At 58.3% G+C, this 57077-nt stretch carries 53 protein-coding genes and 2 pseudogenes (1 of these 55 running past the window's edge); 28 read left to right on the top strand and 27 right to left on the bottom strand.

Annotation, left to right across the window (positions count from 1 at the left end):
* Positions 1-418 precede the first annotated feature (418 nt).
* Complete coding sequence (locus CSE6_RS20540) at positions 419-592, bottom strand: GNAT family N-acetyltransferase (RefSeq protein WP_152668609.1); 174 nt, start codon at positions 590-592, stop codon at positions 419-421.
* An 8-nt stretch (positions 593-600) separates the two neighbouring features.
* On the bottom strand, positions 601-1641 hold the full coding sequence (locus CSE6_RS20545; RefSeq protein WP_059441326.1) for an AraC family transcriptional regulator: 1041 nt from the start codon (positions 1639-1641) through the stop codon (positions 601-603).
* Between the two features lie 132 nt (positions 1642-1773).
* Between CSE6_RS20545 and CSE6_RS20550 the strand changes: the two genes are divergently transcribed.
* The 4 genes from CSE6_RS20550 (at position 1774) to CSE6_RS20565 (ending at position 7158) form a co-directional block, all read left to right on the top strand.
* Positions 1774-2733 (top strand): alpha/beta hydrolase, encoded by a 960-nt coding sequence (locus CSE6_RS20550; protein ID WP_080746862.1) that lies wholly within the window; start codon positions 1774-1776, stop codon positions 2731-2733.
* Between the two features lie 259 nt (positions 2734-2992).
* A complete protein-coding gene (locus tag CSE6_RS20555; protein WP_034398669.1) occupies positions 2993-3352 on the top strand; it encodes a DUF2946 family protein in 360 nt (119 codons plus the stop codon).
* A gap of 90 nt (positions 3353-3442) precedes the next feature.
* Positions 3443-5629: a TonB-dependent siderophore receptor gene (locus CSE6_RS20560; RefSeq protein ID WP_059441328.1), complete on the top strand. Its 2187-nt coding sequence runs from the start codon at positions 3443-3445 to the stop codon at positions 5627-5629.
* A gap of 11 nt (positions 5630-5640) precedes the next feature.
* Positions 5641-7158, top strand: a complete 1518-nt coding sequence (locus CSE6_RS20565; RefSeq protein WP_059441329.1) for a PepSY domain-containing protein — start codon at positions 5641-5643, stop codon at positions 7156-7158.
* A gap of 112 nt (positions 7159-7270) precedes the next feature.
* Here the strand turns inward: CSE6_RS20565 and CSE6_RS20570 are convergent, their stop codons facing one another.
* On the bottom strand, positions 7271-7900 hold the full coding sequence (locus CSE6_RS20570) for a TetR/AcrR family transcriptional regulator (RefSeq protein WP_193751151.1): 630 nt from the start codon (positions 7898-7900) through the stop codon (positions 7271-7273).
* Positions 7901-7986: 86 nt separating this feature from the next.
* Between CSE6_RS20570 and CSE6_RS20575 the strand changes: the two genes are divergently transcribed.
* Positions 7987-8223, top strand: coding sequence for a hypothetical protein (locus tag CSE6_RS20575; RefSeq protein WP_059441331.1), 237 nt, complete (start codon positions 7987-7989; stop codon positions 8221-8223).
* Positions 8216-8953, top strand: a complete 738-nt coding sequence (locus tag CSE6_RS20580) for a siderophore-interacting protein (RefSeq protein WP_034359119.1) — start codon at positions 8216-8218, stop codon at positions 8951-8953. The genes CSE6_RS20575 and CSE6_RS20580 overlap by 8 nt, the downstream gene beginning before the upstream one ends.
* A gap of 247 nt (positions 8954-9200) precedes the next feature.
* Here CSE6_RS20580 and CSE6_RS20585 read toward each other — a convergent pair whose 3' ends face one another.
* On the bottom strand, positions 9201-9452 hold the full coding sequence (locus CSE6_RS20585; protein ID WP_034359117.1) for a hypothetical protein: 252 nt from the start codon (positions 9450-9452) through the stop codon (positions 9201-9203).
* A 396-nt stretch (positions 9453-9848) separates the two neighbouring features.
* Between CSE6_RS20585 and CSE6_RS20590 the strand changes: the two genes are divergently transcribed.
* From CSE6_RS20590 to CSE6_RS26190, 3 genes are all read left to right on the top strand, one after another.
* A complete protein-coding gene (locus CSE6_RS20590; protein WP_059441332.1) occupies positions 9849-10712 on the top strand; it encodes a DMT family transporter in 864 nt (287 codons plus the stop codon).
* 211 nt (positions 10713-10923) lie between these two features.
* Positions 10924-11232 (top strand): hypothetical protein, encoded by a 309-nt coding sequence (locus tag CSE6_RS26185; RefSeq protein WP_156160288.1) that lies wholly within the window; start codon positions 10924-10926, stop codon positions 11230-11232.
* Between the two features lie 471 nt (positions 11233-11703).
* Complete coding sequence (locus CSE6_RS26190) at positions 11704-11871, top strand: hypothetical protein (protein ID WP_165570883.1); 168 nt, start codon at positions 11704-11706, stop codon at positions 11869-11871.
* A 115-nt stretch (positions 11872-11986) separates the two neighbouring features.
* Here CSE6_RS26190 and CSE6_RS20600 read toward each other — a convergent pair whose 3' ends face one another.
* On the bottom strand, positions 11987-12739 hold the full coding sequence (locus CSE6_RS20600) for an SDR family oxidoreductase (protein ID WP_012838488.1): 753 nt from the start codon (positions 12737-12739) through the stop codon (positions 11987-11989).
* Positions 12740-12941: 202 nt separating this feature from the next.
* Positions 12942-13124, bottom strand: coding sequence for a hypothetical protein (locus tag CSE6_RS20605; RefSeq protein ID WP_012838487.1), 183 nt, complete (start codon positions 13122-13124; stop codon positions 12942-12944).
* Positions 13125-13409: 285 nt separating this feature from the next.
* Here CSE6_RS20605 and CSE6_RS20610 point away from each other — a divergent pair, with 285 nt between their 5' ends.
* A complete protein-coding gene (locus CSE6_RS20610) occupies positions 13410-13628 on the top strand; it encodes a hypothetical protein (RefSeq protein ID WP_003064031.1) in 219 nt (72 codons plus the stop codon).
* Between the two features lie 713 nt (positions 13629-14341).
* Here the strand turns inward: CSE6_RS20610 and CSE6_RS20615 are convergent.
* On the bottom strand, positions 14342-14878 hold the full coding sequence (locus tag CSE6_RS20615; RefSeq protein ID WP_083994773.1) for an isoprenylcysteine carboxylmethyltransferase family protein: 537 nt from the start codon (positions 14876-14878) through the stop codon (positions 14342-14344).
* 797 nt (positions 14879-15675) lie between these two features.
* On the opposite strand from CSE6_RS20615, the gene CSE6_RS20620 reads away from it, so the two are divergent.
* The 6 genes from CSE6_RS20620 (at position 15676) to CSE6_RS20645 (ending at position 30496) form a co-directional block, all read left to right on the top strand.
* The gene (locus CSE6_RS20620; protein ID WP_370545720.1) at positions 15676-17319 is read left to right on the top strand and encodes a ShlB/FhaC/HecB family hemolysin secretion/activation protein; all 1644 of its coding nucleotides are present in this window, start codon (positions 15676-15678) and stop codon (positions 17317-17319) included.
* A gap of 9 nt (positions 17320-17328) precedes the next feature.
* Positions 17329-28935 carry a hemagglutinin repeat-containing protein gene (locus CSE6_RS20625; protein ID WP_059441335.1) on the top strand — a complete coding sequence of 3869 codons (11607 nt, stop codon included), beginning with the start codon at positions 17329-17331 and terminating at the stop codon, positions 28933-28935.
* A gap of 5 nt (positions 28936-28940) precedes the next feature.
* Positions 28941-29231, top strand: a complete 291-nt coding sequence (locus tag CSE6_RS20630; RefSeq protein ID WP_152668610.1) for a hypothetical protein — start codon at positions 28941-28943, stop codon at positions 29229-29231.
* A 140-nt stretch (positions 29232-29371) separates the two neighbouring features.
* Entirely contained in the window at positions 29372-29851 is a 480-nt protein-coding gene (locus CSE6_RS26530; RefSeq protein ID WP_059441336.1) for a hemagglutinin repeat-containing protein, read from the top strand.
* Entirely contained in the window at positions 29841-30128 is a 288-nt protein-coding gene (locus tag CSE6_RS20640) for a barstar family protein (RefSeq protein ID WP_059441337.1), read from the top strand. Before CSE6_RS26530 ends, CSE6_RS20640 begins: the two co-directional genes overlap by 11 nt.
* A gap of 11 nt (positions 30129-30139) precedes the next feature.
* Positions 30140-30496, top strand: a complete 357-nt coding sequence (locus CSE6_RS20645; RefSeq protein WP_059441338.1) for an immunity 8 family protein — start codon at positions 30140-30142, stop codon at positions 30494-30496.
* A 62-nt stretch (positions 30497-30558) separates the two neighbouring features.
* Here CSE6_RS20645 and CSE6_RS26195 read toward each other — a convergent pair whose 3' ends face one another.
* Positions 30559-30885, bottom strand: coding sequence for a hypothetical protein (locus CSE6_RS26195; protein WP_193751152.1), 327 nt, complete (start codon positions 30883-30885; stop codon positions 30559-30561).
* Positions 30886-31028: 143 nt separating this feature from the next.
* On the opposite strand from CSE6_RS26195, the gene CSE6_RS20655 reads away from it, so the two are divergent.
* A complete protein-coding gene (locus CSE6_RS20655) occupies positions 31029-31592 on the top strand; it encodes a hypothetical protein (RefSeq protein WP_152668611.1) in 564 nt (187 codons plus the stop codon).
* A 58-nt stretch (positions 31593-31650) separates the two neighbouring features.
* Here the strand turns inward: CSE6_RS20655 and CSE6_RS20660 are convergent.
* Positions 31651-31902, bottom strand: a pseudogene (locus CSE6_RS20660) (hypothetical protein); the annotation flags it as partial.
* Positions 31903-32096: 194 nt separating this feature from the next.
* Here CSE6_RS20660 and CSE6_RS20665 point away from each other — a divergent pair.
* The 5 genes from CSE6_RS20665 to CSE6_RS26535 all read left to right on the top strand — a co-directional run bounded on the left by CSE6_RS20665 (position 32097) and on the right by CSE6_RS26535 (position 35019).
* Positions 32097-32567, top strand: a complete 471-nt coding sequence (locus CSE6_RS20665) for a DUF6650 family protein (protein WP_152668612.1) — start codon at positions 32097-32099, stop codon at positions 32565-32567.
* Positions 32568-32634: 67 nt separating this feature from the next.
* Positions 32635-33360 (top strand): hypothetical protein, encoded by a 726-nt coding sequence (locus tag CSE6_RS20670; RefSeq protein ID WP_059441340.1) that lies wholly within the window; start codon positions 32635-32637, stop codon positions 33358-33360.
* Between the two features lie 191 nt (positions 33361-33551).
* Positions 33552-33998 (top strand): hypothetical protein, encoded by a 447-nt coding sequence (locus CSE6_RS20675; protein ID WP_059441341.1) that lies wholly within the window; start codon positions 33552-33554, stop codon positions 33996-33998.
* Between the two features lie 54 nt (positions 33999-34052).
* The gene (locus CSE6_RS20680; protein WP_059441342.1) at positions 34053-34571 is read left to right on the top strand and encodes a hypothetical protein; all 519 of its coding nucleotides are present in this window, start codon (positions 34053-34055) and stop codon (positions 34569-34571) included.
* Between the two features lie 145 nt (positions 34572-34716).
* Complete coding sequence (locus CSE6_RS26535; protein WP_059441343.1) at positions 34717-35019, top strand: hypothetical protein; 303 nt, start codon at positions 34717-34719, stop codon at positions 35017-35019.
* On the opposite strand, the gene CSE6_RS20690 is transcribed toward CSE6_RS26535, so the two are convergent.
* Positions 35013-35267, bottom strand: coding sequence for a hypothetical protein (locus tag CSE6_RS20690; RefSeq protein WP_059441344.1), 255 nt, complete (start codon positions 35265-35267; stop codon positions 35013-35015). The two genes, CSE6_RS26535 and CSE6_RS20690, sit on opposite strands and share 7 nt — an antisense overlap.
* Positions 35268-36005: 738 nt before the next feature.
* Here CSE6_RS20690 and CSE6_RS20695 point away from each other — a divergent pair.
* From CSE6_RS20695 to CSE6_RS20715, 5 genes are all read left to right on the top strand, one after another.
* Entirely contained in the window at positions 36006-37280 is a 1275-nt protein-coding gene (locus CSE6_RS20695; RefSeq protein WP_054075758.1) for an aromatic ring-hydroxylating dioxygenase subunit alpha, read from the top strand.
* Between the two features lie 41 nt (positions 37281-37321).
* Positions 37322-38308, top strand: a complete 987-nt coding sequence (locus tag CSE6_RS20700; RefSeq protein ID WP_059441345.1) for a tripartite tricarboxylate transporter substrate binding protein — start codon at positions 37322-37324, stop codon at positions 38306-38308.
* Positions 38309-38311: 3 nt separating this feature from the next.
* Positions 38312-39091 (top strand): SDR family NAD(P)-dependent oxidoreductase, encoded by a 780-nt coding sequence (locus tag CSE6_RS20705; protein ID WP_054075756.1) that lies wholly within the window; start codon positions 38312-38314, stop codon positions 39089-39091.
* A 4-nt stretch (positions 39092-39095) separates the two neighbouring features.
* Complete coding sequence (locus CSE6_RS20710) at positions 39096-40073, top strand: PDR/VanB family oxidoreductase (RefSeq protein WP_059441346.1); 978 nt, start codon at positions 39096-39098, stop codon at positions 40071-40073.
* A 121-nt stretch (positions 40074-40194) separates the two neighbouring features.
* On the top strand, positions 40195-40983 hold the full coding sequence (locus tag CSE6_RS20715; RefSeq protein WP_081007823.1) for an IclR family transcriptional regulator: 789 nt from the start codon (positions 40195-40197) through the stop codon (positions 40981-40983).
* A 212-nt stretch (positions 40984-41195) separates the two neighbouring features.
* Here the strand turns inward: CSE6_RS20715 and CSE6_RS26200 are convergent, their stop codons facing one another.
* Entirely contained in the window at positions 41196-41348 is a 153-nt protein-coding gene (locus tag CSE6_RS26200) for a hypothetical protein (RefSeq protein WP_193751156.1), read from the bottom strand.
* Positions 41349-41811: 463 nt separating this feature from the next.
* On the opposite strand from CSE6_RS26200, the gene CSE6_RS26540 reads away from it, so the two are divergent.
* Positions 41812-42345: a hemagglutinin repeat-containing protein gene (locus CSE6_RS26540; protein WP_238585752.1), complete on the top strand. Its 534-nt coding sequence runs from the start codon at positions 41812-41814 to the stop codon at positions 42343-42345.
* Here the strand turns inward: CSE6_RS26540 and CSE6_RS26545 are convergent.
* The 16 genes and pseudogenes from CSE6_RS26545 to CSE6_RS20805 all read right to left on the bottom strand — a co-directional run.
* Positions 42227-42481, bottom strand: a complete 255-nt coding sequence (locus CSE6_RS26545) for a hypothetical protein (RefSeq protein WP_059441348.1) — start codon at positions 42479-42481, stop codon at positions 42227-42229. The two genes, CSE6_RS26540 and CSE6_RS26545, sit on opposite strands and share 119 nt — an antisense overlap.
* A gap of 201 nt (positions 42482-42682) precedes the next feature.
* Positions 42683-43399 carry an arsenical resistance protein ArsH gene (arsH, locus tag CSE6_RS20735; protein WP_059441349.1) on the bottom strand — a complete coding sequence of 239 codons (717 nt, stop codon included), beginning with the start codon at positions 43397-43399 and terminating at the stop codon, positions 42683-42685.
* A complete protein-coding gene (gene arsC / locus CSE6_RS20740; protein WP_034360082.1) occupies positions 43386-43817 on the bottom strand; it encodes an arsenate reductase (glutaredoxin) in 432 nt (143 codons plus the stop codon). Before arsC ends, arsH begins: the two co-directional genes overlap by 14 nt.
* Before the next feature lie 25 nt (positions 43818-43842).
* Positions 43843-44355 (bottom strand): annotated as a pseudogene (locus CSE6_RS20745) (ArsB/NhaD family transporter); the annotation flags it as partial.
* Positions 44356-44436: 81 nt separating this feature from the next.
* A complete protein-coding gene (locus tag CSE6_RS20750) occupies positions 44437-45168 on the bottom strand; it encodes a hypothetical protein (protein WP_152668614.1) in 732 nt (243 codons plus the stop codon).
* 8 nt (positions 45169-45176) lie between these two features.
* Positions 45177-45968 carry a DNA adenine methylase gene (locus CSE6_RS20755; RefSeq protein ID WP_059441351.1) on the bottom strand — a complete coding sequence of 264 codons (792 nt, stop codon included), beginning with the start codon at positions 45966-45968 and terminating at the stop codon, positions 45177-45179.
* Positions 45889-46122: a Com family DNA-binding transcriptional regulator gene (locus CSE6_RS20760; protein ID WP_083994775.1), complete on the bottom strand. Its 234-nt coding sequence runs from the start codon at positions 46120-46122 to the stop codon at positions 45889-45891. The genes CSE6_RS20755 and CSE6_RS20760 overlap by 80 nt, the downstream gene beginning before the upstream one ends.
* Before the next feature lie 147 nt (positions 46123-46269).
* Positions 46270-46797 carry a hypothetical protein gene (locus CSE6_RS20765; protein ID WP_059441352.1) on the bottom strand — a complete coding sequence of 176 codons (528 nt, stop codon included), beginning with the start codon at positions 46795-46797 and terminating at the stop codon, positions 46270-46272.
* The gene (locus CSE6_RS20770) at positions 46797-47327 is read right to left on the bottom strand and encodes a hypothetical protein (protein ID WP_059441353.1); all 531 of its coding nucleotides are present in this window, start codon (positions 47325-47327) and stop codon (positions 46797-46799) included. The genes CSE6_RS20765 and CSE6_RS20770 overlap by 1 nt, the downstream gene beginning before the upstream one ends.
* Positions 47324-48565, bottom strand: a complete 1242-nt coding sequence (locus CSE6_RS20775; protein WP_152668615.1) for a hypothetical protein — start codon at positions 48563-48565, stop codon at positions 47324-47326. The genes CSE6_RS20770 and CSE6_RS20775 overlap by 4 nt, the downstream gene beginning before the upstream one ends.
* Entirely contained in the window at positions 48562-49161 is a 600-nt protein-coding gene (locus CSE6_RS20780) for a hypothetical protein (RefSeq protein WP_059441355.1), read from the bottom strand. The genes CSE6_RS20775 and CSE6_RS20780 overlap by 4 nt, the downstream gene beginning before the upstream one ends.
* Entirely contained in the window at positions 49158-50042 is an 885-nt protein-coding gene (locus CSE6_RS20785) for a hypothetical protein (protein WP_059441356.1), read from the bottom strand. Before CSE6_RS20785 ends, CSE6_RS20780 begins: the two co-directional genes overlap by 4 nt.
* Entirely contained in the window at positions 50043-55811 is a 5769-nt protein-coding gene (locus CSE6_RS20790; protein ID WP_059441357.1) for a phage tail length tape measure family protein, read from the bottom strand.
* Between the two features lie 4 nt (positions 55812-55815).
* Positions 55816-56106 (bottom strand): DUF1799 domain-containing protein, encoded by a 291-nt coding sequence (locus tag CSE6_RS20795; RefSeq protein WP_238585753.1) that lies wholly within the window; start codon positions 56104-56106, stop codon positions 55816-55818.
* Between the two features lie 62 nt (positions 56107-56168).
* Positions 56169-56654: a phage tail assembly chaperone gene (locus tag CSE6_RS20800; protein WP_059441359.1), complete on the bottom strand. Its 486-nt coding sequence runs from the start codon at positions 56652-56654 to the stop codon at positions 56169-56171.
* 54 nt (positions 56655-56708) lie between these two features.
* Positions 56709-57077 carry the 3' end of a hypothetical protein gene (locus CSE6_RS20805; protein ID WP_059441360.1) on the bottom strand. 570 nt of this gene lie beyond the right edge of the window, so only the last 369 of its 939 coding nucleotides appear in the window; its start codon lies beyond the right edge, outside the window — the gene reads right to left on this strand; the stop codon is at positions 56709-56711.

Raw genomic sequence — 57077 nt, forward strand, 5'->3', positions numbered from 1 at the left:
CAGCCACAGCCTGGAGATTGGCGGATGGGTGGCTCTGTGGCGTCCTATGGAGATGTTTCTATACGATTGGTGGCCCATTCTTGGCGACAAGATCTTTTATCGACGCCTCGCCAGAATGCCTGTCCAAATTAAATACTCTGCATAAATCGGACCTCGGGCAGGCATTTTCAGAATGGGCTGCTAAAGATGCACATCGCTGAGAGTGCGTCGCAAGCATCGCGATTTGAAGCAGCTAATCACTGCATTGCTCTTGTACGCACGCACCCGCGTTGTCGCGGAAATAGGAAGTGGCTGGCCTTTCTACAGGCTCTTATCGGCTTGATGATGGCGACATTCGTCCTATCAGGGCGGCAACTGATTGCTCCACGAGGCCTAAAGGAGCGGGAGACGCTTGGCTTCCGTACCCCCGCTGAGATGTTCAGCGCATCAAGCCGGTGAGTCCAATGAATGTTGCGGTAGCTTTTTCTTCCACTGCCCAAACTCCCCAACCTTGCTGCTTGATGAGTTCGCGACAGTATTGCGCCATGGCATTGCTCTGCTCCACCGAAAGTGTGGCGGGAAAAAAGCGCATGGTCTCTGCGTCGGCATTCATGCGCGCTATCAATGCTTGCTACTTGAGATTTCTTGGCCGCGCATTTGCTCGGTTGCATTCGTGGGGGAAAAACCCGTCCATCGTTTATATGCTTGCGAGAACGCGGATACATCACTGTAGCCAAGCCTCGCGGCAATTTCTGCAACGGATAGCTCGGAGCCAATCAGCAGCTTGTCGGCTCGTGCTCTGCGAACCTCTTCGTGTAGTTTCCGAAACGAGAGTCCTTCGTCATGAAGCCTGCGTTTGAGCGATCTCTCGCTTACGTGAAGCCAGCCGGCAACTTGCTGCAGGTTTGCCGACGATCCATCAGGTTGTGCCGCCAGCATTTCTCGAAGTAGCGTTCCAGTCGAAAGCGATGTGCGACGTTTGGTCATGAGGTCTTCGCACATGCGGACACACATGGCATACGTTGCCGCACTGGCTTGAGGCAGGGCTTGAGCCATAGTTGCCTGTGTTACGCGTAGTTCGTTGCTTTGCGATCCCCACTCGATCCGTACGCCGCCGATTGCGTACGGCATATGCGGCGACCGTTTCATGCTGAGACTGAGAGCTTCCAGTTGCGTGTCTGCCCCCAGGACATCCAGCATTAGACGGCAGGTCGCGCCTACGGCGCGTTGCACTGCAAACTCGCGCAATGCTGGCTCAAGCGCAGGCGATGCAACGAATTTCAGCCGATGCATCCCGTCTGAGCGCTCATGCTCCAGCATAGCGAGTGCAAAGGTCAGGGAGAGGAAACGGTGCGCAAGCAGGAGGGCGTCCAGACCGCTTGCAGCACTAAGCATTCCAAGGCCAAGAATTCCATAGGCCGTAGCGTGGTAGCGCATGCCGACAAGCAGTCCCAGGCCTGGCTCGTCCGGGATGAGAGTGAGCAGGTTTCGAATGACGGCTACTTCTTGTGCTGGATCGATGCTGATCTCTGCGTCAGCCAGCCGTTCCTGGGTCAAACCGGAGCCCTGGAGCAGATCCCGCGCTCTCAGACCGCGCTTTGCTCCTGCTTCGAGCAGCAACTGAACACTTGCCGGACTGCGCGTGAAATCCCAGAACTGCATGAATCTTCCCCAGACTATTGGCCTGAAGGATAAAGCAGTTGGCCCGATTCAACCTTCTGCCAAGTGATCGCAACTCCTAAAGTGAAAACAACGCGACGCAATCCGCAGCGCGTATCGATCACGGAGACTTCCATGAGCATGTACGCTGACCAACCCATCTGGCGAGAAATCCAGTCTTTCCTTCCTGAGCGCTATCGGATCCCCTTGAGCGAGGAGCCCTCCGAGTCTTTCTGGGACTGGCACAGTGATCGAATTCACATCGATGCGTACCGCAATCCGAACGCCTCGGTAAGGGTTATTCTGATGCACGGAGTCGGGACAAATGGTCGTCAGATGATGACGATTCTTGGTCGCCCGCTGGCTCAACGCGGTTACGAAACCATCGCTGCGGATATGCCTGGCTACGGTTTGACCGAAGTAGGGGAGGGTCACGTCGTCACTTACGACGATTGGGTCCAATGCGGTAGCGACCTGATTGACAGAGAACTGGCGCGTGACAGTCGCCCCATCGTTTTGTATGGCCTCTCTGCCGGCGGCATGCTCACCTATAACGTCGCGTCCCGAAACCGCAAGGTCAAGGGTATCGCAGGAATGACGTTTCTTGATAACCGGGACCGGCGGGTGCGGGACGAGACAGCGAAAAATCTGATTGTCAGTCGCGTAGGAGCTCCGCTCATGAGCAAGTTGGCCAATACGCCATTGGCAAAGATGAGGATGCCGATGAGCCAGGCAGGAAAAATGAGCGCGCTGTGCAACAGCGATGCGGCCATGAAAGTTTTCATGCGCGATAAAACCTCCGCTGCAAATGCCGTGTCCATCGCATTCCTTGATTCCTACATGTCGCATGTGCCCGAAGTCGAACCAGCTGACTTCAATGTCTGCCCTGTCTTGCTGACGCAGCCAGCCGATGATCGCTGGACTCCTCTGGAGCTAAGCGAGCCTGTAATCGGCCGAATCGGCAAGGTACCGGTTCGGACCATCATGCTGGAGAACGCGGGGCACTATCCGATCGAGGAGCCGGGTCTGTCGCAAATGGTCGACGCAATCGATGATTTCTTCCGTGAAGTCACCGGCACCGAGAAGGTGCGCTGAGTTCGGCATCCTTTCAGGCAGTGCGGCTCGCCCTGTAAATAAAGCTCAGCCCATGAATGTCTGCCTCCGGGATCCGGGCACGGTCGGCTGCTTGGCGGAGCAGAAGCTTTGCAACGGTCACCATCGCTCAAAACTGCGATTTTTCCGTTGCAAGCCCTCTCGGGGACGCGACCGCACACGGCTGCATCTCCTCGATAGCGCGAAGTAGCGAGAAATCGACAAGTCTCGGCCTTCGTCGTAGGCCTCATAATGCGCAACCATGCAAGCGCTGCGTAACTCCCTGTCACTGACCCGCCTGGTTCTGGCGTGGTTCATGCTGACGTTGAGTATTGCAATGGCTTCGCCCATAGTGCATCCAAAAGCCATCGAGGTGGTCTGTACCTCAAGTGGCAGCATGCAGGTGATCATGCTTGATGAGGACGGCCAGGCCGCGCCAGGGCTTCATCATTCGTTGGACTGTCCCTTGTGTCTGACCATCACGACACCGCCGAGCTATTCATCACCGCATCTTGAGCAGCCACAGCCGCTCGGCTTGGCGCTACAGCCTGTAGTTTCAGCGCGCATTGCCGCGCTGGTGGGGGCACCTCTGCCCCCGCGAGGGCCGCCAACGCTCGTGTAAGTCCACTGTGCCGCCAATCGATGGCGGATACAGCCTATCGCCGTCGGGCCCAGTCCTGCACGGCCGATCTCACTTGCACGCAGATAGTTCATGACCCATCCCTCTTATGGCGCGATGCCCAATGGCAACGCGAGTTCTCTTTCGCTCGCCTTCTTTCAACGCAACAGCGTGGCCCTGGCTGTGGCCCATCTGTCATTGGCCGTTCCTCTTGCAGTAGCGAGCTCTGCCAGTTGGGCGCAAGCGGACGTCACCCTGGACACGGTTACCGTACGTTCATCCGGGGACACTCCTTTGGAGCGTCCAGTGGGCACCGGCAGCCGACTCGACCTCAATGCACGCGACACTCCGGCCAGTGTCGAGGTGACCACGCGCGAGCAACTGGAAGCTCGCGGCGACACTTCTCTGGTTGACGCAATCACGCGATCTACCGGCATCACCAGTCTGGGACATCCGGGCAACAGTGGCAGCGCGCTCTCGGTACGAGGTTTCACGGACTCCACCTCGGTCATGCGTCTATACGACGGTACGCGCCAATACGGGGGAGTCGGCGTGAGTTTTCCCTTCGACACCTGGTCTATCGACCGCATAGAAGTGCTGCGCGGACCCGCATCCGTAATCTACGGTGACGGCGCTATTGGCGGCGTGGTCAACGTGATCCCCAAAAAGCCCACGCGCGGACCTGTTCAAAATGAAGTCCAGGCCACGCTGGGGACCAGAGGCAAACGTGCATTGGCCTTCGGCAGCGCAGGCGCGATCAATGAGCAATGGTCCTATCGACTGGATGTCAGTGGCGACCAATCGGATGGCTGGGTGGATCGTGGCGATTCCAGCAATCGGACGATCTCCGGCGCTCTGCGCTGGGATGTGACACCTGACTTCAACGTGCAACTCTCGCACGCACAGGGCCGGCAAAAGCCGATGCGTTACTTCGGTACACCGCTGGTCAACGGAGTACAAGACCCGGCGCTCCGAGAGCGCAACTACAACGTTGCCGACAGCCGCATCCAGTTCAAGGATCGCTGGACCGAACTGGCTGCTCAGTGGGCCCCCGGCAGCAATGTCGTCGTACGAAGCAAGCTCTATCACATTGGCAGCGACCGCTATTGGCGCAATGCCGAAGCGTACCGGTACAACGCCACTACGGGATTGATTGACCGCTCGGACAACACCGAGATCGGTCACGACCAGACGCAGACAGGCAACACCACGGATGTGAGCTTCCATGGCAGCTTGCTCGGACGTCCAAACCAGCTCTCCGTGGGCTTCGACGTGAACCGCGCATCGTTTCAGCACACCAATAACACTTACACCGGCAGCTCCGGTTCGGTCGACCCCTACAACCCCGTCCCGGGCTACTACAGCAGCTCCGTACCCTTCATTCCCCGCTATCAAAACAAGGCCGAGCAATATGCGCTGTTTGCGGAAGATCGGCTTGAACTGACGGATCGCTGGTCTGTCGTGGCGGGCACGCGCTTCGACCATGCGGACCTATCGCGCCAGGATCTGGTGGCGGGCAATCAGGCTTTCAAACGCAGCTACTCCAACACTGGTTGGCGACTTGGCTCGGTCTACAAGCTAAGTCCTCAACTGTCCCTGTATGCGCAGGCATCCAAGGCCGCAGATCCGGTGAGCGGCCTGCTGATGCTGTCGGCGGCTAATTCCGCCTTCGACGTATCGAGCGGCAAACAGTTTGAGGTCGGTATCAAGCAATCCTTCTGGGACGGCAAGGGGGACTGGACGCTTGCGGCGTATTCCATCACCAAAAACAACTTATTGACGCGAGACCCAGCAAACCCCGCTTTGCGCATACAGGTTGGCGAACGCTCCTCCAAGGGCATCGAGGGCACCCTGTCGATGCAAGTCAGCAAGGCAGTGCAGATTGATGCCAACTTTGCGCTGCTCAAGGCTCGCTATGAGGATTTCAGCGAGTCCGTGGGCGGCATCGTTGTTTCACGAAATGGCAATATTCCCACCGACGTGCCGGAGCGTGTCGCCAATGTTTGGGTGAGCTGGAAAGTCGTGCCTGACTGGACGCTGTCCGGCGGCCTTCGCCATGTGGGCAAGCGCTATGCAGACAATGCGAACACCTTGAAACTGCCTGCCTACACCACGGCAGACCTGGCGCTGCAATGGAAGGCAACCAAGGCCACCACGTTCACGCTGCGCGGCTTCAACATCTTCGACAAGCACTACTTCACGACCTCCTACTACACCAACACGCAGTGGCTCGTCGGGGAAGGGCGACGTGTTGAGCTGACACTGAACCATCGCTTCTGAGCGCGCCGCCGATGTGGACTTCCGCCCAAGCCAAGCGGCTTGTGTTTCTGGTGCATCGATGGACCGGGGTGGGTGCATGCGTGCTGATGGCGCTCTGGCTCTTCAGCGGAGTGGTGATGCTCTTTGTCGGCTACCCCAAACTGTTGCCGACGGAGCGCCTGCAGGCATTGCCTTCCCTGAGCACTGGCCAGAGCTACCTGCCTGTTGAGGCAGCTCTGAAGCAAAGCCAGTCTGCCGACAAGGTGCAGCAGATTCTGCTCACCACTATTGCGGGCCGCCCCAGCTACCGGCTCAAGGAGGCGGACGGCACGCTGCGGGTGGTTGATGCGGACACGGGCGTTGTTGCGCAGTTGCCCGACGACGCAGCGGCCTTGCGCAGTGCCAAGGCCTTCCTGTCCGGAGCCAATGGAGTGCTGCAAGGTCGCACGCAAGACGACCGCTGGACACACTCCGCCTCGCTCGATCCCCATCGGCCTCTCATCAAGGTCCTGATGGACGATTCCGCATCAAGCCTGTTGTACATATCGTCGACCACTGCCGAGGTGGTCATGGATGTACCGCGCCATCAACGCTACTGGAACTACGTGGGTGCCTGGCTTCACTGGGTGTATATGGTGCGTGAAGGCTCCAAAGACCCTGTGTGGAGCTGGCTGGTTATCGGGCTCTCGGCATTGGGAACCGTCTCCGCCATTGCCGGTGCCTTGGTGGGCATCTGGCGATGGCGCTTCCACGGTCGCTACAAATCCGGAGCCAGGACGCCGTACCGGGAGGTCCAGATGCGCTGGCATCACATCACCGGCCTCGTATTTGGGGTGATGATGATCTGCTGGATCTTCAGCGGCCTGATGTCCATGAATCCGCTGGGGATCTTCAGCCCGCAAGGACCTCGTCCCGATCTGCGTGCCTACCAGCACGCAGGTCCAGGAAGCAATCCCTTCAGGTTCACCACGCACGAAGCGCTGACACTGCTCGGTGCCGAGGGGTTTGACACGCGCGAGGTCGAATGGAAAGTACTGGATGGGCAGCCCTATCTGCTGGCCTTCAATGGACTAGGGGAGACCCGCATCATGTCCGCAAGCCTTGCTGCGCCCCAGGTAGAGCGGGAACTTGACCGTTCAAAACTAGAACAGGCCGCGAAGAAGCTGTTCCCTTTTGCCATTCGCTCGACCACGTTGCTGAACGAGTACGACGCCTACTATTACCGTCGGGGTGAGGCTTCGATGTATTCAGCAGCGGCGCGCGATCTGCCCGTGCTCCGGATGCAATTTGAAGATCCGGGAAACACCATCGTATACATCAGCCCTTACTCAGGTGATGTTGTGCTGAGCCTGGACCAAAGGCAGCGTACAGGACGGTGGCTGTTCAATTTCCTGCACAGTTGGGACCTGCCGTGGATGCTGCGCCACGCCTGGCCGCGTGATGCCATCCTCGTTTTGCTGAGCATTGGTACGTTGGCTCTGGCACTGACCGGCATCGTGCTGGGATACAGGCGACTGAAATTGCTCATCGGGCATAAACGCCGATTTTGATCTTGGGGATGGTGCAATCGAAGAGCGTCGCCTTCATGCCAGGGCGTTAGCTGCTCCCGCGAGTACCAGGCACTGAAGCCAGCCGAGGCCGGTTGTCCCTAAAGCCCAACCTTCATGTGGTGCGCCGCGAGCCGCCACAGAGATAGCCAATCAGCATCTCCACGATGGCCTGCTCGGTCTTCTGGATCGGGTGGGGCGTTCCGGGAGGAATGACAGCGGCATGAATCAATGACTCCATGGTCCGCAACACAATCCAGGTGGCGAGATTCAGGTCTTCCTGAATGACTTCATCCCGATGCTCCTCCAGCAGCTGACGAATGCGGCAATGAATGCTTTGATCGGCCGCGCTCTGATCCGATGGAGCATCAAAGAACGGAAACTCTTTCTCCAGCACCTGGTGCAGCTCGGGAGCAACCTGATGCGCCGCCAGCCATGCATGCACGATGGCTGCCAGCCGCTCCAGCAATCCTGGCGACGTGGTGCCGGCCAGGACGGTTTCCATGGCTGCGTGCATTTCTACCGCGTGCCGTTCATGCAGGGCCGTGATCAGGGAATCCTTGTTGGGAAAGTACTGGTAGACGGAGCCGACGCTGACCCCGGCGCGTTCGGCAACCAGATTGGTATTGGTTCTTGCATAGCCGCGCTCGCTCAAAACGCGAGCCGTGGCTTCAAGAATTGCATCGACCAAGGCCCGTGAGCGGTTCTGGCGAGGGATTCGTCGTGGTTGTGGCAGGGTCGGCATAGGTCTGTCCGAACGCGAGTTTTCAATGCGAGCAATGGCTCATATTCTTTCACATATCGAGCAAATGCTCATATTTGGAGTGATCGATGTTCATTCGTTCTCATGAAGCGTTGGCAGCAGCGGCCTGTCAGCCGCCCGCCGCCAATGCATTAATCAAGCTGCTGCCAGTCACACAGGCAGTGTTCACCGGATTTCCGATCATCGGGGCGAAGTCTGTGGCGGCCCTGCTGTCTCGGGCATGGTTCGGCATCTTTGTCGCCCCATCCCTGCTGGTTGCAGTGCGGCTGCTGACCTTCTTGCCCCAGGGAGTGCGCCATGCATGAAATCGACCACAAGCCGCGCACAGCAAGAGCCGTGGGAGTCGTGCAGGCAGTTCATTCCATTACTCCACATATGCGGCGAATCACGGTGGGCGGTGACGAGATTGCAGCATTTCTTCAAGTGCAGGGAGTCGATGAACCAGCCGCCTGGGTCAAAGTCTTTCTTCCCACCGGGGAAGGGCGTGCGTACACGATACGAAGTATCGACTTCAAGGCCGGAACGCTGGATCTGGACTTTGTTCTGCATGGAACAGGATCCGGCTCCGGTCCGGCCTCTGAGTGGGCATCTCGGGCTTTGATTGGCGAACACATCGGAATCGCAGGGCCTCGCAGCGGCGGTTTCCTGCTCCCCGGCAATACACAATGGGTCATGCTGGCAGGCGATGCAACCGCTTTGCCCGGCATCCAGAGCATTGCCAGCCGTTTGCCCGCCGACATCAATGCCAAGGTCTATGCGGAAGTGCTGTCGCCAAGTGAGCATCAGCCTATCGACAGCCTGGCCAAGCTGCGCGTCCAATGGATCAATGCCCAGCCGGAACCCGGCCTGAGCCTGTGTCAGGCACTGCTGCACCGCCCCTTGCCGACAGGGCCTGGCTACATCTGGATTGCGGGAGAGTCTGCGGCCATCCGTAGCCTGAAGCATCATTACTTTCAAGAGCGAGAGCTGCCCAGGCACGGCTTGAGCGCGAAGGGATACTGGAAGTCCGGGGCGGCCGACCACCGGGAAGCGTGATGTGTTTCTCGAGTACCTGCTGTCGGCGGGGCTGATGACGGGTAGCTGCGCTCACCCGGATTCGAAGGTGAGCAAGCCGGCAAGTCCACTCAGGCGATGCCGGCGTTTGAACTCATGTCCTTGGAATCGTCGGCTGCCATCGGGCCTGGGAAGATGGTTTGGCGCCGTGATCCACCCAGCCGGCATCATGCAAGCCGCCAAAGAAAAAGCCCGCGTCATGGCGGGCAGGTCTTTGTTGCGCAACAAGTCAAGGGCGCAAGTTGACGGTCTTCGAATATCTGTCGAGGTGCTCCAGCAGGCGCTCGTAGAGCTCATCTGTCGCCATCGAGTTCAAGACCTCCGCCTTGATCTCTTCGGCGCGCTGGCTGAAGTTGTGTTGCAGATTGCTTTTTTTGTTGTCATCCAGCGTTTCGATCAGGGCAATGAGAAGTGCTTCTTGCGCCATGATCTGGCCTTTCATCATCCTCAGCTGGGCGCTTTGATTGCCTAGGAACTCCATCCAACCCTTTCTCTTTCATGATGTGTGTCAAGTTTGAGGAATTATGGTGACTGTAGCTGTCGCGGAAATTTCACCTCCCTCGTTCTCCGAGCCACAGAAAGTGCCTGGAAGTGTGCAATTGATGCACAGAGGCCGTGGTGTGGCTTGAATCCTGAATCCGGACCGCAGGCCTGCTGTTTTGGCGACCGGGGCTTTGCTCTTCTCGACATCTCGTGAAGCTGATGGCGCTTGCTGCGCCAGCCGCGTTCTTCCAGCCTGCCGGGCTGAATCTCCGATCCTCCGGTACAGGGCTGGCGCTGGCAGCAAGGCGGGGCTATCTCCATCAAGACAGCAGTTGCTTTGTTACGGACGGATGACATGGAAAAATACCGGGGTTGGTCTATCTACGAGGTTGTGATGCCCTTGTTTCACACCACTGTGTTGACTGGTCTGGCGATGCTGGCCTTTGCCGGCAACTCGCTGCTGTGCCGCCTTGCGCTCCAATCCCACTCCATTGATGCCGCGAGCTTTACGGCAGTGCGCCTAGCTTCGGGCGCGGCCATGCTGGCGCTGGTCGTGAGCCTGAAACGCGCTCCCTCTACTGGTGTTGGCAACTGGACGTCGGCGGGCTTGTTGTTCGCTTATGCGGCGTTGTTTTCCTTCGCCTACGGGAGTCTGTCGGCCGGTGTCGGTGCCTTGCTGCTTTTCGGCGCGGTGCAGGCGACGATGGTGGGCGTGGGCCTTTGTCGCGGCGAGGCACTTTCACCCCGGCAATGGGGCGGATTGGTGCTGGCTTTCGGCGGCCTGGTGGTGTTGCTGCGACCCGGACTCTCGGCTCCGCCCCTGGGAGCGGCTTTGCTCATGCTCCTGGCAGGGGTTGCCTGGGGGCTGTATTCCTTGCTCGGCAAGGGTGCAACTGATCCGATCGGCGTGACGGCAGGAAATTTCTTGCGGACGGTGCCGCTTTCGCTGCTGATGCTCGTGTTGGTGCAGGGGCAGACCTCATGGAGCACGGCAGGATTGATGTATGCGCTGTGCTCCGGAATGCTGACTTCCGGATTGGGCTACGTCGCATGGTATGCGGCGCTACCTCAGCTGAAGGCAGGGGCTGCTGCATCCATACAGCTGAGCGTTCCCTTGCTGGCCGCCATCGGTGCTGTCTCCCTGTTGGGAGAGCCCTGGACCATGCGGCTGACTCTGGCTGGTGCCGCCATACTGGGCGGTATCTCGTTGGTTGTGGTGACCCGGTCTGGCGGCAGGCCTGCCGTGGCAAAAGAGTAGTTGTGCAATCCTTTCCCTAGCGCTCTTCAGGAGCCAGGAGAGCAGTGCTTGCAGCATCTTTGTGCTGCTCGAATGTCACAGCTTGAATGCACGGGCTGGTCGATGCACAAGCTCCCATGCGCATCCCTGCCGTCGTGCCGACGAACATCGCTTTACACGGGTATCCACCGGCAGGAATAGGCTGTCAGTGCCACTTGTAGAAAGGGCTGCCATGAAAGAGCTAGTTGCACTGACTGCGTTCGCCTTGATATTGACCGGATGCGTGATGCAGAGGCCGGTCAATGGGCAAGGAATGGATCCAGGCTCCCATCAGGTTGAGAAGAATGCGGATCGGGATCTTAGAAACAACGATATTCAACAGCGAGATCGCCCGATCGACTTTGAAAACGACTGGGACCGGGATCACTTTCGTGACCGCGGAAACGAGGGCCATGAAAATCAAGGCAGCCTGTGGCCGTGGCCGGGCTCCGGATTGAGTGGCGGGCGCACCTATCCGGGAGGCCAAAGCTGGGGCTATTAGCGCAGCGTCACTCGTCAACCATCACGAAGTGCTGCAGTGCCGCAATTCGGCAGCCGGGCATGCATGCCTGGTCGGGCGAACCCATTGCGCGGCGCCTTTGCCGGGATCAGGGGAGGGCGCAGCTGCCATCCCACATAGCTGCGGCGCCCAGGCAGAAGATGAAAAAGCAGGCCGGCTTGCCGTCAAGCGGCCAGTTGGCCATTTGCATGCGTTCCCCGGATGCAGCCGGCGCGCCTACGCCAGCTGGCAGACATTGCGGGGTATGTCAGAAGAAAATTCCTCAAGATGCCGGCAGTTGTTTGCACAAAGCCGGGCTTACACATTGAAAACCCGCGCGAATTCGGTCCGTCTAAACTTCGCACATGAAAAAACTGTTTGGAGTCTCTGCCCTCGTCTTGCTGTTGTCGGGATGCTACGCGGTGGGCCCTGGATACAGCTACGGGTATAGCGATACCTACATCTATCAGCCTTATGGCGGCTCGTACTACTACGGGCGGCCTGCATATAGGCCTGGGTACTACCACCATCATCACGCGCACCGCCCACCGCACCCAGGCCACGGAGGGCATGGAAATCACCGTCCACCGCATGGAGGTCATCGCCCGGGTGGCGGCCATGGTCACGGCCATCGCTGAATGACAGGCCTCGACTGGCGCGGTCGAGCGAAGGCTGAGAAACAGATAACGCCGTGTCACCTGGTGTGACTACCGGAGGGCTCGCCGAGAGGGCTTGCCGTGGTCGGGCGGCTGCCCGGTTAGAGGTTTCCGCCCGAAATCTCGATCAGGCTACCTGTGGTGTATGGTGACTCGTCCGAGATGAGCCATACGATTGCATTGGCAACCTCCAGAGCCGTTCCTCCGCGCTTCATGGGAACGCCGGCGGCCAGGCGCCGAACCCGGTCCGGCTGTCCCCCGCTGGCATGAATATCCGTTTCAATGAGACCGGGACGGACAGCGTTGACACGGATGCCTTCCGCCGCCACTTCCTTGGCCAGCCCCAGAGTCATCACATCCACAGCACCCTTGGATGCCGCGTAGTCCACATACTGGCGTGGCGCGCCAAGTCTTGCCGCAATGCTGGACACATTCACGATGGCTCCACCATGGCCGCCATTGGCAGTGCTCATGCGATGCACCGCTTCGCGAGCGCAAAGAAAAGCGCCAATGGTGTTGATGCGAAACATTCGCTCAAGGCGCTGCAAACTGAACTCGGCCAGCGTCTGTGCCGTGTCCACAATACCTGCGTTGTTGACCAGGGCGTCCAGGCGCCCGAACTGTACATCTGCCACGGCAAAAAGACGGCGAATCTGCTCTTCGCAGCCCATATCCGCCTGAATGGCCATGGCGTGCCTGCCCATTTCCGTGATTTGCGAGACAACCGCATCGGCTGCCGTCTGGTCTGTATTGAAGCTGAGCAGTACATCCCAGCCTGCTGCTGCTGCTTGCAGCGCGGTGGCTGCGCCAATGCCTCGGCTGCCTCCGGTGATGAGCACAACTTTGTTTTTCATGGGGCTCCTTGGTGATCCATTTGATACTGCTGCGAGTCTCGTCTCCAGCTTCACGGTTCTCGATTCATCTTATCGCTGCATTTCCTCTGCGGCCTAGGCTTGATCCGGTCCAAGTGCTCATGCTTTTGTATCTCAAGGCAACAAAAAACCACCTGTGGAGGTGGTTGAAAACCAATCGCAAGGCTGGATTCAAGAGACAGGGCTACCAGTGTCGGTAGTTGTGGCGCATGCGCAGCAGTCTCTCTTCCTCCTGCTTTTTTTCCATGTCTGTGGGCTCTTGCGGGTCTAGCTGGGGCGGCGCAGGGAAATCCTTGTCCATGGAGAACAGCTCCTTGGTGGTTTCCCAGAACTTCTGGATTGGCGGGGGAATACGGCTATCTGGCATATAGACCTCCAGTCCTGGATGACGAATCAAGATTGATCGCCGAGCTCCACAGTACTCTTTTTAATAACCTTGAAGCCCTATGCAATAAGTAAAACGTCAGCTTTGGTGCATAAACAGGATGGGGGCGAACGCTAGGAAAAGCCGCGATGCCCCGTTTCCATCGGCTCTGACAAGGCTTCGGGCTGATGGCTCTTGATGCGCAGGTTCGGCAATTCAGGTGCCACAGGCTGTCCAAGACTGGCGAGCAGATGCGGCTAGCATGCAAGGCTCAACAGTGGAGCAGAAATGGAAAAGTACCGATTCAATGTGTTTGGCGACATCCTGGCCATAGAGCGCAGCAACTCGGGATGGCGCTGCTTTGCGGTGGGACTCGATGGAAAGCTTGGCCCGGTGGATCTGGTCGTTCCTCCCGAGATCACTCATGAGGAGCTGCCTCAGTACCTCTATGACATCTACCATGAGAGCGCGGCATTGTCGGATGGCGACATCTTCGAGATATCCTGAGCCTCATCCGGATGCTGCCCGCAGCTCGTCAGAGATCTATGGGGCTGCTGCCCATTGTGTCTGTGACCCATTCGCCAATCTGTTCGGCACCGGCTTCATCATTGTAAGGAGATGGCCGCCATGACTCTTCAGAAGAACCCGCTCAAAGAACCGGAGCCCAAGCCGGATCCGATTGATCCGCCCAATGATCAGCCGCCTGCAGAGCTGCCGGGCGATCCGATAGAGCAGCCCAATGTGTAGCTGCTAAAGCCCGCGAAGTGCAAGCTGTCTTCATTTGCTGGCGAGCATCCGAAGTGGGACCATGACTGCATCGATGCACTCAAGGAGAGCGGCGATGTCTACTCTCATGATTCAACTGATTGGTCTGCAACTGGTCGTCTTGCTGGTGGCCTGGGTCATTTACGAGGTCAGAGACGATTGGACGTAAAAACCGCTGCAGCAAGCCTCTGCCGCTCGATCAAGTCACTTGCTGGTGATCGAGGGCAAAGAGTCCGATGGGCAAGTGGCCTATGTGCTCCGCTGATCTGTCCGTGGCAAGCATTGGCCCCCTGCAATCTCTGGATGACCTGCCTGAATGGAGTTTTGGGCCGCGCCAACATCGATACAGCCGGGGAGCTTGCCTGAGCTTGTCTATCTGCTTGCAAGGCAGCGGTGCATGGCGCCGGATGCGCAGTCAATACCTGCCGGCGTGGCCCAGGCCGGCTCAAACCCTTCTATAGCCAGCGTCGTACCTGCCGACAATAGGCCACGAACAAGGCTCCAAATTTCGCCTGCAGCGCTCTTTCCTCTGGTCGTATCTGGAAGTGCTGAAGGTAGGCTATAAACAGCGGCACAAGCAGCAATCCTGATAGCTTGCCCAAATACATGGCGAGTGCCAGCAATAAAAGCGCAAAGCCCAGATACATCGGATTGCGTGTCACCCGATAGATCCCGTTGACCACCAGCGCTGTCGATGCTGCCGGGTTGATGGGGTTCACCGTGGTCCGGGCACGCTGAAATGCCCGAACACCGGCGAGGCAGAACGCTCCGCCCAGTGCGGCGAGCATGAGGGCCGCCATCCATGAAGCAGTGAATCTGACCGGCAGGATATCGGGCAGAAGCCACATTGCCACGGCAAACACAGCGAACAGCGCCATCGGCGGCACCCGCAGCATGAGTAAAGAGGATTTGTTCTGCGGTGGGGGTTGAGAAGTCATGCATTCAAGCCTAAAGCTTAAAGTGACTTCATGGTCAATCATGTGCTGCTGCATGACCTGGCTGCATGCCACGCCATTGAATGCAAGCGGGGCTATGACTTCTGATGCTCAAAAAAGCCCGCAATATTGCGGGCTTGCATTACCCAGATGTCGGCAGATCAGGACGTAAGCGCGGATGCATCAAACCTGGCATTCAGTTTTCGTGGCGTATGAACGCTATTGCTGAGTTTTCAGTTTCTAAAAATAAGAATTTTCTTATCTAAACCATCGACTGCTTTGATTAGCATGTTCTCTGTCGTCTGATGCTTGCTTGGGTCCATCTCCATATTTCGTCGGTGATCGCTGAGAGCGCCTTCATATTTTTGCTTGTCTCGATCAATGGGGGCGATTGATACCCCGTTTTTCAAATTTACTCAAGAGTGCATTGGCTTGCATGACATCGTGAGCGCAGGCGGGCATTGAGGCCGCTGAGTGCTTTAGTCCGGAACCCTGGCTTCAAGGGGGTTGGCAGCCGGTGGAGAAATAAAAAATTCGCCGTTAGCGAAGCTACTTCTCAATCAACTAAAAAAGTCACGAGTGAAAATTGAATTTCACACATGGACTGGCCTTGGAAAACAGTGAAATCTCTTTCTACTGCCTTGGAGGTAATTCACTGCAGAAAACTTGTTATTCATTAAATATGCTGCTGTTGTAACTTTGTATGCTGGCCATCAGCCATAAACATGGCTGTTTTCATGCGAGAAATAATGACACAAGAAATAAATAGGTCTTTTGTGAGGGAGACAACGCCTGGCAAGCGTTTTCAATTGACGTCACTATTTGTTGCCGTACTGAGCTTTGCAGCTCCTGCTATGGCGCAGCTGTCCGGTTCAGCCATTGAACAGCAGCAGTTGCAACGACAGCAAGAGCGTGAACGGGAACTGCGTGAGCGCATGGCACCCAATGCCGATACCTTGCAGCCGCGGACCAAGGCAATTGAGCTGGAGATGCCGACGAGCGAGATTCCCTGCTTTGCGCTGCACGCCCTTGAATTGACTGGAGAAAAACTTGATCAAGTGCCGTGGCTCAAGGCGGCAGCGGGTATTGATCTGAGTGCCAGGCCTTGCGTTGGGGCGAAGGGTGTCGAAGTCATCCTGGCTCGGCTGCAGCAGGCAGTGCTTGAGCATGGCTACGTGACTTCCCGGGTCATGGTGGCTCCGCAAAACCTCCAAAGCGGGGTGCTGACCGTTGTATTTATTCCCGGCGTTCTCAGGTCCATCCGGTTTACCCCGGACAGCACAGGAGACACTTCACTTATTGCAGCGCTGCCGTCCAAACCAGGAGAGCTGCTGCAACTGCGTGATATTGAGCAAGGTTTGGAAAACCTCAAGCGTGTTCCAACGGCAGATGCCGATATTCAAATCACTCCCGCCGAAGGCCCGGATGTCGAGCCCGGCCAAAGTGATTTGATGATTACTTATAAGAAAATAAACCCGCTGCGCTTTAACGTCGCTTTGGATAATGGCGGCACCAAATCCACAGGAAAAATCCAGGGCACGGGCACCGTGTCCTGGGACAACCCGCTGGGCCTGAATGATCTGATGTATTTCAGCTTCGGCGGTGGTATCGGCAATGGTGGCAACCGTGGCACTGAGACCCGTGCAGCGCAGTATTCCGTGCCTTTGGGGTACTGGCTGGCAGCCCTGTCCGGCTCCTATAACAAGTACCACCAAGGCGTGGCCGGTGCCTATCAAAACTACACCTACAGCGGCGAATCCAGCAACCTGGATTTCAAGCTAAGCCGCGTAGTGTTTCGCAATGCCTCCTCGAAGACAACGGTTGGCATCAAGGCGTTCCAGCGGACCTCCAACAACTTCATCGACGATGTGGAAATCGATGTCCAGCGCAGGCGCACCTCGGGTTTTGAGCTGAGCCTGAACCAGCGCAGCTATCTGGGCAATGCCATCCTGGATGCCAATCTGGCCTACAAGCGAGGCACAGGTGCTTTTGCGGCCTTGCACGCGCCAGAGGAGCCCTTTGGTGAAGGCACTTCGCGCATGAAGCTCTTCATTGCCGATCTGGCATTGTCCAAGCCCTTCGAGCTGGACGGCACCAAACTCAGATTCAGCAGCAACTGGCATGGCCAGTGGAACAAGACGCCGCTGACGCCGCAAGACCGCCTCGGTATCGGCGGCCGTTACACCGTGCGGGGCTTTGACGGCGAAAGCACCTTGCTGGCAGAGCGTGGCTGGTACTGGCGCAACGAACTCAGCACCCCCTTGAGCCTGGGCGCTGGGGGCAATGCCGAAGCCTTTTTGGGCCTGGATACCGGCCATGTCAGCGGGCCCTCTGCGAAGTACCTGCTGGGCCATTCATTGACCGGCGCGGCCATAGGCCTGCGCGGGGCCTGGCGCAAGCTCTCCTATGAAGTCTTTGTGGCAACGCCTGTCAAAAAGCCGGAGCACTTCCGAACCTCCCACACCAACCTGGCTCTGAGCCTGGCCTACAGCTTCTGAGGCGTCGTCATGAACAAGAATCTTCATCGCGTTATCTTCAACCAAGCGCGTGGCATCCGGATGGTGGTGCAGGAAACAGCTTCCAGCGAAGGCAAGGCCAGCAATGGCAGCACACAGACAGGGGTTGCCGGCTCAGGTGCCTCGTCGGCGGGCAGCTTGCGCACTGCCAGATCCTTCCTCAGCGATTTCCCGTTCTCTGCTGCAGCCAGAACAGCAGGCATGCTGGCCCTGGCTCTGGGGGCTCCTGCCGGTTTTGCGCAAATCATTGCCGATCCCTCGGCCCCCAACCGTCAGCGCCCCACGGTTCTGGAATCAGCCAACGGCACGCCCACGGTCAACATCCAGACCCCTTCCGCGGCTGGCGTGAGCCGCAACACCTATCAGCAGTTCGACATCGGGCAAAAAGGCGCCATCCTCAACAACAGCCGCAGCAATGTGCAAACCCAGATTGGTGGCTGGGTGCAAGGCAATCCATGGCTTGCCAATGGCGGCGCCAGAGTCATCGTCAACGAAGTCAATTCAGCGGCCCAATCCCGCCTGATGGGACCGCTGGAAGTGGCAGGCCGGCGGGCCGACGTCATCATCGCCAACCCTTCGGGTCTGGTGGTCGATGGCCTGTCCTTCATCAATGCTGCAGGCGTGACCCTGACGACGGGCAGACTGCTCTACGGAGCCAATGGAGCGGTTGACGGCTTGAATGTGCAAGGCGGTCTCATCAGCATCCAGGGCAATGGGCTTGATGCCACCAAGGCAGATTACGCCAACATCCTTGCAAGAGCCATCTCGCTGAACGCCGGGCTGTGGGCTCAAGACCTCAAGGTCGTCACAGGCGTCAACCAGATTGCCGCCGATGGCAATGTCCAGCAAAGCAAGCCCAGTGCGACAGGTGCAGAGCCTACGAAACCCCAGTTCGCCCTGGACGTCGCTCAATTGGGCGGCATGTATGCGGGCAAGATCTTTATCGTAGGCACCGAGTCTGGCTTGGGTGTTCGAAACTCCGGCCTGCTCCAAGCTGGTAGTGGCAGTCTCACCTTGAACAGTGAAGGCTGGCTCAACAACAGCGGCTCTATTCAATCCACCAGCTCCGATGTTGTCGTGAACACGCGTGGCGCGATAGAGCAAAGCGGTGCCATCTATGGGGGCGGCAATGTCCAATTGAGTTCGCAGGCGAGCCAGGCACACAGCGGCACAGTGGCTGCATTAGGTGATGTCTCCATTCAGGCTGCAGGGACTGGAGCGCAGATTCAGGCCCGAGATGCAACAGTCTGGGCGGCTGGCTTGCAAACGGATGGCCGGTTGCTCGGGGATAGAAATCTGAGCGTGCATGCAGATGCACAGCTGCAGACCTCAGGCCAGGCGCTGGCCACCCGCAATGTGCAGATGCGAGCTGCAAGCCTTGACCTGTCTTCGTCTCGCCAGCAGGCCAAAACCTTGCAACTGCATGCCACAACAGGTGACTTGCAAGCCCAAGGCAGTCAGTTGCTGGCAACCGAGACAATGACTCTGCAAACGGGCCGGACACTCACGACAGATGGCGCGCGAGTGCAGGCATCCAGTCTCGGCATCCATGCCAACGCTCTGAACAATGTCGGTGGACAGATCATCCAAAGCGGCAGCAGTGACCAGACAATCGCTTTGCAAGAGGATCTGGACAACAGAGCTGGCCTGATTCAAACAGCAGCCGGTAACCTGAACATTGCGGGCCGGAACATCGATAACACGGCAGGCCAGCTGCTGCATGCCGGTGGCGGAAGCTTCAACCTGAGCAGCCAAGGCCAGCTCCTCAATGACTCCCGAAGCGGCAATCAAACGGCTGTCACCGATGGCGCGCGCATTGTGAGCAATGGCTCCCTGTTTGTGCAAGCCCAGGCCTTGAGCAACAGCGGCAGCGTCCATGCGGCGCAGGCACTTGAGACACATGCCTCGACCCTGAACAACAGCGGAGTCATGTATTCGGCAGGCAGCCAGGCACTGACAGTTGATGGCGGCATGAGCAGCAGCGCAACGATTGCTGCAGCCCGGAACCTGACTGTGAAAGCAGGCAGCTTCAATGGCGCAGCCACCCATGTACTGGCTGCGGGCATGGCCGCTGATGGCAAGCTTGCCGGAGCTGGTGTCCTGACCGCAACTGCATCCGCACATTTGCAGAGCGCCGGGCAAATTCTGGCAGCAGGCAACGTCAGTCTTGATGCCGCAAGCCTGGACCTCAGGCAGAGCAGCGCGGCAAGCACAGCAGGCAATATGAGCCTGACGGCTCAAAGCGGCGACATCCAGACGGGCGGCGCCCGCATCAGCAGCGCAGGTCTTTTGGCCATCCGAGCCGACGGATCGAGCAGCCAGCGCCTGGACAACACCCTCGGACAGATCAGCGCAACGCAGCTCAGCATCAAGGCGGGCAAGCTCGACAACACAGATGGATTGATCTCTGCGGTCGACCAACTCGACATTACCAGTGCTCGATTGATCAATGGCGCCACCCCTGCGGCAAGCACAGCCAAAGGCATTCAAAGCCAGACGGGCGATGTTCATCTGAACGTTCAGCAACTCGATAACAGCGGGAGCATCCAGGCCGCCAAGAACCTGATTGCGGCAACTTCAAGTCTGAGCAATAGCGGCACCCTCTACGCAGGACGCGCGCAGACGCTGAATGCGAGCGGTGCAATCACGAGCAGCGGGACGATTGCCGCTGCCCAGGACCTGAACGTGACAGCTGCCTCGTTTGCAGGCGCCGGCAGCAATGTGCTGGCTGCAGGCATGGCTGCGGACGGAAAACTCGTCAATCCAGGGACTTTGAATGTCACCACTTCGGCTGGATTGCAGACAGCCGGCCAGGCATTGGCTGCAAACAATGTCAACCTCGGCGGCGCCAGCCTGGATCTGGGAAGTGCAACGGCAGGCAGTGCCAATGCAGATGTGAATCTGAGTGCCGCCCAGGGCAGCATTGTCACGGCGGGCTCACAAATCAGCACGCCAGGCAAGCTGTCCATTACCGCCAACACGGTTGCAGGCCAAACGCTGGACAACACCGCAGGCCGCCTGGCTGGCCAGCAATTGCAAATTCAGGTTGGGCAGTTAAACAACCATCAAGGAAGCATTGAGCAGTCCGGGGGCGCTGATCTGGACATCAATCTGAGGGGCGGCGCACTGAACAACAACGCCGGGCGCATCGTTGTCAATGCGGCAAATCTCAAGCTTCAATCCGGTGCGCTGGACAATACAGATGGACTGATCAGCCATGCCGGCTCAGGGCACGGAGCACTGCAGGCATCCAGCCTTGACAACACCCGTGGGCAGATCCTTGGCAACGGAACCTTGTCTTTGGCCAGCAGCGGCAATGTCAGCAACAGCGATGGACTGATCTCCTCCAATGGCGACCTGCAACTGACAAGCGCAGACCTGGGCAACACCCGTACAGGCACTTCAGGAAGCGCCACAGGCATTCAGAGCCAAGGCGGCAGCCTCACGGTCAATGCCCAAGCCATCACCAACAGCAGCAACCTCTATGCTGCCAAGGATCTCAGAACCACGGCCACCAGCTTGGACAACAGCGCAACGCTGTACGCAGCTGGTGAGCAGACCTTGGATGTGGCCGGCGCGGTTGGCAATCAAGGCACCATTGCCGCGTCCAAGAATCTGTCGCTCACTGCAGACAGCTTTGCCGGCGGTGCTGGCAATGTTCTGGCGGCCGGCATGGCTGCCAATGGACAACTGAGTGGCAGCGGCGCCTTGACGGCAGTGACATCCGGCAGCCTGCAAACCAATGGGCAGGCACTGGCGACAGGCTCATTGAGCCTGAAAGCCGCCAGCCTCGATCTTCAAGGCAGTACCACTGGAAGCACCGGTGCAGACGTGACCCTGAGCGCGACGACGGGAGATATTCAAGCTGCTCAGGCCAGGATCAGCACACCCGGATTGCTGAGTATCTCCACCACCGCCGGGCAAAAACTCGACAGCTCCAAGGCGCAGCTCAGTGGTGGGCAGCTCAGCATCGATGTCGGCGAGATCAACAATACCGAAGGCGTCATCCAGCAGACGGATACGGCTTCCGCAGCCGCCAACCCCGTTGCAGGCATTCGCAGTGCTGGCGCTATCAACAATAGTGCGGGGCGCATCGTTGCCAATGCGCAGGACTTCGCTGTGATCTCCGGTGGGGTGCTTGACAACACGGATGGGATGATCGGTCATGCTGGCTCCGGCCAGCTTCGCGTGGATACCGCTGGACTCCACAACACACGCGGAAAAATCATCGGCAACGGGGCAACCACGCTCACCAGCTCTGCGGATGTCGACAACACCAGCGGCATGGTCGCAGGGCAGCAGAGCGTGACGGCAACAGCCACGGCTTGGGACAACAGCCAGGGCACATTGGTTGCAGTTCAGGGCGACCTCAATCTTCACACCACAACGAATGCCGTCAAGAACGCTGCAGGCCTGATCCAGGCAGACAACGAAATTCGGCTCACACTGGACGGCGCGGGCAATCAACTGCACAACGGCCAAGGCAAGATCGTGTCGGGACGAGACGCCATCCTGTCAACCGGCCAGATGGACAACGATGCAGGCCTGGTGGCCGCAGGTCGCAATCTCGGCATTGACACCCACCAGCAATCTCTGAGCAACCAGGCAAGCCGCAGCAGCGCAGGTTCTCTGGGCCTGGTCGCCGGCGCACAACTGGACATTAATAGTGGCACATTGAACAACCAAGGGGGGCTGATCAGTGCCCAGACCGACCTGAACATCACGAGCAGCGGCGCGATCAACAGCACCGGGAAGAATGCTCAGGCTGCACAGATATACAGCGGTGCACAGCTCAACCTGCAATCAACAGGTATCGACAACTCGGGCAGCCAGATTCTTGCGGTGCAAGGAGCAGGTATCAACGTCGGTAGCGGCACTCTGACCAATCAGGCAGGGCTGGTCCGGGTAGGGCAGGCATTGACGATTCAGGCCGCAAATATCGATAACAGGAACACCCTGGCTTTGAACGGCGATGGGAGCGCACAAGCGCTGGGCCTGGAAGCCAGCACGATTTCCGTGACTGCTGCCAAGCTGGACAACGGCCAAGGGGCTGTGCGTGCAGGCCAGGACTTGACGATTCTGAGCGATGGCCAACTGATCAATGATCGGGGCGAGCTCAGCGCCGGCAAGCAACTGAAGATTGCCGCCGACCAGGCCGCCACTCCCACACTGAACATCAGCAACAACGCGGGTCAAATCGTTGCCGATCACAAGGTGGACCTTCGCACAGGCAGCCTGAACGGCGCAGGAGAGATTGCCTCGCGCGGTGACGTAAGCCTGAATTTGCAAGGCGACCATACCCTGGCGGGCACCTTGCAGGCTGGTGGCAACTTGCAGCTGCAAACCACGGGCACATTGACAAACCCGGTCACTGTCCAAGCCGGAAAGAACCTGACTGTCAACGCCAGCAACCTGGACAACCAGGCCATGGGCGAGCTGCTGAGTGGGCAAACAACCCAGCTCACGATCTCCGACACCTTGACCAATCGCGGGCTGATCGACGGTGCCGACACCCGCATTCAGGCTGGCAATGTCAACAACGTTGGCACCGGGCGCATTTATGGTGACCGGGTAGCGATTGCAGCCAGCGCGCTGACCAACCAGGAAGAAACCGTTGCAGGCATCACCCAGGCTGCAACGATTGCCGCGCGAGAGCGGATCGACCTGGGCGTTCAAAACATCACCAACCGGGAAAATGCACTGATTTATAGCGCAGGAGATATCTTCACTGGTGGGGCGCTCGATTCAAATTGGCATGCCACAGGCGCAGGGCAGACGCTCAACAACAACAGCGCCACGCTAGAGGCTGCCGCCAGCATGGTGCTGGGGCATGACCAGGTTCGCAATACCAATGAGCATCTGCAGTGGACATTAGTCGACGGCCAGCCTCAAAAGATTGTTGAATTTCAAGCACCCAATGGTCAGCGCTACAAGGGCAGCGACGTTTTGCTGATCTCCAACGGCAATGTTCGAGGCGCCGGGTTGAAGGACATTAGTTTCGTGGTCAGCGGCAATGACTGGCGTTGCAGCATGGGCGGAGAAACCTGCTCATTCACTACCGGTGAAACCACAGCCTTCGATCAGTATTACAAAGGCCTGCTCCTGCCTTCTGAGCGATATCCGTTCGAGAAATATGCGCCTTACTACAACCCCAGCTATGTCGATGACAACGGCCAGCGGGTCCAGGGCTATATGCAATACAGCGGCGACCGAATCATTGGATTCATGAACGTCGCGCCTCAGATCATCAACGGCGCACACTACGCGGCCGATCACCGAATCTGGAGCGACTTTGGCGTGCAGCCCTATACCGGGCCTGCGCCTGTTTTAAGCAGCACCAATCCCTGCGCCACTCTGGCACGCTGCACAGTGGGCTATCACACCATCGACAGCTCGGATAGCGGGAGCCGGTATGTCCAGGTCACCCAGGCTCACGTAGATGAATACAAGGCCTACAAACCGCTGCTGGACGCGCGCAATGCAGCGGATGCAGCCTTGGACGCGCAGCTGGATGCCTTCTACCAGGATATTCGCAATCGCTGGATTGGGGATTTTGTCTTCTACGACTACAGCAGCACCGAGCAAAGTGCGCAAGTGACGCAATCTGCCCCCGGAAAAATCCTGGCAGGCGGCAATCTGCAATGGAATGGATCGAATCCATCCAGCAAGCTCCTGAATCAGGACAGCACCATTCTGGCGGGTGGATCGATCAACGCGACGGGCGGCTCACTCGACAACCGAGCTACGACCGTGGATGTCAAATCCGTTGACCAAGGCTATGTCTACAGCACATGGAAGGGCCGCTCCAGCACTCCAAACCGCAAGTACAGCGGCTCGGTCTATGCACCTGCAGGCGCAATCAAGACACAGACACTGGCCTCCTACACATATACGGAGCACGCTGCGAACCCCTCGACCGGCGCAGCGCCTGGAGCCAGCGCCATTTCTGCGGTGCAGGCACAGGCATCTGCTGCGGTCGCCGTGGATGCCATCCATCATTCCGTGGCTCCTGGAGCCGTTCAGGGAACGCAGGCCGCCGGTGCAGCCACTGCAACGCAGACCCAGGGGCAGATCACAAGCAATGCCGTAGCGGGTGTGGCGGCGCAAGAAAGCAGCGCTCAAGCGCAGGCCTCTGCCAAGGTTGGTGCAGCCGCGACCCCCGAGAGTGCGGCGACGGATGCATCCAATGCCAAATCAGCGTCCTCTCAATTCAATATTCGCACCACCCCGCCCAACACCCGGATACCTGGGACCTCCCTGTATCGCCAGCGCCCTGAAGCAGGCGCGCTATACCTGGTCGAGACAGACCCCAGGTTCACGCAATATAAAAACTGGCTGTCTTCGGACTACATGCTCCAGGCTCTGCAAATGGACCCCGGCACCGTACAAAAGCGACTGGGCGACGGGTTCTATGAGCAGCAACTGGTGCAGCAGCAAATCGGGCAGCTCACGGGCCGCCGATTCCTGGGCAACTACACCAGCAATGACGAGCAATACAAGGACTTGCTGCAAAACGGCGCAACCTTCGCCCAGGCGCAAGGCTTGCGCCCAGGTATCGAGCTCAGTGCGGCACAGGTGGCGCAACTGACCAGCGACATCGTCTGGCTGGTCACCAAGGAAGTGACGCTACCCGATGGCTCCAGGCAAAGCGTTCTGGTTCCGCAAGTGTATGTAAGGGTCAAGCCCGGCGACCTGGACGGCACAGGCACCTTGCTGGCAGGCTCGGATGTGAACCTGAACCTTTCTGGAAATGTCGTCAACAGCGGCAGCATTGCGGGCCGCAACACCTTGAGCATCACGGCCGAGAACATCCAGAATCTGGGCGGCCAGATGTCTGGCAACGACGTCAAGCTTGCAGCTCGGCAGGATTTTGACAACCTCGCAGGCATGATCAAGGGCGTGGACTCGGCCGCAGTGTCCGCAGGGCGTGACCTGAACCTCACAACCACCACGCAAAGCAGCGAAAACCAGGCAGGCGGCAATCGCTTTACCCAGACAGGGATCGATCGCGTCGCGGGCATCTATGTATCCGGGCCGGCCGGCGTGCTGGTCGCCAGTGCGGGCAACAACCTCAATCTCACGGCGGCGCAGATACAGAATGCGGGCACCGGCGCCACCGTGCTCACCGCTGGCAACAAGCTGAACCTCAACACGGTTGCGGTCGGCAGCAGCCAGGATATCAACTGGGACAGCAAGAACTACTTGCGCCAGTCGAGCACGCTGGATGTGGGCACCCAGATCACCGGCGCTGGCCGCGTGAACCTCAGCGCAGGTCAGGATATCAATGCCAGGGCAGCCACCATCGATGCAGGCAAGGCATTGAGCCTGTCTGCCGGCAACGACATCCAGATCAGTGCAGGCCAGGCAAGCCAGAGTCTGGACGAGGCGCATCAGCACACCTCCAGAGGCTTCCTCTCAAGCAAGACCGTCACCACGCGGGAGCAACTGCACAGCACCACGGCAGTTGGAAGCAATCTGGGGGGCGATACGGTCTCTATCAACGCCGGCCGCGATATCGCGGTTGCCGGCAGCAATGTTGTCTCAGACGCCGGAACCAGCTTGCTGGCGGGCCGAGACGTCACCATCGCCGCAGCCCAGGAAACCTCCAGCGAACAGCACTACCGCAAGGAAACCAAGAGCGGCATCTTTGGCGGCGGCGGAGGCATCGGCTTCACCATCGGCAGCCGTATGCAAAGTGCCGATCAGACGGGCACCCGCACCACGGCCGCTGCATCTACGATTGGCAGCGTGGGCGGCGATGTCAACATCGTTGCGGGCAATGCTTACAAGCAAGTCGGCAGCGATGTCATGGCCCCGGGCGGTGATGTCAACGTCGTGGCCAAAGAGGTTCAGATCGTCGAGGCCCGCGAAACCGGCAACTCCGCCACCGAGCAACGCTTCAAGCAAAGCGGCTTGAGCGTCAGCATCGGCAGCCCCGTCATCAGCGCCATACAGACAGCCGACAACATGGCGGATGCCGCCCGCAACACCAGCAGCGGCCGCATGCAGGCCCTGGCTGCAGCGGCGACGGCGTTGAACGTCAAGAACTCTGCGGGCGAGCTTCAGGGCGCTGCCCAGGCGCTGGCTGGCGGCGACCCCACCAAGGCAGCCTCCATCTCCATCAGCCTGGGCTCCAGCAAAAGCCAGAGCAACACGGCACAGACCAGCGACAGAGCACGTGGCAGCACCGTCAAAGCCGGTGGCAATGTCAACATCCTTGCCCAGGGGGCGGGGGCGGACAGCTCCATCCTGGTTCGCGGCTCGGATATCACTGCCGGCCAGGACGCCACCTTGGCCGCAGAAGGCGATATCCGTCTGCAGGCGGCTCAGAGTACGGCCAGCCTCAGTGGCCGCAGCAGCTCAAGCTCCGGCAGCATCGGCGTGAGCGTGGGAGCGCAAACCGGCATTACCGTCAGTGCCAGCAAAGGCCGTGGCAATCAGGCCGGCGACGACCTCACCCACACCAACACCCACATAGCGGCAGGCAACAGCGTCACTCTCCAGTCCGGCGGCGACACCCACCTCAAGGGGGCCGTGGTCAGCGGCAAGCAGGTGGTGGCCGAAGTGGGGGGCGATCTCAATATCGAAAGCCTGCAGGACAGCAGCAACTACGCCAGCCGCAACCAGTCGGCCGGTGGCAGCCTCACCATCAGCCCCGCAGGCGTGCCCATCGGCGGTGGATTGAATGCCGGTCGGAGCAAGGTCAACAGCAACTACCAAAGCGTCACCGAGCAAAGCGGCATCCAGGCAGGGGACGGCGGCTTCCAGGTCAGCGTCAAGGGCGACACCGACCTCAAGGGCGCCGTCATCGCCAGCAACCAGACGGCGATAGATCAGGACAAGAACCGTTTCAGCACCGGCGGGGCACTCACAACCAGCGACCTGCACAACAGCGCCCACTATGACGGTCAGGCCGTGGGGGTCAATGCCAGCGTGGGCAACGATGCGGGCAAGTTCGGCGTCAAGGGCGTGGGAGCCGGCGTAGGCCAGGACAGCGGCAGTGCCCAAGGCACCACCACGGCAGGTATCTCGGGCATCGCCGGCGACCAGAGCGTGCGCACGGGCGACGCCACGGGCATCGAGCGGATATTTGATCAGAACAAGGTGCAGCGCGAGATCGATGCACAGGTGGCGATCACGGCGGAGTTTGGCAAGCAGGCCAGCAAGGCCGTGGGAGACTATGCCCAAGCGCAGACAGAAGAGGCTCGCCGACTGAGAGAACAGGCCAGAGCGGAAAGCGACCCACAGCGTCGTTCAGAACTGGAGACCCAGGCCAAGAAGTTGGAAGATGCCTGGGGAGACAATGGCAGCCTGCGCCTGGCTGCACACACGATGATCGGAGGGCTGACGGGCGGAGTCGGCGGAGCTGCGGGGGCTGCGGTTGGTACTCTCACGGCACCCGCAGTGGCGCAAGCACTCAATGAAGCGGGCATCACAGGGCCGCTGGCCGATGTGCTGACGGCAGCGGCCAGCACTGCGGCGGGAGCGGCGGCAGGCGGTGTCAGTGGTGCGGCGGCTGCGGGTAATGAGGTGGCTAATAACTATCTCAAGCATGCTGATGTACTGGCATTAGAGAAAAAGATCAAGGCATGCCACGATCAGACCTGCAAAGACGACGCCATTAAAGAGGCCTATCTCACCAGCGCGAAAAACGATCTTGAACTGCTCAACTGCAAAGCCACAAACAACTGCAATTCGCTCGAAGCCGAATACCGCAAGGGCTATACAGAAATTGCCAACTTACTCGATAGAGGCGTTAGCGCTAACGACGTAGAGAACATTCTGAAGTTAGAGAGCAATGCACAAGCTGCCATTCGCAATCAACTGCCTGAGCGTCAATGCAGCACGGCCGCATGTCAGGCCAATGCCCAATACCTTGTGGGCTTGGCAACAGGGCTGAGCAACATCACCCCTGCAGGAGCGGTAGTGGGACTTGGGCACGCAGCTTACCAACTGGTAGCATCCCTCGCTAACCGTGGTTTGGAAGATACCGCGTTGGTGATTGTCAAGGGCATAGCGGGTCTGCCTGAAAACATTGTCAGCGGTCTCTACAGCGAAGATCCGAAGGTACGAGGAGAGACGCTGGTCAATGCCTTGCTGATTGGGGGTGTCGCTACGACTCTAAGCGCGAAGCTTGGAATCAAGGTGCTCGACAATGCGGGGACAGGGCCTTTGCCTGGGTCTAGGACGGGACAGCGTGGAGGGGTGAATGTCTCAAGTGAGGTTCCTAGCCCTAAAATGGCTCGCGAAGAATTAATTTCGCGTCTACCTGTAGGAACCAAGATCACACCAGAACGAGTAGTCGATATACGCCAAGTTCCTGATGGGCGTGTTGTTTGGCTTGAAACGGGTAGTGATGCTGCGGGGTTACAGCATATCTACAAACGTCATGAGAGGGATTTCATCGGCAAGGGAATTCCACGAGAGGAAATTTCTACTGTTGTCATGAATGCTCTTGAACAGGGGAATATTGTCGGTAAAAATGGATCGGCTAGTGTCTATCGCATCATCTTCAATGGTGTTGAACAAAATATCGCAATTGGGGTTGGCTCGAATGGTTTTGTGATTCGAGCCAATCCTGTGAGTTCTTGGAAATAATAGCCATGATAAATTTAAGATTGGTTAATGAATACTTATCCCCTCCATTATTTTGTCCTGACTTGGAAAAAATGGGTCATATTGATATTGATGATTTGCCTATTTCTCGTGGTCTAAAAGATGAGTTATTTTTGTGGGATAAAGAATATCAAGCAACATTCAATGATGATTACCCTCCAGACTCTGGATTCTCTTCAATAGAGGATGAAGTTCGACATAAAAATGTGGGCGTGATGCTTGCAAAAAAAATGCAAAAGGAGCTTGAGGGTAGATATCTGATTGAATATCTCCCGTAGCAGACTCTCACGGCGCTGCTCACGGTAAGGTAGCCGGACGCGATGTCAACATCGTCACTGTTGAAGAAACATCCTGCGAACAGCACATCCGCAAGAGCGCCGAGAGTGGCTTTCTCAGCGGCAAGCAGGTCATCACCGATGTGGGTGGCAATCTCGGTATCGAAAGCCTGCAGGACAGCAGCAGCTACGCCAGCCGCAACCAGTCGGTCGGCGGCAGCCTCACCATCAGCCCCGCAGGCGTGCCCATTGGCGGCGGATTGAATGCCGGCCAGAGCAAGGTCAACAGCAATTACCAAAGCGTTACCGAGCAAAGCGGCATACAGGCGGGGGACGGCGGCTTCCAGGTCAGCGTCAAGGGCGACACCGACCTCAAGGGGGCCGTGGTCAGCGGCAAGCAGGTGGTGGCCGAAGTGGGTGGCAATCTCAATATCGAAAGCCTGCAGGACAGCAGCAACTACGCCAGCCGCAACCAGTCGGCCGGTGGCAGCCTCACCATCAGCCCCGTGGGCGTGCCCATCGGCGGCGGATTGAATGCCGGCCGGAGCAAGGTCAGTAACTACAGATCATTACAAAACAGAAAAATCAATTGGCGCATGGAAATAATAAACTATGATTATTAAAATTTTTGGAAAGAAAATTAATGACGAGCAAGATTTTCATGATCAGCTCGCCAAAGCATTAAAGGTTGAAGAGTTTTATGGTCGTAATCTTGATGCCCTTTGGGATTTGCTGAGTTCTAGTATCGATCGACCACTTCATCTGGTCTGGTTTGATTATCTTGAATCAAAATGCAAACTAGGGAAGAAGTTTGACGAAATAATATCGATACTAGATCGAGTAAAATCACAGGATGAAAAATTTTTATGGGATGAAAAATTCACATACAGCTTGAAATGAAATACCTGTAAATGAATAAATTAGATATTAAGGGAATAGATTTTGGATCAGAAAACCTTGAAATCTATACACCGGAGGTATCTGGAAATTTCTGTGTTTGGCTAAATCTGACAATTGGATTGGAAAACATTGATGGTGGCCATCTTTTTCAAGTTGGCATATGTACGACTTCGTGGCTTGAGCACCAGACCCTAGCTAAGGATTTTTATATCCCCAGGCACATGATAATTGTTAATGGTTTTGATTATAAACTGATAAAATCTACAATCGATGAAATAATTAGTAGCGCTGAGCGGCCAACCTGGGAGCAATCATTGCAAGTCCTCTGTAGATTTTTCTCATGGGAGTACGAAGATTACCAGTCTTAAATCGATTGGCACTGTCGCATAAAAAAGTTTCGTGCCAGGCCACTTTGACCACCAGAGGTGGGTCAGTTTTGAGTGGAAATCAACACACCTGAGTTAAGCCGCGCCGTGAAGCAGCGTCGGCTCGAACGAATTTTTAGACGGACATAGGCGTGAGAATGGGGCAGCAGACCGGCATTACTGTCAGTTCCAGCAAATGCCGTGGCAATCAAGCCGGTGACGATCTCATCCATACCAACACCCATATAGCCGCCCGCAACGCCCAGCTTGCACGGTGACGCCGTGCTTGCCGAGATCTCGCATATCAGCACCAGCGACTCGCAGCCTTTGCTGCAGACGGCGCGGGCGTGGTTAGAGACCTTGGTAGCCTGGTCCCCAAAAAAGCGAGACACCCCTCGTAGCCTGCTGCGCGGCCAGATTGCGGCGGATCGCAATCGGCTGAACAGCTGAGGCGCGATTGATCAGATAAGCTTCGTAGAAGTGACTGCTGACATGGGTTTTTGATATATTTCCTCTAGTCTTATAAAGGAGGGATATGAAAATTATCAAAATATCAGCGTATCTGTTCGCTGCACTGTCAATTTCTACATCAGCAGCAGGTGTATATGCACAGGATATGGCAGCGCCACCAGTTAAGGCACAAACAAAAGCTATATTGGCTGTAGTCAAGCATTACAGCGCAGCAATTGCCTGTTCAGATGTAGCGCCGGATGCTAATAGCATTGCAGCTATGATCCCCTACAAGTCATTCGACAATAGAGAGGATGCAAAATTTGCCGTTATTTGGCATGGAGATATCGGTTGTCTTGGAGGCTCTGGCACTAGTTCAGCAAGAATTGCTGTTGTAAAGGTGGGTGCAGGAGATAGTTTTTATGTCAGTCCTTCGGAATCTTCGCCGCAAGTTGACGAGGGACTCCCTCGCTATGTGGAGAAAGTCGTGGGGGCTACTGCAGATTCAATTACTGTAGATGTGCGCGATTACGGAGACAAGGATGCAAACTGCTGCCCAAGCCTTCGAAAGCGGTTAACTCTTAGGCAGTCTGCAAAGGGTAACTGGGCTGTGGTAAGCACAAAGCCGCTGCCGCCAGCCCAATATTGAATTGACGTCCCGACAGATTTATGGGTGTCGGGACGCTTTTTTGTTTGGCGCTCAAGCAGTAGCCTTCAACCAAAGGCATTTCAGTCCCATCGACCGCAACCATCACGCCCGTGGTGTTGGGGTCGATTTCAATTGGGACGCCCCAGAGTTCATCAGGCTTACCGAAGGAGTTGACGATGTTGAACTGCCGCAGCTCTTCGGGCGTCATCTTGATCAGCTTGGGGTAGGCGTTGTTGTGGGCCTTCCAGTGCCTCAGGAACGTGTGGCAAACGCGCTTATGGACTGTGTGGATCGGTGATTCATCGGTCATCGCGCGATTGTCTCAGAGGAGGGGGCTGCTCCGGTGCGTATGACTGGGAACGGCCAGGAGCGGACCTACACAAATGACGGCTCTGAGACAGTCAAGCCTCGGCTCTTGGGCGACTATGTCTGGAGCATGTTCAAATGCAAGGTAGAGAGACTTAATAATCGGACAACAACAAGTTGAACAACAAGGAGGCAACGTTGAACTTCAAAGAAATTCTCGCGCGAGTTACTGGCGTTAGTGTCCCGATCTTTGGTATTCAGTGGCAGCCAGTGACAGCTGAGGTTACGGTTGCTCGCGATGTATTGCGCACATTGGAGGACAAGCGTGTTCTCTATAACCCCTACGAGATGGAGGGCGCCCATCACTGCATCCGCTCGGTTGACGATATGCGAAACACACTTACTGGCGCTCTCCAGAAAGTCAACCCTCAGACTCATGTTGGAAAGCAATTCGCCAGGATCCGAAAAGCATGCCGTGAATTCTGCAACATAGTCGGTTCACCAGAATTTGACCGGGCAGCAATTCCAATCCAAAAGTCTCTCCTTTCACGTGAGCTCACCAAGCTCAGAAAGACCGCTGGCAGCGCAGTTGCAGCGATCGTCATCGCATATGGATTAGACGTAGAGGACGATCTAGCATCTATCATCCCCTTTAACAATGCCCCTTAACTTTTCTTTGCACAGGACTCGCATAGGTCGCCAATGAAATAAATCTTAAGCTAACACAGGAGACGAAGTGCGTATCATCGGCAATCAAGAGCTCGATATGGACGAGCCACTATGGCGGTATTTCAGAACAGAGAGATTCTTGGAGCTTCTGCAGTCCAGCCAACTTTATTTCGCGTCTGCACGACAGTTCGACGATCCGTTCGAAGGGGCTGTGGCTGTGCTTCCACCCGGATTCCCTGTTGATCCTCGTTATGCTGAAGTCGAGGATACTGAATGGGCTTTCGAAGAACTGCGCCGCCTTACGAAAGTTAGTTGCTGGCACCGTGCTAGCTACGAAAGCGATGCGATGTGGCAGCTGTATGCGGGTTCCCGCAAGGGAGTTGCCGTGCGCACGAGCACGGGCAGAATTTGTGCCGCTGCCCTGCCATTTCGTCTGAAGCCCGAATTTGGGCATGAAGATCTTTGGGCAGGAAACGTTAAATACGTCAACCTCCTAAAGGAACGTCTTCGTGTCAGCATGATGGATCGTTTTTGGTATAAACATATGGCGTTCGCATGGGAGCAAGAATTTCGTTTGGCTATTTCTGTGCGGATGGCAGAAGAGTTTGGAGTTAGCGTTCCTGAATATGGCGTCAAGGTGGAGTTCGATGTTCCACTGCTAATTGAACGTATTTACCTTGGTCCATCGCTTCCCGAGAATGACGCTGCGGCTATTCGGATCGCCGCGAAAGCACATGGCCTTGAAGACCGTATCAGAGTCTCAAGTATGCTGGGCACCCCGAAGTACACATAGTGCAAACCGATTTTGCTACCCAGCGGACAGCACAAAACAACCAATTTAGAAAGCGACTGGCGTCCGCTTCGTCGTTCTGCTCCACATAAGGGATGACCGTTTCGGGTCGACTTTGGCTAGCACACGCAGCTACAGTAAACCGGGAGATTTCAGTGAAAGCACCTTCGCTCGGCTACCAAGAAGACACTTCGATGTCCAAGTTCGAAATTGCTCGACTTCAAATCGAAGAGGCCATTACCTTGTTCATTAACAAGAAGTTTCTCTGCGCACTGACTCTAGCTGGAGCAGGAGAGGAAATTTCTTCACGCTTGATGAATTCACGTGGGCAGCGCTCTTCTATGGAGCAGTCTGCCAATACAGTCATCGCACTCAAAAAGTCCACAGGCCTCGCTGCATTAGAGGAAGTAACTGAAAGCTCGATGTTCAAGGGGTGGAATTCGGCTCGCAACGCTGCTAAGCACCACAACGACGGCGAGGATGAGACGGTGGTTCTTAACCTCTTCGATGAAGCCTACTGGATGATTCGACGAGCGTTGGCGAATACCAAGTCCTTAAGTCTCCAGATCAGCAATGAGGTTGATTTCGAAAACTGGGTCATCGTCAACATCAACATGGATGCGGACGAAGATGAAATCTAACCTTGCTTTCCAGAAGACACCCGGCGGCGCCGCTGACTGCGAACGCTAGGTTTCATGCAAGAAGTAATCACACGCCCAGAGCCGAACTACGAAGATCCAAAAGAGGTGTACGCTTTTTTTGGCCTTGCCTTCTACAAAGCAAACGTTCTTGAACATGGTGTCCTTAATCTCGCAGTGGCTCTTCTAGCGCAAGGAAACCTTGGCGTAGCCGTCGTCGACATCAATCAGCTATATGAGTCATTCGATACGAAGACTTTCGGCCACATACTGCGTGTCGCGAAAGAGCGATACAGCTTCAGTCTAGAGTTCTCGCGGGAGCTTGACCAAGCACTGGTACACCGCAATCACCTCGCCCATGGCTTCTTCAAGAAGCACGACATCAACCACATGAGTAAGTCCGGTCGGAAGGCAATGATTGATGAGTTGATCGATATTTGGATGCACTTATCCAAGGTAGACAGGATCGTGGATAAGTACTGGATGTCTGCTTGGGAAGAGCAAGGAATCACTAAAGAATGGATAGAGAAGCAGATGCAAGAATGCGTGAAGGCGGTTCGACCCAATGGTGGCTAACCCGTCCATCGAGAGGACGTTGAATGGTCGCTTTCCTGTAACGAGTTCAGCAATCTGGTTGTCTGCTACGGGTCGTTAGCGGACCTGTGCTCGGAAGTCAAAAGGGTGCAGGGTATCGCACAACGCTTGTCGGGCACGGCCCGAAGTGCACAAGCCCGACCTCAAGGGCGCCGTTATCGCCAGTAACCAGACGGCGCTGGAGCAGGACAAGAACCGTTTCAGCACCGGCGGGGCGCTCACCACCAGCGACCTGCACAACAGCGCCCACTATGACGGCCAGGCCGTGGGGGTCAATGCCAGCGTGGGCAACGATGCGGGCAAGTTCGGCGTCAAGGGCAGGGGCGGACAGCTCCATCCTGGTTCGCGGCTCGGATATCACTGCCGACCAGGCAGCCACCTTGGCTGCAGAAGGCGATATCCGTCTTTGCGTCTGGTGCTTGATCAGTAGCCTTCGACCAAAGACATTTCCGTCCCATCGATTGCAATCATCACGCCCGTGGTGTTGGGGTCGATTTCAATTGGGACTCCCCACAGCTCATCAGGCTTGCCGAAGGAGTTGACGATGTTGAACTGCCGCAGCTCTTCCGGCGGCATCTTGATTAGTTTGGGATAGGCATTGTTGTGGGCCTTCCAGTGCCGGAGGAACGTGTGGCAGACGCGCTTGTGGACTGTGTGGATCGGCGATTCATCGGTCATCGCGCGATTGACTCAGAGGAGGGTGCTGCTCCGGTGCGTATGACTGGGAACGGCCAGAAGCTGTCGTCCGATAAGTAGCCGTGAATGGCAGGTCTAGGCTGTCTGCAGTCGCCCAATTCAAAGATGCCGATGACTGCTAGTGTCCACAGCAGTCATTGGACTATCGCCAGTTTCGAGTGACCGCTCTGACCTGGGTCGAATTGGTGCCATTGACCCTAAGCAGAGTTTCGGATGCACGTTAACAACGACTGAAATGCAGCGATTGCAGCTGTCCGTAGCCGCTCGCGACCTGTCGGACACCGCTCCATAACGGCCATCCGAGCATTGACGCCGGCAACTGCTCTGCCGTCCGGCTGTTACTCACCCCAGCTCAAACTTCACGATGTCGTTGCGCTGCCCTGCACTTCATTGCTCAAGCTGACCAGGGTTTTGAGGAACTCTTCGACCAATCTGCACCGCTGTGTTGGCTGTTCGTCGCATGTGATCGACATAGGGCGGCCGTAGTTCCTTTAGCTCCTTACGCGCGACCATTTGACGCTAGGCAGGTTGGTGTACGTCACGTCTCACAATATTTCTCCCCACTCGTGAAGTCTCGTCGGTAGAGCTTCATTGTTTTCTTGGGTGTCCATAGGGCGGACAAGATCGATAAATTTGACACAGATCAGATAGTCCATAAAATGGACATCAGTCTCATCAGACGAACATGATTGAAATCAAACCACCTCACGGAGACAAGGCATGAACAAGGAAATGTCCGAGACGCTCACCCGCGTCGGCCCCAATACACGGATGGGAAATCTGCTGCGCCGCTACTGGGTGCCAGCATTGATGTCCAGCGAGATCGCCGAAGCGGACGGTCCGCAGGTGCGAGTCCAATTACTGGGCGAAAAGCTGCTGGCCTTTCGCAACACGGATGGCAAAGCTTGCTTGATCAGCGAGTTCTGCTCTCATCGCGGCGTCTCGCTGTACTTTGGTCGTAACGAGGAGAACGGCATTCGCTGCGCCTACCATGGCGTCAAGTTCGATGGCGATGGCCAGTGCGTGGACGTTCCTTCGTCGCCGCAATCCTGTGCCCGCATGCATATCAAGGGCTATCCATGCGTGGAGCGTGGCGGCATCGTTTGGACCTACATGGGGCCTGAGGAGCACAAGCCATCACCTCCGGAGCTGGAATGGTGCACCCTGCCGCCGGAGCATGTATTTGTATCCAAGCGTCTGCAATACAGCAACTGGCTGCAGGCCATGGAAGGCGGTATCGACACTGCCCATGTGTCGTATGTGCACCGCTTCGAGGTGGATACGGATCCCATGCACCAAGGTGTCAAGGCGCTGGATTACATCAAGGCCGACGGCAATGTGAAGTTTGAGATCGAGCAGACGCCATTCGGGCTGAGTCTGTTCGGCCGCCGCAATGGCGAGCCTGACTCCTATTACTGGCGCATCACGCAGTGGCTGTTTCCCTGGTTCACATTGATCGCTCCTTTTGGCCAGCATGCACTGGGTGGTCATGTGTGGGTGCCTATCGACGACCACAACTGCTGGGCCTGGAGCATCAACTGGCAGCCGGATCAGCCGCTTACCGAGGAAGAACGCACATCCATGGAGGAGGGCAAAGGCATACACGTGGAGTACGAAGCGCCCGGCAGTTTCATTCCCAAGGCGAATCGCAACAACGACTACGGCATGGATCGGGTGGCGCAGCGCGAAGAGCGCTCCTATAGCGGCATCTTTGGCTTCTCCGCGCAGGACTATTCGCTGCAGGAAAGCATGGGCCCCATCCAGGACCATGCCGCAGAGAGGCTGCTGCCTACGGACAAGGCAATTGTCATGGCTCGCCGCATGCTCAATGAAGCGGCCTTGGGCCTCGAGCAGGGCGAGACACCTCCCGCCCTTGACGCAAGCGAGCAGCACGTGCGCCCTGCAGGCGTGCTGCTGCCCCGCGACCAGGACCCTGTGGCCTGGGCCCGCGAGGAATTGGCGGATGCGACGAAGAAGCCAGTCTTTAGCCTCTGAACGAGAAACACCAAGACAAGAAATGACGGAGACAAAAAAACATGAAATTCCCTATGACACTCAAGGCCGCCCTGGTCGCAGGAGCCTGCGCGGCAACTGCGGCCTGGGGTCAGGCTGCCGCTGCGCCCGAATGGCGCCCCACTAAGCCAGTGCGCATCGTGGTGCCCATTACAGGCAGCACGAATGATGTGTTGGCGCGCCTGATTGCGCCCAAGCTGCAGGAGGCGCTGGGCCAGCCCTTCGTGGTTGAGAACAAGCCTGGTGCAGGCGGGAACATAGGCGCCTACGAAGTCAGCCGCTCCGTGCCGGATGGCCATACCTTGCTGATTGGCTACAACGGGCCTCTGGCCATCAATGTCACCCTGTTCGACAAGATGCCCTATGACCCACTCAAGGACCTGGCTCCCATCACGCTGGCGGTGAAGTCGCCCCAATACCTGGTGGTCAACCCCAAGGCCGAATTCAAGGACGTAAAGGACTTCATCGCCAAGGCCAAGGCGAACCCCAGCAAGTACTCCTATGGCTCGGTGGCCATGGGCAGCGCTTCGCACCTCACCATGGAGATGATGAAATCGGCGGCTGGTTTCCAGATGACCCATGTTCCTTACAAAGGGGCAGGGCCTGCGGTGACAGATCTGATCGCTGGCAATGTTCAAAGCGGTTTCTTTGTTCCGGGCAATGTGCAGGGCTTCGTCAAGGAAGGTCGGTTGAAGCTGTTGGCCTCCACGGGGGCTAAGCGTTTCCCCAGTACACCCACGATTCCCACACTGGCGGAATCTGGTCTCAAGGACTTTGAGGCCACGTCCTGGATCGGTCTATTGGCGCCTGCCGGAACACCGCCTGCCGTCATTAACACCTACCACCAAGCCATGGTGCGCATTCTCAACTCACCGGACGTACGCAAGCATCTGGATGAGATGGAGTTTGAGACCATTGCTAGCACTCCCAAGCAATTCAGTGACTGGATAGCAACCGAAATCGGGCGCTGGGGCAAGGTCATCAAGGCAACGAATGCAAAGGCGGATTGAACAATGAGCGAATCCAGAATGGCGGGACGCACCGCCTTGATTACCGGCGCCGGTGCGGGCATAGGCGCCGCGGCCTCCCATCTCTTCTGCCAGGAAGGGGCTGCAGTGCTGATGGTGGACGCGAACGCCGAGGCTCTGGAGCGTACGCGTGAAGCCATTTTGCAGGCCGTGCCTGGAGCCCGGCTGGCATGCGCCACTGCCGATGTGTCCGACGAAGCTGCGGCAGCGGCAGCCGTAGGGCAGTGCGTGCAGCAGTGGGGCGGTCTCGATACCCTGGTGAACAACGCCGCCATGCGTAATTACAGTGCCGCAGCCGATGCCACTGCAGCCGAATGGCAGGCCATGGTCGGCGTCAATCTGGTGGGCATGTCCAACTACTGCAGGGCTGCGCTTCCTGCGCTGAGGCAGTCGGGAACAGGCAGCATCGTCAACGTGTCCTCCTGCTATGCGGTCACGGGTCGCAAGGGCATGGCCCTGTATGACGCGACCAAGGCGGCGCAACTGGCCTATACCCGTAGCCTGGCATTCGAGGAGGCCGCTCACGGCGTGCGTGCCAATGCGGTATGCCCGGGCTCCACGTTGACCGACTTCCACGTCGGCAGGGCACGCAACGCGGGCAAGAGCGTGGAGCAGCTCAGGACGGAGCGCAAGGACACATCGCTCATAGGGCGCTGGGCGTCGCCGGAGGAAATCGCCTGGCCCATCCTCTGGCTGGCTTCCAGCGAGGCGTCCTTCATCACCGGGACCACTCTGATGGTCGATGGTGGCCTGCACATCATGTAACGCCATGGCCTCTACATATCTTCAGGCGCGCGTCCACCAGATGCGCTACGAAGCGGCCGGCACCCTCAGCGTGGAGCTGCGACCGCTTGTTGTGGCAGAGGAGTTTGCCCAGCCCGTGCAGGCTGGTGCCCATATCGACCTGCACCTGGCCGATGGGTTGATCCGAAGCTATTCGCTGATCAATCCGGGGGAACGCCATCGCTATGTGGTGGCGGTGTCCCTGGACCCGGCCAGCCGTGGCGGTTCACGCTTTGTGCATGAAAAGTTGCGGGTTGGGCAAGCGATTCAGATTGGCGGGCCGCGCAATCATTTCCCCCTGGACGAGACTGCCTCGCATAGTGTGCTGGTGGCTGGAGGGATCGGTATCACGCCTGTTCTTTCCATGCTAAGGAAGCTGCACGCTCTGGGCAGGACCGCGCACCTCATCTATTGCGCATCCAGCCGCGAGAACGCCGCCTTTGTGCCGGAGATCGAAGCCATCGCTGCCCAAGCCGGCGGTAGGGTGACGGTCGACTGGCACTTCAAGGATGAAAAGGGTGTGCGTGCCGATCTGTACAGCCTTCTCCAAGGACACGCCGAAGGCGCACACTTCTATGCTTGCGGGCCTCTGGTTTTTCTGGCGTCGTATGAAGACAGTTGCCAGAAGCTGGGGCTGGCGCATGTGCACTTGGAGCGTTTTGCTGCCGCACCGCTGGCAGCGCCCCAGACACCGGAAGTCGGCTATGCCGTCGAGTTGCGCAGGACCGGCAAGACCGTGCAGGTGGCTGCGGGGACGTCCTTGTTGGATACCTTGATCAACGCGGGCATGAACCCCGAGTACAGCTGCCGTGAAGGTGTATGCGGGGCCTGCGAGGTCCGGGTCATTTCCGGCGATGTGGACCATCGGGATCAGATTCTGAGCGAGCAGGAGCGGGCGGCGAACAAGAGCATGATGATCTGCGTCTCCGGATGCCGTTCAGGCAACCTGGTCCTGGATTGCTGAGCGGCATCGGAACAATGTTCGCAAGGCAGGAAGAGGCGGCAGCATCCAGGGAATGACGCCAGCCTTTTTCTCTTCCATGTTTCCTGTCCATCAGGTGGACAATTGCAGGTAGAGTATCGGCATGAATCAGAAAACCGTTGACATGGCCGAATCCGATAAATCCGAAAGCGGGGTGCGCGCAGTCCAGCGGGCTCTTGACGTACTTCTCGCTTTCAGGCCTGGAGACGATGGATTGCTGGTGGCCGAACTGCTAAAGCGGGTCGACCTGAGCCGGCCGACCCTCTATCGCTTGCTCGATACGCTCAACACCAAGGGGTTTCTCGTTTCCGAGGGCGAACCCCAGCGTTTCTGGCTCGGCCCGGCAGTCGCCCAGATGGCTCATGCCTGGTCCGCAGGCATGAGCTACGAAACCGTTGCCCAACCCATGATGCGCCGCCTGTGGGAGAAAACCCGCGAGACCATTTCCCTGCACGTACATGAGGGTGCCTTCAGAATATGTGTTGCCGAACTTCCCAGCACACAGCCCCTGAGCTTCAAGCGGGGCGTGGGTTATCGCGAGAAGCTCGTGCGGGGCGCCAGCGGTCGCTCGATCCTGGCATGGCTGAACGTGAACAAGCAAGACCTTAGCGCTTATGGCGCGGAAAACGCCGCCGAAGCTAAGCGGTGCACCGAACAGCTCAAGCAGATTCGCCTCGAAGGCTACGCCACCAGCCGCGATGAGCTGATCCAGGGCGCTGTCGCTATTGCTGCACCGTTCTTCGACAGCAGCGGCCGCGTGGTGGGATCGCTGGGGCTATTCGGTCCCAGCGCAAGACTCGACGAAGAGGTTGTGCAGGGCTATGCCGCACTGTTAAGGGAAGAGGCTGCACAGCTTTCAGCGGCATTGGGATTCAAGAATCCGACACCATGACCTTCTGCAGCAGTACTTAGGATTGATCGGAAAGCGTCTGTTCATGGTGTTGATTTCCACGCAAACCTGCCCGCAGGGATGCGGATGAAATCTTGGACTACTGAGAGGTAAGGTAGTTCATGTATTCATACGAAGCTCGAATCCGAGCGGTGACGCTGTACATCAAGCTTGGCAAACGAGTCGCAGCAGCCATGCAGCAGGTGGGGTGTGGTTCAGTCGGCGGTGGTCCACCCGCCATCGATCAGCAGTGCGGAGCCGGTCACCATCGCGGCGGCATCGCTGGCCAGGTAGATGAGCCCGCCCAGCACGTCGTCCAACTGGGCATCGGTTGCACTGACGAGCTGTCTGTCGGTAATGTGTTGCAACAGGCTGCTAAAAAAACCTCCATTTGGTTGGATGAAATCGACTGGGCATAGGGCGGCCTTGATTGTCGTATTTCAGGTTCAGCAGATGGCGGTTGTGCTGCTACCTAAATACTCCTCAAAACAAAAAAGAAGCGATGTGCGTCCTTTTGGACTGCATCGCTTCTTTGAGATCGGCCCGCCTCAGATGGGGCCTGCATCCACGCACTTAGGGCGTTGAATGGGCTGCTGCCTGCACTTGATGGTCGTTGTCCGCTGCACACCTGAAACCCGTCATTGGGCTGCCCTCCGCGTCGATGCTCGGATGGCCGGTATGGGACGGTGACCGTTAGAAAGCGTTGCGACTACGAGCAGTGGCAATCGCTGCACAACAGACACCTGTTGACGAAGCACGAACGACAGCAACGGGTCTTTAGCGGACCTGTGCTCGGTAGTCAAAAGGGTGCTGGGGAGCGCACAAAGCCCCGTGGGCGTGCCCATTGGCGGCGGATTGCATGCCGGCCAGAGCAAGGTCAACAGCAACTACCAAAGCGTCACCGAGCAAAGCGGCATACAGGCAGGGGACGGCGGTTTCCAGGTCAGCGTCAAGGGCGACACCGACCTCAAGGGCGCCGTCATCGCCAGCAACCAGACGGCGATAGATCAGGACAAGAACCGTTTCAGCACCGGCGGGGCACTCACCACCAGCGACCTGCACAACAGCGCCCACTATGACGGCCAGGCCGTGGGGGTCAATGCCAGCGTGGGCAACGATGCAGGCAAGTTCGGCGTCAAGGGCGGGGCGGACGGCTCCATCCTGGTTCGCGGCTCGGATATCACTGCCGGCCAGGACGCCACCTTGGCCGCAGAAGGCGATATCCGTCTTTGCGTCTGGTGCTTGATCAGTAGCCTTCGACCAAAGGCATTTCCGTCCCATCGACCGCAATCATCACGCCCGTGGTGCTGGGGTCGATTTCAATTGGGACTCCCCACAGTTCATTGGGCTTACCGAAGGAGTTGACGATGTTGAACTGCCGCAGCTCTTCGGGCGTCATCTTGATCAGCTTGGGGTAGGCGTTGTTGTGGGCCTTCCAGTGCCGGAGGAACGTGTGGCAAACGCGCTTGTGGACTGTGTGGATCGGTGATTCATCGGTCATCACGCGATTGTCACAGAGGAGGCTGCTGCTCCGGTGCGTTTGACTGGGAACGGCAGACTTGATGGGGCAGCGCCACAAACCTGAGGTATCCGTTAGCGGTCTTTCGCGTCGGCCAGCAATCGACCCGTTGCAGCCGCTCAAGTAGCGAAGAAGCGGCCACTGAACTTGTTTTGGAATGCAGAGCCCACCTGCAAGCGTCACTTAGATACTTCGCTGATTGACCCGTTTGGACAGTTCCTCTGCGTTTTCACGGCGCTCGCTGTAGCGATCCACCAGGTAGTCCGAACAGTCTCGCGTCAGCAGAGTGAACTTGACCAACTCTTCCATCACGTCCACGACCCGTTCGTAATACGAAGAGGGCTTCATCCTGCCAGCCTCGTCGAACTCGGCAAATGCCTTGGCAACAGACGACTGATTCGGGATGGTGATCATGCGCATCCAGCGACCCAGCACCCGCATCTGGTTGACCGCATTGAAGGACTGCGAGCCACCCGAGACTTGCATTACTGCCAATGTCTTGCCTTGCGTCGGTCGCACGGCACCAGCGGACAAAGGAATCCAGTCTATCTGCGCTTTGAGGATGCTGCTCATGGCACCATGACGCTCCGGAGACGTCCAGACCATGCCCTCGGCCCATACAGCCAGCTCACGCAGTTCCTTGACCCTCGGGTGATCGTTGGGGGCACCATCGGGCTGTGGCAGGCCACGCGGATCGAAGATCCTGGTCTCGGCACCCATATTGCGCAGTAGTCGCGCCGCCTCTTCGGTCAGCAGTCGGCTATAGGAGCGGTCACGAACCGAGCCATACAGCAGCAGTATGCGCGGCGCGTGCGTTGCACGCTGTGCGGGCAGCAGGCCTTCCAGGCTGGGCTTTTCAAAGACTTGTTCGTCGAGGTTCGGTAGATCAGTGCTTGCCAATTCGATTTCCTTTCGAGTCAATGACGGCTTCTCCATCCTCTTTGGAGAAGGCGGCCTGCTGAGGCTGCGGCAGGATGTCCAGCACGGCCTCCGAGGGACGGCACAAGCGGGCTCCCAGAGGGGTGATCACTATCGGGCGATTGATCAGAATGGGGTGCTGGAGCATGAAATCAATCAATTGCTCGTCCGTCCATTTGGGCTCGCCCAAGCCAAGCTCGTCATATGGCGTACCTTTTTGGCGCAACACATCGCGCACTGGTAGGCCCATGGCTTGAATCAGGCCCACCAGCGTGGCGCGATCAGGCGGCGTCTTGAGATATTCGATGACCGTGGGCTCCACTCCGCTGTTGCGGATCAGGGCCAGGACATTGCGGGAGGTGCCGCAAGCAGGGTTGTGGTAGATCGTGATGTCGCTCATAGCGCTAGATTCCCGTTGCAAAGATTCATGACGCCACGCTGAGCCGCAAGGCCAGGGCGGCAAGGGTGATGAGCAGCACGGGCAGGGTCAGTACCGCGCCGACTTTGAGGTAGTAGCCCCAGTCAATCGTTGTGCCTTTCTTGCCGAGCACATGCAGCCACAGCAAGGTGGCCAAGCTGCCAATCGGCGTGATCTTGGGACCCAGATCGCAGCCGATCACATTGGCGTACACCATGGCCTCCTTGACAGTACCGCCGGCTGTGGACGCATCGATGGACAAGGCCCCGACCAAGACCGTGGGCATGTTGTTCATGATTGAGGACAGCACCGCGGACAGCACGCCCGTGCCCAGCGATGCGGTCCACACGCCGCCGGCTGCAAACTGATTCAGCAACACGGCGATGTAATCCGTGAGGCCCGCGTTGCGCAACCCGTAGACCACCAGATACATACCCAGCGAGAACACCACAATCTGCCAAGGCGCGCCATGGAGCACTTTCCTGGTGCTGATGACATGACCACGAGCGGCCACATGAAGCGCGGCGCGATAAACCTCCACTCACGGGTGAGATAAGTAGCGAGAGTGACTATTGCAACAGCTGAAAAGAAATTTCAAAAATCAGGTGTTGTTGCTAACCTGACCCTGCTCTGACTTCAGTGCTCTTTGTTCACGCTCTTTCACAAGAGCCGCTTCCAAGCCCGGTGCTTTGACTTGAAGGCTCTCTTTGTAGATGTATTCGCAGTCGTCCCAAAATTCGACAATAGCCTGTACATAGCGATGCAACTGCACAAGCGAGACCACTGGCAGTTCTTGAGCCTGCCAGGAAAAACTTCCCTGGAAGGTTAGGTGAAGCCACTCGTCCGGGTTGGCGGACCAAAGATCGGGGCTGCTTTCCTGAAGCTTCTTCAGCGAACCACCTGGGCCATGGCGAAAGACATTGCCCAACTGGTGCAACTCTTTAAGCACAGGATAGGAGGAGAACTCATCGAGGCTAACTCCTCTACAGTCGAGGAATGCCTTCTCCACAGATTCCCATTGAGGGCGGGTGGCAAGAGGATTTTGCACTTTGAGTTCTGCTTCACAGCTCGAGAGATACCGTCGAAGCTGCCGCTCCCAAATGGACTGCACTGATAGACATAGTGCTCTGCCGCTCTCAAACTCCAGATTGTCTAGATCAGCCAGATGGAATAACGAGACAGGACAATCGCTTGCCTCGTGAACTGATCGCTGCTCGCGCCATCCAGCGAAAACAGGAACGATAGTTTTCTCATAGAAATCTGAGATAAGTGTCTGATTGAACGCAGTGTCAACATCCGCTTGAAGATTCTTCCAGCGCTGATTCAATATCACGGCATCTCCTAGAAAAGCCCGGCAGGCTCGCTTTGTCGATCCCAACTATAGATGACCAGCTCCCCACGCTCGACGCGGTTTGAACCGCCGCCCACGGTGTAGTCCAGCTTGAGCGCCTCCATCTCAAAGTCCTTGAAGCACTCTCTGATCGCTGGGTGGTCGTTGATGCTGATGACGGCCTTGCCCTTGAGGGTTTTGAGCTTCTGCGCCATCAGCTCGTACTGCTCCCAGGGGAACGGCACGCCATATCCCTCGGTCTCCCAGTACGGTGGGTCCATATAGAAGAGCGTGTGGGCGCGGTCGTAGCGGTCCATACAGGAGGCCCAGTCGAGCTGCTCTATATATGTACCGGCTGCCATTCTCAGGTGTGCGGCCGAGAGGTTTTCCTCAATGCGCAGCAGGTTGATGGCCGGGGCCGTGGTGGCGGTGCCGAAGGTCTGGCCAGAGACCTTTCCGCCAAAGGACTGCTGCTGCAGGTAGAAGAACCGGGCCGCCCGCTGAATGTCGGTCAGAGTCTCGGGCCGGGTCTCCTGGAGCCACCTGAACACCTGGCGGCTGGTCAGTGCCCATTTGAACTGGCGCACGAACTCTTCCAGGTGATGGGTGACCACTCTATATAGATTGACCAGGTCTCCATTGACGTCGTTGAGCACCTCTACGTCAGCAGGATGGCGAGCGAAATAGACGGCCGCGCCGCCTGCGAAGACCTCTACATAGCAGTCATGCGCTGGAAAGCGCTTGAGCAGCATGTCGACCAGGCGGCGCTTGCCTCCGATCCATGGAACGATGGGGTTTGTCATATATCTCAGCTTCTGGCCCTCGCTGGGGCTCTTTTGGGGCGCTCTGGGCGCTCAGCTGATTGAATGCTCCGCAACGGGGGCACTTGATGGCCAGGCGGATGTATTCGCCCTCGGCCAGTTTGCGGCGGCAGCTGCCGCACCTAATTTCATTCATTGCAAGCCAGTTTCAACTGTTGAAAGACGATAGACTTGCCGGGCTCTCGAGAGCGGCGGGTCTTCGCCTGACTTGCAGGTCTAGTCTGCGGGTCGGGGGCTTGGCCAGGTGTTAGCGCACTTGGCCAGGTCGCCCGTCTTTTTTTTGCTACCTGGTTGCCCAGGCGGTAGTCGTGGCCAGGATGTCGCATGGGTCTAAACGCCATGCTTCTGTCTCTGGGATGCCCAAAGCCGCTGCGCAGGCCTCGCTGCAGGTCCAGCGTTGGTCCTTCTGGGGTATCAGCCAGCTCATGAAGCCCAGGATTAGCTGCCAGTCATACATTTCTCCCTCATGTGCCCTGAACCATTGGGCCGTGGCCATGGGGTCCAGGTTGACCTTGACCACATCCCAGCGGTTGGGGTCGAGCACCACGCGCTTGAAGCGCACGCCGCCTGTTTTGCCTGCTCTGCGTTGAGAAAACTCGGGCAAAGCCTCGGCCGCCACGCTGGATGCGCACCATAGAGAGCCGTCCTGGCCAGGCAGCGCAGAGCCGTCCGGCATCAGGTGGCCAACGCCGTCGCCTGACTCAAACACCACCTCCGAATGGCTGTATTGGCCGCGCAGGCGCAGCCGGATGATGCGATTGAACAGGCCCTGCAGGCCTGGGCGTGTGGATTTATAGCTGGCCAAGAGCATCACAGGCCTCCTGCTCGAATGAACAAAGCGTCAATGCCCGCGTCATCCAGGCCGATGGCGTGGCCCAGCTCGATGAGCAGTGGCCGTTCTCGCTCAAAGTCCTGGCTGTCGTCCCATTCAATCTGCGCGAGCTGCCGCTGCTGCGGATCTGGGATGGCATCAATCGCCGGCTGGACCGCCGCGAACAGCCCGGCCAGAGCGAGCGCCTGGCGGGCTTGGCGCCGGGTCACTCTGGCGGGAACGCGTGGGGGCGCCACGTCATCACTGCCGGCGAATACGCGGTCAGGTGTAGCTGGGGCCTCCACCTCGTAGGGTTCCAGCTCAGGGACACGCTCGGACAGGTTGATGTGCCAGCCAGGCACGGCCGCCATGACGGGCACACCATCCACCATTTCGCCTGTGGGACGCATCACTAGCCCGACCACATCGACGGCAGCGGTAGCGAAGTAGGCGGGCCATGCGCCATCAACAAAGTGCAAGCCGAACACCTCGCGCGCAGCAGCCTCGGATTCAAAGCGAAGGAACTTCATAATTGGGTCAGCCTTTGCAAGACAGCAGCAGACAGCGACGCGCTGTAAACAGATACCTGGTAGATATGAGACAACCCCGAAACTGCGCTGGCGGGACTTGTAGCGCAGAAGTCCAAGTGAGTGCCTGCAGGAATGTCATAGTCGTACGTGACATCCGCTGAGGCTGAGCCGTTCGTGGCAGTTCTAAACTGCCTATTCGACCAAGAAAGAGCCGACTTATAGGGCTGCATTCGAGGCACATTGGTCCCAGGAGCGACAGCAACAACTGGAGCCTGTCCGTTTGCACGCACGTACCCACTTCGTACAGTGACGTTCGAGTTGAGGCAATACGGAACGCCCTTGTAGGCATTGACCTCTCCACGCGCACGCAATGGAAAGAACACATTCACTCCCGATGCATCGAGCCGCGCGTGGATCAGCATAGTGCCGATATCCCCGGAGGTTGGATACTGCAGCGCTGCGACATCAGCTGCACGTGTTGCAGTTGCTGCCTCCGTAGGGATATAGCTGGAAGAAGCAGTCCCGCTTTCAAGCTGGGCACCCCAGATGAAAGCACCAGAGATGCCATCCCCGATATACGCCGAAGCATCCGGTGAAGTTTGAAGAGCAAGCTGCCATGTAGTGGATGTTCCAGCGCTCATCCCGCTAACGGAACAGCGTAGCCACCCTCCGCCAACGTCCATGATCGATGCGCTTGTTGATAAGCCTCCACTGCTAAGCACAGATTTCGCTGCCAGATCGAAATAGGCAGACACTGGATTGGAAGGGACGCTCGCTTCGTATGCTGTGAGACGGATCAAAGATCTGCCAGCAGCTTTGACGAAAAAGCTAAAGGCCACAGCGCCCGCAGTAGGAGCAACCGTCGCATACAAATTGTGTATCGCGTTGGCCGTGGTCTCCGCAAGCTTCCCTGCAGTCAGCGAACCGTCCGGGGCCAAACTCGCATTAGGGGTGAACGTGGCGTTGCCTTTCGTCCAAATGACATTCTCAAACTTGGAGGAATAAGAAAGAAGGTTCGTCCGAGCCTCTTCCAACAACAGGCCAAGACATTTGCCCGTGAGTGGATCGTGGTCGATACGCGGCACGTTGGCCAGGACTGTGCGCAGCTTGCCGTCGGAGCCGTAGCAAGTCGCGGTGCTTGCGCGTGCGCACTGAATGCGAGGGTCCACTCGACCGCTGTTGGCAAAATCAAGCAGCAAGTTGGGTCGAAGGTCAGGAAAGTTATCTACAGTGCTCATGTCCAAGTCTCCGAACGGCTGCGGATCACCCCATCCAGGCCGTGAAATTTGATCGTTGTCGTTGTGTCGCTGACGTACTCACGCCATACATCACCGGGTCGGCTATCAGGGACGCTCCGGTGCACCGTGGTTGCTCCCAGTACGTCCACAAACGCAAGCCGCCCCAGGTGCTGACCTGCTGGCACTTGGTCTGGGCCAGGGCCAACAGGCAGATTGGCGACATCGACCCAGTTGATGCGATCTGTGCTGGGGTCTGCAGCCGTCTTGCCAGCAATCAAACGTCGGTAAATCAAGCCTGTGATGGGGCTCCAGGCGAGATTCCCTTTGGCATAGGTGGTGTTTGAGTCAAACAGGCCCGCTGAGGCGCAGGCCGCAGCCAAGTCGGAGGAGTTCTTAGCGCTTGCGGCAGAGTCTGCTGCAGCACTTTGGGAGCCTGCGGCAGAGAGAGCTGCTTGATTGTTTTCCGCAGCTTGCTGGTTGGCCGCAGTCGCAAATCCTGGCAGTGCAGAAAGAAAGGTATCCGCTCTTGGCGCAAAGTTGACTGGGTCGGTGCTTTGCGGCACCGGCGTGGGCAGTTCCGGGATTAGTGTGGTCATGTCAGGCTCTCAATCTCCAGAGAACAAAGGTGCTTGGTCGGGTACGCCACTTCGAGAGAAAAATCCTTGTAGTAGCCATAGATAGTCATCGGGCTATAGGATTCGCCACCGGGGACGCCCAGCCAGACACACGGCGTGGCCCGGACGGCTTCGAGTACCCGCTGCACGGCCGGATAGCGTTCGCGAGCCTGCTCCAGGCGCACAGACATGCGGCGAGAGAAGCGGCCAGGCTCGAAAGACTGCGCGCCTTCGGCCGTGGTGTTCTTGCGGCTGTAGTCGATGATGGAAGTGGTTGCGCCCCACTGGGCATCACCCAGGTCGAACGTGTTGCCCACCACAACGGCCGCACAGCGCGCTGGGCCGGTGATGGTGATTTCCAAGCGGCTGCCGCTGGAGGGCACCAGGCCGGTAAAGATGGCCTCGGTGATCTGCTCAGGCTCCACAAAGAAGTACTCGTACCAGTCTGCAGGCTGGGTGCGCAGCGTCTTGCTGAGCTGGCACAGCACCACATTGGTGGCGCTGCGCTGAACGACCGTCACCTTAGAGCCAACCAGGCCGAAGAACGCCACGGCATTGATACGCCCTGGCACAGTGACCGTGGTCGTCAGGTTGCCTGCCGTGGCGGTAGCCGTGCTGATCTCACTGTCGAACATGGACCAACGGTTGGACGGCGCAGCCACCATCCAATAAAGCGGCTCCGTAGCCGGGCTCTTGCCCTCCGCAGGCTCCTGCACGCACTCGTAGGTTTTTCCGGTGGCGGACAGAAATACCCGGCTGCCCAGCGCATAGCTGGTACTGGCCATCCATTCGGCATCGGCAGCACCTGCATTGCTGGCGGTGACCATCAGCGGCGCGATCTTTATGGGCCGTATCAACAGCATTTAAACGGCCTCCAAATACATCACAAAGCGCTGCCCATCGGCATTACGCACGGGGAAGCCTTCAACGGACAAGCGGTCCAGAATTCGCTGGGTCTTGCCTGTATTGGTCGCAATGGCACCGGCATCCGCACGGCGCTCGGCGCGCAGGTCGGACAGCTCATGGCGCAGGCGGACCAGCTCGGCTAGCAACGGTGCCAGGTCAAGGCCTTGGCTGGGAGCTGCCAGCATTCGGCTGGTCATGTCGGCACTGAAATACCGGGCCGGTCCCGTGACTTCCAGCTCTGGGCCGCGTTCGCCGACCAGGCGCAGGCCACCAGAGTGCAAGCCGCCCGCCGCAAAGGCTGGCACAGGACGCCCCTGTAGGGCCGCAATCACAGCGCGCAGACCATCGCGGGTTGTGTCGGTACCGGCCTTGATGGCCTCGGTCATGACCTGGTCGCTGCTCTTGGCACCGGCTTCCAGGGCGGCCAGGGTGCTGTCAATCTGCCCCAGCAGGCCCAGAGACTCTTCCTGGTAGTTCTTGGGCGCGTCCTTTTCAATGCGCCCAGCAATGGCCTCTGCCCTGGCCAGCAGGGTGTTGACCAGGCTGGCGTACTCGGCACCGCCCAGGCCTGCTTCCTGGGCCTTTTGCAGCAGGGGCTGCAGCAGCGAGTTCATTTCAGAGCCATAGCCCGCCAGGGTTTCGCCGGTCGTGGACATGGCCATGGAGTACGCCACGTTGTAGCGCTCCTGCAGGTTGGCGAACTGCCCCGCCGTGCTCATCTGGCTGAAGCGGATGTCCGCCACGGTGGAGCGCAGGCCGCTGGCTGAGGCGTTCATGGCCTGCGCCAGTTGCGCCTGAGACTGGTAGTACGCGACGGTCTCTTCGCGCAGCTTGCTCAGGTTCGATACGGCCTTGCCACTGTCCACACTGTATTTCTGGAGGGCGGCAACATAGTCGAGCTGGGCCTTTTGCGCATTATTTGAGGCGGAGGTCTGAGCGGCGCGGGCGGCCGCCAGTGCTTGCTCCGCCGTGGTCACTCTGGTGGCCAACGTCGCAGCCTGGTCGCGCAGGGACTGTGCCTTAGCGCGGTTTGCAGCCTCTTCGTCAATGGACTTTTGATAGGCCGCCAGGGCATTGACATAGTTGTTGGTGCTGGCCAGGCCACCACGCAGCCCTCCAGATCCTAGCCTTGTGAGCTGGTCCGCAAAGGCCTGGATTTCTGACGTAGGCAGGTTCTGGAGCTTGGCCAGCATATTGGCCTGGGTGTCCTCATACGTGACCAGGCCCTGCAGGCTGCCTGGTACGTACTCGCCCTGGATGCCCGACTGAATATTGCCGTGGCGCAGGTAGGTAGCCACCAGCGCACGGGCCGCATCGCCGCGCTTGGCGTCCAGTGCGGCCGCGCTGCTTTGCAGGCCGGGGGCCTTGTTCGCGTTGTTGGCATAGGCCGTGGAGTACTCGTTCTGTCGCTGGGTCACCAATGCGTCGGCCTTGGCCAGGGCCGTCTGGGCGCTGGCAATGCCGGCCTGGCCTGGCAGGGAGACGGTCTGCTGCTGGATCTGGGCGCGGATCTGTGCGGGCGTCATCACCGTGGGGCCAAGAATGCTGATGGCTGCCTCGCGTACCGCCTGGCGCTCACTGGCAATGCTGCTCAGATCGTCCTTGATGCGCTGGGCGATCAGCTCAAAGGCGCTGGTGATCGTGGCCGTGAAGGTCTTGGTATCGACACTCGCAAGCGCCTTGGACAGGCCGTCGATGTTGATCACGGTGCCGCTGGCCGAGGCCTGCAGGGCGTAAATCTCGCTGCGCAGCACGCCAACTGCCGCCTGGGCGGGGTTGAGCGCGGCCGTAGAGGACTGCACCTGGTTCGTCCAGGTCAGGACGCCGCTCGAGCTGTCGCCCAGAATCTTGTTGATGCTGGACATGCTGCCGCCCAGCGTCTGGGCCTGGCTGGTCGTGCCACTCATTGCCTCACGGGCGATCTGCATGCCGGGAGCCACTGCGGCCGCGCGGGTATAGGTCGAAATCAGGTCTGCAGCAGCCGCCTTGGCCAGCTCATCGAGCTGCTTGGCAGTCTCGTCAAACTGCGGGGCCATCTGCAGCAGCATGGCGTATGCCTTGCGGCCGTGCTCGGTGGTCAGGTCCAGGCTGGAGACCAGCGCGCGGAACTCGGACTGCGTGCCAGGCAGCGCCAGGCCCAGCTCGGACAACTGCTTGGTCATGGCGGCCGTGCTGTTGTTGGCACGCTCCGCTTGGCTGTAGTACGTCTTGTAATAGGCCTCGGATGCCGAGATATACGCATCCACGCTGCCAAAGTTGGCCACCAGCTTGCTGGCCATGTCCGCGCCAGTCAGGCCCACGCTGTAGAGCTTGTTGCCCAGCACCTCAAACGTGGCATTGGTCGCAGCCAGGCTGGTGGACAGGCGCGTCAGGGTGGCAGTCTGGCTTTCACCGGCCTTGGTGTATTTGTCGGTGCCCAGCACCAGCGCCGCCATGGTGTTGCCTGCGGCCGTCATTTCCTCCTGCAGGCGGGCTGTGATCTGGTCGCCCGTCAGGCCTTCAGTGCTGAAACGAATGTCCCTCGTGTACTTCTTGACCGCGTCGGAAGACAGGCCGAGGGCTTTGGCCTGGTCGCCAATGCCAGCGCGTAGCACTTCAAAGGTAGCCTGCAACTGGCCGTTGGCGGCCAATGCAGCGTACTCGGTCCAGCTGCGGTCGCTACCGAACCAGCCGCCGTCTTTCTCATAGTCTGCATAGGAGCGCAGTGTCCCGCCTAGGCGGCCTGCAATGCCATTGCCCGTCAGCTCCACGCTGCCGCCAAAAATGCCCAGGCCATCGACCAGACCGCCCAGCACAGAGCCCACCATGGTGCCGATGCCCGGCATGATGTAAGTGCCGATGGCCGACCCAATGGCAGCGCCATACTGGCCCTGAGTGAGGCTGTAGATGCTGCCCAGGTAGCCAGCGGCCGAGCCCAGGCCACCGTCAAAGCCTGGCAGCGTCTTCAGATACGCGTCAGCAGACTGCACCGTCTGGCCCAGGGACATCAGGGAGGAGCCTGCTGACTCCCAGCCCTTGGTAACCAGGCTCATGCCCTGGTCCATCATCCAGGTGCTGCCCTTGGTGCCCCAGGTAGACCAGTCAGCAAAGCCACCATTGAGCAGGTTGCTGCCGCTGTTCAGAATGCCCGAGCTACCCACCAGGCTGGCGGCCGTATCAGTGGCACCGGCCGCCCCACCGCCCGTGATTCCCAGCATCTGGCCGACGATGCGCACCACGAAAGGCTGTGCAAAGGCCTTGTAGAGCTGGTCCGCAACCGTGGTTTTAAAGGTGGTGGCCAAGCTGGTGGTGAACGATTTCCAGCCGCTCTTGCCGCTGTTGAGCATGTCCGCAAAGCCCTTGCGGAATACATCGTCATATTGCTGGACGGACTCGCTCCAGACCTGCAGGTTGACCTTTGCGCCAGCGTTGGCCAGCTCCTGCAGGCGGGCCTGCTCCAGCGTGGCCAGGGCCGCCTTCTTCCCAGCGTCGTCCAGGTTGAGCTTGTCTACGGCCGCGATTTCCTTGGCATAGCGCAGCTCTACCTGGCGCTGGGCTGCAATGATTTGGCGCTGCTGCGCGCTGGCACCGGACAGCTCAAACTCCAGCTGGTACGACTTGCCCATTTCTTGGGCATTGCGCAGCAGCTCGTCCGCACGCTGCTGCACGGCTTTGTAATCAGCCTGGCCAAGGGCGGCGGCAAAGTCCTTTTGCGCGGCAATTTTCTCGCGCAGTGAGGCAATGTATCTAGGGTCGAAGCTATCGCTGCCCTCGGCCTCGGCCAACTGGTGCTGCAGCGTGGCCAGGGTCATCTGCTCGATGGCAGTACGGCCTTTGCCGAAAACCTCATTGGCCGCCGCCTGGTCGCGAGCACGCTGGCCAATGGCCTGGGCGTCCTTGTAGTTGGCGTCGATGGCTTGCTGGTGCGCCTTGTATGACTGCTCCAGGCCCTCGTTGCTTCGCAACTGCGCGGCCAAGGTATCTGCGATGGCCTGCTTTTCCTTCAATCGGGCAATGGTCTTGCCATCGGTGGCCAGCTTGATCTGCTCGGCAATCTTGAGGCTCTCGCGCTCGGCGGTGTTCAGCTCTGTGGCACCGCTGCCCATCGTCAAAAGCTGCTGGTGGTACTGCTGAGCGGCCACCAGTTGGCTACGCATGCTGGCCAGGTCGGTGTCACTGACGCTGATGGCTCCAGTGCCCTTGCCGCCCTTCTTGCTGTATTTTTCTTCAATACCCGCGCGTACAGCGGCATAGTCTTTTGCAGCCTGCGCCGCCGCTTTGATTTCCTCGGCAGAGGCGTCTTTTGCAACCAGGGTCAAGGGCTTGTATTTGGCCGCCGCCTGGTCGAGCTCAACTTGCTTCTTGACGGCATCGCTGGCGTAGCGCGCGGCTTCCTTTTGCAAATCTATGCCGTGTTGGCGCGCCTTGTTTTCCTCATCGATAGCCTCTGCGGTCGCCTTGCCTGCAGATTCAGTCAGCTGCAGCAAGCCCTTGGCATTTTCAAGCCGCGCCTCCAATTCAGCAGTGGCCTTACCGTCCTTGATCCCGAGATTGGTGTTCTGCTCCTTGCGGCGGCGGATAGCTTCTTCTAAAGCCTCGATTTGACTTTTCGCCCGGTCTTCTACTGTGGTCGGCCGGCCGATATTTAGAAAGGCGTCCCATGCCTCCTTTGCCAGGTCACGGGCACCACGCCAGCCCCGTTCGATATATCCCAGCTCGGCTTCCAGCTGCTTCGCCCTGGACGACATGGCATCGCTGTAGGTCTTCTGAGCCAGCGCCGCAGCTTCTTCAGCTCTGCCCTGATCTTCAAGCGCTCTGATTTGCCGATAAACAGCGGGTGTCAGGTAGTTATAGGACTCATTGAGCTTGGCTGACGCCTCCGCTGGCTTGGTACCGAGCTGTTCAAGGTCTTTGGCCGTCTGCTCAATGGAGCGGCCTGCCAAGTCCTCCATTCGCACGGCCATGACAGTGAATTCGACCAGGCTCTCACGCGCGATCTTGCCGCTGCCAGCCAGAATGGCCAGGCCTTCTGCAGCCTTGGACTGAGTACCGTAAATCCCGTCTGTTTCACGAGACATGCGGCTCAGCGCCTCGGCCGTGACGCCCGCCGCATTGCCGTTGAGCACCGTGAGCTGGCGGAACTTGTCCTGCTCAGCGCTGCCGTGGTAGTACGCTGCTGCAACCAGGCCCGCCCCCACGGAGAGGCCACCGATGGCAGCCGTCGCAGGGGTGATTGCGCCCACCATGGCACGAGCAGCATTGCCGATGCCGCCAAAACTGTCTTTGATTTGCCCGCCTTGCTGGATGGCCACCATCCAGATCGGCATGCCGCTGGCCACGCTGGTGACCACATCAGTCATCTGCATGGGCAGCATGCGCATGGCCTGGGCATGCTGTGCGGCCGAGATAGCACCGGCCTTGTGCAGATTGTTGGCCGCATCCAGTGCGCGCTGGTACTGCGGGCTTGTATCGTTGAGGCCAGCCTGCGCCTGCCGCAGCCCTTGCGTCCCGGCTGCGGCCTGCTGGCCTGCTAGAGCAACCTGTTTCAGCCCTTCGCTGGCTTTCTCAGACCCCGCCTGCACCCGAGTGGCCATTTGCGCGGCTTCTGCGCCCACGCTCTGGATGCTCTGCGCCGCTGGCCCGCCGTCGATGCCCGAGATTGCCTGGGCAGCCTCGGCCGCGCCGGACTTAACGCCGCTGACGTCAAGTTTTGCGCGGTATTCGACGGTGTTGTTGTTGCCAGACATGGTGCTATTGCTTGTTGCGCAGCTTGCGCGCTTCGTCTTCCAGAATGCGCACCTGCAAGAGCACAGCGCGCCGCTTTTTGGGCTTGATGCCGTGCATGTCCATCACGGCCAGAAGGGATGCGTAGTCAATCCCCTCGTAGAACACCTGGGTGAATCCAGCGATCACGCGCCACTGGGTCCATGTGGCCAGGAAGCACTCCCATGCGGGCCAGAGGTCTGCGGGAAGCTCCAGGTCTTCGTCCTGGTCCTCCTCGATCTCCTGTGGCTGGGCTTGCTTGACCAGGTCGGGGTCCACGCCGAGCTTTTTCCACTGTTCCCGCAGCTCGGCGTCGTCCTCTTCAGTGCAGCGCGGCCTGGTCAGGAGGTGATGACGGGCTGCGCTTCGGAGTTTTTTTCCACATCCTCTGCCGTCACGGGCTTGTTGATGGCGTCGAAGTAGGCCTTGACCAGGCTGGTTTCGATGCCGTCCAGGTCTTCCTCCAGCTCCGCGCGGGCTGCGGGCGTGTACGCCACAAACTGGTCCTTGCTGTCGCGCAGTTCCCAGTCGACCAGGACCTCGTTAAGCAGCTCGGCATCCGTCATGGTCTTGGCGTCCAGGCGGGCCTTCCAGAAGGCGCGCTGGTGGGCGTCGGTCGCGGGATCGTCAATCAGCTTCTGGATGGACTGGCGAACCTCGGCTGTCATGCCCATGGCAGCCACGCGGTGGTTCAGCGCTACGCGCTCGGACTTCTTCAGGCGCTTGAAGCGCGCGCGGAACTTGAGCACCTCGGGCTTGTCATCGTCGCCCACGCGGGCGAAGGTGACAGAAGTCCAGAACGCAACGGACGGAAGGATGACGGCCATAACTACTCTCTTTGAAACGGTTTTTCAGGGAACTTGAGGCTCAAGGCGTGGCGGTCAGACCGTGATGGTCCATTCGTCATTGCCTGCACTGCTGGGGATCAGCGTCAGCGGGATGGTGATCATCTGGATGCCGTCCTGGTCGCTGAAGCTGGGCTTGCCTACTTGGGCCAGCGGCGCAGCTATGGCCACCGTATTGGTCACCGCTTGGCCGTGCTTGAGGGCCAGGGGCACCTTGACGCCTGCGCGGGCCATTTCGATCCAGTTCTTTGTGGCAACCGACGTATTGCGGAAGGTGACGCTGGCAGTGGACTCGCGGCCGGTGATATCGGTGTCATCCACCTTCATCAAGTCTTGCTTGACCACCTTGTTGCCAAAGTCCAGATTGAAGCTGCTGGCCTCTGCCTGGTAGCCGTCCAGGCTCAA

Source organism: Comamonas sp. E6 (genome assembly GCF_001010305.1).
In the GTDB taxonomy this organism is placed as follows: Bacteria; Pseudomonadota; Gammaproteobacteria; order Burkholderiales; family Burkholderiaceae_C; genus Comamonas; species Comamonas thiooxydans.

Excerpts from the sequence above, each read along its gene's own strand:
- CSE6_RS20540 (WP_152668609.1), bottom strand. The coding sequence starts at position 592 with ATGAATGCCGACGCAGAGACCATGCGCTTTTTTCCCGCCACACTTTCG.
- CSE6_RS20545 (WP_059441326.1), bottom strand. The coding sequence starts at position 1,641 with ATGCAGTTCTGGGATTTCACGCGCAGTCCGGCAAGTGTTCAGTTGCTG.
- CSE6_RS20550 (WP_080746862.1), top strand. The coding sequence starts at position 1,774 with ATGAGCATGTACGCTGACCAACCCATCTGGCGAGAAATCCAGTCTTTC.
- CSE6_RS20555 (WP_034398669.1), top strand. The coding sequence starts at position 2,993 with ATGCAAGCGCTGCGTAACTCCCTGTCACTGACCCGCCTGGTTCTGGCG.
- CSE6_RS20560 (WP_059441328.1), top strand. The coding sequence starts at position 3,443 with ATGACCCATCCCTCTTATGGCGCGATGCCCAATGGCAACGCGAGTTCT.
- CSE6_RS20565 (WP_059441329.1), top strand. The coding sequence starts at position 5,641 with ATGTGGACTTCCGCCCAAGCCAAGCGGCTTGTGTTTCTGGTGCATCGA.
- CSE6_RS20570 (WP_193751151.1), bottom strand. The coding sequence starts at position 7,900 with ATGCCGACCCTGCCACAACCACGACGAATCCCTCGCCAGAACCGCTCA.
- CSE6_RS20575 (WP_059441331.1), top strand. The coding sequence starts at position 7,987 with ATGTTCATTCGTTCTCATGAAGCGTTGGCAGCAGCGGCCTGTCAGCCG.
- CSE6_RS20580 (WP_034359119.1), top strand. The coding sequence starts at position 8,216 with ATGCATGAAATCGACCACAAGCCGCGCACAGCAAGAGCCGTGGGAGTC.
- CSE6_RS20585 (WP_034359117.1), bottom strand. The coding sequence starts at position 9,452 with ATGGAGTTCCTAGGCAATCAAAGCGCCCAGCTGAGGATGATGAAAGGC.
- CSE6_RS20590 (WP_059441332.1), top strand. The coding sequence starts at position 9,849 with ATGCCCTTGTTTCACACCACTGTGTTGACTGGTCTGGCGATGCTGGCC.
- CSE6_RS26185 (WP_156160288.1), top strand. The coding sequence starts at position 10,924 with ATGAAAGAGCTAGTTGCACTGACTGCGTTCGCCTTGATATTGACCGGA.
- CSE6_RS26190 (WP_165570883.1), top strand. The coding sequence starts at position 11,704 with ATGGCGGCTCGTACTACTACGGGCGGCCTGCATATAGGCCTGGGTACT.
- CSE6_RS20600 (WP_012838488.1), bottom strand. The coding sequence starts at position 12,739 with ATGAAAAACAAAGTTGTGCTCATCACCGGAGGCAGCCGAGGCATTGGC.
- CSE6_RS20605 (WP_012838487.1), bottom strand. The coding sequence starts at position 13,124 with ATGCCAGATAGCCGTATTCCCCCGCCAATCCAGAAGTTCTGGGAAACC.
- CSE6_RS20610 (WP_003064031.1), top strand. The coding sequence starts at position 13,410 with ATGGAAAAGTACCGATTCAATGTGTTTGGCGACATCCTGGCCATAGAG.
- CSE6_RS20615 (WP_083994773.1), bottom strand. The coding sequence starts at position 14,878 with ATGCAGCAGCACATGATTGACCATGAAGTCACTTTAAGCTTTAGGCTT.
- CSE6_RS20620 (WP_370545720.1), top strand. The coding sequence starts at position 15,676 with ATGGCGCAGCTGTCCGGTTCAGCCATTGAACAGCAGCAGTTGCAACGA.
- CSE6_RS20625 (WP_059441335.1), top strand. The coding sequence starts at position 17,329 with ATGAACAAGAATCTTCATCGCGTTATCTTCAACCAAGCGCGTGGCATC.
- CSE6_RS20630 (WP_152668610.1), top strand. The coding sequence starts at position 28,941 with ATGATAAATTTAAGATTGGTTAATGAATACTTATCCCCTCCATTATTT.
- CSE6_RS20640 (WP_059441337.1), top strand. The coding sequence starts at position 29,841 with ATGATTATTAAAATTTTTGGAAAGAAAATTAATGACGAGCAAGATTTT.
- CSE6_RS20645 (WP_059441338.1), top strand. The coding sequence starts at position 30,140 with ATGAATAAATTAGATATTAAGGGAATAGATTTTGGATCAGAAAACCTT.
- CSE6_RS20655 (WP_152668611.1), top strand. The coding sequence starts at position 31,029 with ATGAAAATTATCAAAATATCAGCGTATCTGTTCGCTGCACTGTCAATT.
- CSE6_RS20675 (WP_059441341.1), top strand. The coding sequence starts at position 33,552 with ATGTCCAAGTTCGAAATTGCTCGACTTCAAATCGAAGAGGCCATTACC.
- CSE6_RS20680 (WP_059441342.1), top strand. The coding sequence starts at position 34,053 with ATGCAAGAAGTAATCACACGCCCAGAGCCGAACTACGAAGATCCAAAA.
- CSE6_RS20690 (WP_059441344.1), bottom strand. The coding sequence starts at position 35,267 with ATGACCGATGAATCGCCGATCCACACAGTCCACAAGCGCGTCTGCCAC.
- CSE6_RS20695 (WP_054075758.1), top strand. The coding sequence starts at position 36,006 with ATGAACAAGGAAATGTCCGAGACGCTCACCCGCGTCGGCCCCAATACA.
- CSE6_RS20700 (WP_059441345.1), top strand. The coding sequence starts at position 37,322 with ATGAAATTCCCTATGACACTCAAGGCCGCCCTGGTCGCAGGAGCCTGC.
- CSE6_RS20705 (WP_054075756.1), top strand. The coding sequence starts at position 38,312 with ATGAGCGAATCCAGAATGGCGGGACGCACCGCCTTGATTACCGGCGCC.
- CSE6_RS20710 (WP_059441346.1), top strand. The coding sequence starts at position 39,096 with ATGGCCTCTACATATCTTCAGGCGCGCGTCCACCAGATGCGCTACGAA.
- CSE6_RS20715 (WP_081007823.1), top strand. The coding sequence starts at position 40,195 with ATGAATCAGAAAACCGTTGACATGGCCGAATCCGATAAATCCGAAAGC.
- CSE6_RS26545 (WP_059441348.1), bottom strand. The coding sequence starts at position 42,481 with ATGACCGATGAATCACCGATCCACACAGTCCACAAGCGCGTTTGCCAC.
- arsC (WP_034360082.1), bottom strand. The coding sequence starts at position 43,817 with ATGAGCGACATCACGATCTACCACAACCCTGCTTGCGGCACCTCCCGC.
- CSE6_RS20755 (WP_059441351.1), bottom strand. The coding sequence starts at position 45,968 with ATGACAAACCCCATCGTTCCATGGATCGGAGGCAAGCGCCGCCTGGTC.
- CSE6_RS20760 (WP_083994775.1), bottom strand. The coding sequence starts at position 46,122 with ATGAATGAAATTAGGTGCGGCAGCTGCCGCCGCAAACTGGCCGAGGGC.
- CSE6_RS20765 (WP_059441352.1), bottom strand. The coding sequence starts at position 46,797 with ATGCTCTTGGCCAGCTATAAATCCACACGCCCAGGCCTGCAGGGCCTG.
- CSE6_RS20770 (WP_059441353.1), bottom strand. The coding sequence starts at position 47,327 with ATGAAGTTCCTTCGCTTTGAATCCGAGGCTGCTGCGCGCGAGGTGTTC.
- CSE6_RS20775 (WP_152668615.1), bottom strand. The coding sequence starts at position 48,565 with ATGAGCACTGTAGATAACTTTCCTGACCTTCGACCCAACTTGCTGCTT.
- CSE6_RS20780 (WP_059441355.1), bottom strand. The coding sequence starts at position 49,161 with ATGACCACACTAATCCCGGAACTGCCCACGCCGGTGCCGCAAAGCACC.
- CSE6_RS20785 (WP_059441356.1), bottom strand. The coding sequence starts at position 50,042 with ATGCTGTTGATACGGCCCATAAAGATCGCGCCGCTGATGGTCACCGCC.
- CSE6_RS20790 (WP_059441357.1), bottom strand. The coding sequence starts at position 55,811 with ATGTCTGGCAACAACAACACCGTCGAATACCGCGCAAAACTTGACGTC.
- CSE6_RS20800 (WP_059441359.1), bottom strand. The coding sequence starts at position 56,654 with ATGGCCGTCATCCTTCCGTCCGTTGCGTTCTGGACTTCTGTCACCTTC.